We start from the raw sequence: 45446 nt of genomic DNA, 5'->3' as shown, positions 1-45446 counted from the left end.
CAGAGGGGCGTGGCTGAGCGGGTGCATGAGCTAACAGGAGAGCCAGCAAGCTGGCCAGTGTTTGATGTGGCTGTGTGCACGGTTGAGGATCTCCAGAGACTGAAGCAGCCCCTCAAAGCCAGCTTTGCCTTTGTCTTAGGAGAAGATCATCAGCTCGTCTTTGCCAATGCAGGAAGAATCACAGAAACTTTTCTCATTGACTTAATCCAAAAGGACAGTTCTGCTCCGTCAGCCTGGCTACGAGGGTACGAAGGCGTTGAGTATGGGGAGACGGTCGCCAACCTCAGCCGGCTTTACGAGCCAACTGCTTCCTTACTTCCAGAGGTTAAGTTGGTGGTGGATGTCGGAGCCGGAGTGGGGGTAGCGAGCGCCTGCTTCCGAACATTTCATCCGCAGGCGGCCATTCACTGTTTTGAGATGGATCCCTTGGCCTTACACCTGCTGCAGCAGAATGCTCTGAGTTTGGGCAACTGCCATGTGCATCCAGTGGGCTTGGCAGGAAAGGATGGCTATAAGACTCGTCGTCTCTGGCCAGAAGACTCTCAAACAGAGTGGGGAGTGGAGCAGGTGCTGGCTTTTCGAGAAGCTAAGACAGCCTTGCAGGAGCTAGGTCTGGAGCGCATCGATGTACTGAGGTTGGCAACAGGTGGGCAGGGGGTGGAGGTGTTGACTAGCTTGAAGCCATGGCTCAAGGGCATCAAGGTTATCTATGTGGAGTTTGGCTCGGAGCAAGACCGCAAGCGGATTGACCAGATGCTGGATCCTTCTCACATGATCTGGCAGGGGGAGATCATAGCTGGTCAAAGAGGATCCCTCTGCTATCTGCGCAGAGCTTAGGAGTAGACTCTTGAAAAGAGAGGAGATGCGAAAGTCATGAACTCAACTATCGTTGTTACAAGCGCAGACAGCAAGTTTTTTGAGTTAGTCCAGGGGACTATCCTCTCTATCCGGGAAAAGCCGCAGGGGTATTCTGTGGACATTGGATTTCTCGATACAGGCTGCACGCTAGAGCAGTTGCAGTGGATAAGTCAGTACGTTGACCATATTATTGAGCCAGGTTGGAATTACGATATCCCAAGTAGTAACAGCCAACCTAACTACCTTAAAGCTCTGGCATCCAGGCCATTCTTACCTGAGTATTTTCCAGGTTACGAGGTTTATATTTGGATTGACGCAGACGCTTGGCTCCAAGATTGGTCTGCAATTGAGCTACTCACCCTAGGAGCAAAAAGAAAAGGATTTTCAATAGTTACCGAGTTAGTAGCTAAGCATGTCAACAGATTCTGGATGCAAACCTGGATAACCTGGCACTACCACAAATACTTCCATCACACCGAGTTTAATCGTCTAGATATAGAGCCATTGCTGAACGCTGGTGTATTCTCCGGAGCTAGACAATCTATTCACTGGTCGGCATGGGGAAAAAGAGTAGAGCAAGCTATCCTCAGATGCTTCGATTTATGGACGGATCAGTTTGCTTTAAATGTTTCTATCTACAAGGATTTAGGTTTGGATAGAGTTGAGCTTCTACCACTCAATTGTAATTGGTTGGCTCACTATCAGCTACCTTTATGGGATCCTCAAAAGAGGCTATGGGTGGATCCTTTTCCGCCTCACGAACCAATAGGGATTGTACATCTTACGGCCGATGCTAAGACAAGACCAACTCATATTGTACTTACAACTGAAGGTTTTAAGGTTGAAGCCAGCTTACGATATCCAGGCAAGAACTCTCTCCCGATTAAAAGATATGACTATGTATCGAATAACCAGAGGAGAATACATCTTGACTATAGCTTCCCTCTAATGACTGTAGTGGATCCAAGCTCTCACCCTTGGCCCTACTTGCGAAAAGAGATTCCCCATCTTTCGCACGCAGACTTACGTCAACCTCTTATTGGCTTTGTTAGCCGAGATGAAGCACATATCTTGTACAATACCGCTCTTAAGTTCCAAGGAAAACCTGCTTTGGAGATTGGGTGTTGGCTAGGTTGGTCAACTGCTCACCTTGCATCGGGAGGAGTTGTTCTTGATGTAGTGGATCCTGCTCTGGCCAATCCTCAGATTTATGAAAGTGTGGATCAGTCTCTCCGCTTGGCAGGAGTTCGCTCCAATGTCAACCTGTATCCCGGCTACAGCCCAGAGAAGGCAGAAGAGATTGCTCGGGAAAAGAACCGCCGCTGGTCTTTGATCTACATCGATGGAAATCATGACGCGCCAGCTCCTCTGCTAGATGCTCAGGTGGCAGACCGCTACGCTGCTGAAGATGCTCTAATTCTCTTTCATGACCTTGCTTCACCGGATGTAGCTGAGGGCTTAAACCACCTAAGGGCTCGAGGCTGGAACACGATGATTTACCAAACCATGCAGATCATGGGCGTCGCTTGGCGGGGTAACGTCCAGCCTGTGGAGCATATTCCGGATCCTGCTGTTGATTGGACACTACCAGAGCATTTGAAGGGATACCCGGTATGCAACCTTGAGTTATTGAGAGTTTTGGAAAAGGTTAAGGCCTTTACCCTTTTGGGCTTTGAGCGTCTCTGGAATCTCTACACCTTAGCCAAGCGAGTCTGCCAAGAAGACATCCCTGGGAACTTTGTTGAGTGTGGCGTTTGCAGAGGAGGCAGCTCTGCACTGCTGGCTTGGGTGATCAAAAACTACAGCCGCCGACCCCGCAAAGTCTACGCTTTCGACACCTTCTCAGGAATGCCTCAGCCAACAGAAGTAGACCGAGATTACAGAGGATTTCTTGCCAATGATACTCCCTATGGAGCTGGAGCTTTGGGGGCTCCTGTCTCGGAGAACTTGGAGGTAATCAGCAGGGAACTAGGAGTTTGGGATCTCATTGTTCCTGTTCAAGGACTGTTTGCTGACACATTGCCAGCTTACCGTGACCAGGTAGGCGAGATCGCTTTTCTACACGCGGACGCTGACTGGTACCAGTCCACAATGGATATCTTTCAGAATCTTTATGAGCAGGTTAACTCCCAAGGATTTATCCAAATCGATGATTACGGACATTGGCAGGGATGTCGAGAAGCTGTCCACGACTTTGAACGAGAAATTGGGGCTTTCTTTCGGTTACATAGTATTGACTATACCGGAGTCTGGGTGAGCCTGGCTGAGAACCTGCCAGTAGTGAGAGATAGCTTAACAGAAGCTACACTTCCGCAAGGGATCCGTCTGAGCAAGTTTAACGTCGTTCTTTTCCCTTACTGGGAGCTAGAAGCGGAGCAGCTTGTGCAGGAGTTGGAGAAGCTGCTGGAGCAGATCTTGCTAAGCCCAAATCCAAAAGACTATGCTCTTATTTTGCCAGGGGATCCGGATCCACAGCTAGCCAATCAAACACTAGAAATGGCGGCGGGGAATGTAATCCTCAAACTTATGGAGAAAGGAGAGGAAGTAGCTGAGGAGCCGCTTTGTTCTGTGGTGTCTGGCTTGAACCCTTGGCAGTGGGAGAGGCTGATTCAGCATATGAACTACCGCTACCCTCTGAAGCGGGAGCGTTTTCCCAAAGGACTACGGTCAGCTGTCCAGAAGCTGCCTGTTTTGTTGATTGCTCAGTAGGATTTGCCGCCTATCCTCAACCCTCTTGAGGGGGGGAGGCTTTAAAGTGCATCGGGATCCACCCCCAGTTCCCGCAGCTTTTGGGCCAGACGCTCCGTCCGTTGTTCGGCTTGCTCGGCTCGTTGCCGCTCCAGTTCGACCTCGGTGGGTACCAGTTCCTCAGAAGAAGTGGCCCAGCGAATCCACGTGGTTTCGATGTCCCGAAACCTGCCTTCCCATTTCACCAGGTACAGTCCCAGAACTGCGCTCGGCAGGCGACCTTCTGCATCGACTTCAATCGGCTCATAGTGGTCGCCCCTCAGCCGAAACCCCGCCCAGTCCTCCGGCTCAAACGGGTCAAACCAAAAGTACTCCGGCACCCGGATAATTTGCTCGTAAAGCTGCTTTTTGCTTGTCTTATCATCCTGGGCAGTGCTGGGAGAAAGAAGCTCAATCACCACGTCTGGCCCTTTGCCCTGCTCCCAGATCACCCAGCTTTTGCGCTCGCCCTTGGGCACTCCCAGCACCACAAAATAATCAGGCCCTCGGAAATTGCGGCTGCGGGTCTGCTCCAAGCTGTAGTAGAGGAACATGTTGCCGCTGACAAAGCCATCAGGGCGCTGCTGCAGCCAGGTTTGGGTGACGGAGATGAGCAAGTCCATCTGGCACTTGTGTCGCCAGCTTTCCATAGGTACGCCGTCGTCGTAGGGGAGCTCGTCTTGGGTAGGGGGCCAGTCGGGTAGATTAACCGGATCCGGCACCTCAATAATCGGCTTGGGGTTGGTCATTGCCAGTTCTCCGATAGGTATTTTGGGCTGGCCAGTTTTCTTTACAAAGTATCGGGATCCACTCCCAGTTCTCGCAACTTTTGGGCCAGGCGCTCCGCCCGTTGCCGTTCGATCTTTTCGGCTTCTTCTGGTGTGGGCACCAGCTCACCATTGGGGAAAAAGTACCGCAGTTGCCGGTTGTGAATGCCCAGGTACAGCCCCAACACCTCGCTCCAGCGCCACCCCTGCTCCGTTGGCTCAATCTCCTCGTACTGTTCCCCCCTCAGTCGCCAACCCATAAACTCCTGCGTTTCGGGAGAAAAGTAGAAGTACTCGGGTGTCCTAAAAACCCTTTCGTAAAGCTCCCGCTTCTCACCCCGATCCACCTTGGCTGTTGATTCCGAAAGCAGCTCGACGATCAAATCCGGGTACTTGCCCCCTTCTTCCCACACCACCCAAGAGGGGCGGGGGCGGTTTTCTACCCCTTTGACCAAAAACAGATCTGGGCCGCGGAAGTCTTTGCTTTTGAGTTGCTCTCGGCTGTAGTAAACGGTGAGGTTCCAGGCGAGGAAGTAGTCGTTGCGATCCTGCCAGAGGCGGGTGAGGCAGCTCACCAGAATCAAAAGCTGCAGGGCGTGGAGGGAGTGTTCCATTTCCGGTTCATCGCTGAGCAGCCCCTGGGCCGAGGGCATGAGCTCCGCCAGTTGCTGGCGGGTGAGGGGAGTTGTCTTTTCTTGGACTTTCTCTGGAGCCAACATGAGGCACGCAGGTCGGGTGAGTTGATTGAGCTATAGGCTAGCCCATAGGCAAACCTGGCAGTGGAAGGGGAAAAACGTTCTAGAAAAGGAAGCATAATGGAGGGTGCAAACCTCTTTTCCTGCTCTCATGTCTTTCTGGAAACCTTTGGTGCTCTTGGCAGTGCTGCTTTTTGCTTGGGCAGGCGGGATCCCCCCTGTGCAAGCAGCCACTCTGGGCGGATCCCCTTACAACCGCGCCCAACAGGAGGTTGTGGTTGCAGCCAGTCCAGAGCAGGTGTTGAAGGCGGCTGAACAGGCTTTTCAAGTCTGGAAGCGAGGCGAGCTGCTGTCTGTGAATGCCGAGGCGCTGGAAGTGAAAGGGATCTCCCGCACCAACTTTTTTAAGTTCGTGGACGATCTGACGGTTTCCTTATCGCCCATCGAAGGGGATCCCGGCCATACTCGTCTGCACATCACTTCGGTGGGCCGTATTGGGGAATACGATTTCGGCGGCAACCGGCGCAACATCAACGAGTACCTGAACACTCTGCAGTCCTTGTTGTCACAGGAGTAAAGCACCGCCATTGGGGTGAGAAAGGTGGATGACTCCTGGCTAGGGTCTTTCCGATTCCTCTGTTGCATGGTTCTCTTCTAGCTTGGCCACACGGGCTTCTAGCTTGCGCAGGGCCCGCTGCAGCTCAGGCAAATGTCGCTGAACTGCCATGCTCTTGCGCCATTCGGCAATGGGCTGATGGGGGTAGCCGGCCACTGTTTGGCCAGGAGGGATGTCGCTGGTAACGCCCGTCTGAGCGGCCACACGCACGCCATTGCCGATGTGCAGGTGGCCGGCCAGGCCGCATTGCCCGGCCAAAATGACGTGGTGGCCCAACTGGGTGCTGCCGGCAATGCCCACCTGGGCGACGATTAAGCAGTGGGATCCCGTGCGCACACCGTGGCCAATCTGCACCAGGTTGTCGATCTTGGTGCCGCGGCCAATACGGGTCTCCCCGACGGCGGCCCGATCGATGGTGGTGTTGCTGCCCACTTCTACACCGTCTTCCAGCACCACCCGGCCCGCCTGCAGCATGCGCCGCCAGGAGCCATCGGGGAGAGGAATGTGGCCAAAGCCGTCGTCGCCAATCACAGCGCCGCTGTGGATGAGGCAATCGTCGCCAATCTCCGTGCGCTCGTGAATGACGCAGTTGGCGAAAAGCTGACACCGGGATCCAATCCGCACGTAGGGGTAGATGGTTACGTTGGGGTGGATTTGGGTGTAGTCGCCGATCCTCACCCCTTCCATCACCACCACATGCGGCCCAATGGCCACCCCCTCTCCCAACTCAACGCTGGGATCGATCACGGCTGTGGGATGGATCCCGGTGGGCAGGCGATAGGGTTGGTAAAACAGCTCGATGGCCTGGGCAAAGAGCAAGCGGGGATCCCTGCCCCGCAGGCAGGGGATGGGGCGAGGTAAAGCTATAGATTCGCCCACGATGACGGCGCTGGCTTGGGTTTGCTCCAAGAGGGGCAAGTAGCGGTCTTCGCTGAGGAAGCTCAACTCGCCTGGGCGAGCTTCCGCCAGGCTAGCTACGCCGTGGATCTCGAGGGTGGGATCCCCCTCGTAGGCGCATCCCAATTTTTGGGCGATCTCCTGTAGCCGCATCAGGGTTGGTGTCCTCTACGATTGCAACAGCCGCACATCCATCACAGTGCCGCGCAAGTTGTAGCTAAAAGTCTCCAGCTCCAGGGGAACGCCAACTTTGACGCGGTTGTTGCCCAGGACAATGCCGTTCTCGGTCCGCTGGCCCCGTCCCCGCAAGGTAAACACCAGATCAAAGCGGTAGGACTCTGGGTCAGGCAAGTTCTCGACCCGTCCATCGGGGAAAACCACCGGAACCGTGCGGCTGACATTTTCTATCCGCACCACTTCCACCTGGCCGTAGGGCTGGTTGCGGATGATCAAGTCAGCCTTCTGACCCACTTGAAAGGGTTCCAGGGATCGGCTGCTGACCCCCCGCACGATCATGTCCACTTCCACCGGCAGGGTAGGGCCGCCCCCCACCTGGACGACGCTGCCCGCTTGCCGCCCTGGCAAAAACAAAACGGCGACAATGGCCGCCACCACAATCGCCAGCGCCCCCAGATCTAGGAGACTGACTTTTCCCAAAAGACGTCCCTGTCCGTCAATGAGCCGCATAGCCCCCTCTCCTCCAACACACTGTTTTGATTCTAGGCAGGTTTGCTCCCCAGGTGGCCTCTCCTGCTTGGCCTAAGGGATCCAGGCCAAGGCGCTGCTGCTCAGCGGCAGGCGACGGCGGCTGTTGGGGAGCGGCAGTCCATCTTGCAAGTCCAGCAACCACACTTGCGCGCTCCGGATGGCTTGCCCACTGCGGCTGAGGGGAGCCCAGGGATCCGGAATCTCCTCTTGCAAGGGCTCCAAAAGCGTGTAGGCCAGCATGCGCCCATCGGGGGAAAGGCTGAAGTCCAGCTCAAAGGGGTAGTCGGCCCGCCCCACCTCTACGGTCTTGCCCGCCCTCCCGCTGCCGAACACCACTGCCAGCAAGCGGGGGGACTCGGTGTAGGCCAGAGATTCCAACGCGCCCTCACCAACAAACTCGGCCTCGCTGACCAAGCCGTAAAAGACGGGTGCCCTCGGCGAAAAAGCTCCTTTGGTTACGGATCCCTCGGTAACCCAAATCTCCTCGCTGGTGCCGGTATTGCTGACGATAAAGAGGCTGCGGGTGTAGTCGGGATTGAAGCGCAGCAAAGCCCCGAAAGCCCCGTCGGGACGGATGGCCAAGGTTTGGCCGAACTGGGCCAAAAAGCTCTCGGCTGCCGCCCGCGGGTGCAAGGGCACGATCCCCACCCCCTGCCCCTGGGAGATGAGCAGGCTGCTCTCGTCAGGGCTGATGAAAAAGTCTCCCCCCAAAGCCGTGTCCAGCTCCAGACGCTCAAAGGGATCCTGTCTCCTTTTCTGGACCCACAGCTCCGTCTGGACAGGGGCGAGGGGATCCCGTTGCAGGGGGATCCGCTCCGCTACCACCAGCTCCCCTGTCGGCGAGACCTGGAAGCGCAGGTTCTGGTAGCCCTGGTGATCCAACAGCAACTGGGAAGACTGATCCTCCAGATCCAGCCGGTACAGATCCTGGTGTTGCAGGCTGGTGGCGGTGGCAAAGTAGTAGACGAAGCGGCCATCGGCGCTGGGCTGCATTTGGGTGACCTTCAGCCCCGCCGGCGTCAGCAAAGTGGTGGATCCCGTCTCCAGGTTAAAGAGCAACAGCCGCCCCCGTTGGTCTGCTTCCGTGCCGATCCCCAACAACTGCCGATCCGGCGTGCGAAACTCCCCCTCAAAAGGCCGGGCCATGGGCTGGCCCCGCTCATCCATGGCTGCCTGCAGGCGCACCCGGTAGGTCTGGCCGTAGGGGGCCGGCTCTGTCAGCGTCCAAAAAAAGCGGCGGCCCAGCTTGCGCATCCGGCCCGGCAGAGGCGGCTGGATCTCCAAGTTGGCCGCAACGCTGTCCGCATCCATAGGGCGGTTGAAGGTCAGCACCATCTGCAGTTCCTGGGATCCCACCCGCTGCTGTTGCCAGTTGAAATCCCGCACATAGGGGGCCGTATGGTTGCCCAGCAAAAATAAGATCACCCCAATCGCCAAGTTGCAGAGGGTGATCCCGGCTACCCAGCGATCCAGAGGCTGGGAAAACCCTTGCTGCAGAGCTGCATAGAAACGACGTGCCGGCCAGGCAGGCATCCGGGTCGTACAGTTCTCGACATCTCAAACTAGATTAAGGCACCTTTCAGGCGCTTGGGGCCACTGCCCTCACCCCCGCCCCCTCACCCCCGCCCCCTCTCCCAGAGGGAGAGGGGAGCTGGGCTGGAGCGGGAACGGGTAAACGGCTCTACTGCAGCATGACAAAGAGAAAGTCTTCCAACGCCGTCAGGAAGGTCAACACCTCGTCGGTTGCCTGTTCTTTCGTCAGGGATCCCAGCTCGACGACCCGTTGAATCAGCTCTGCCACCGGAGTCGGCCCCTGCAGCAGCGGAGCCAGCCATCTCACCTTCTCGGCAGGGATGCTGATCCGCCCGTGGGTGGCCCCTGTCCACTGCATTTCGTAGGGGCGGTTCTCTTGCAGGGCCTTGTTGTACTCCTGGTGGAAGCGGGTATTGTCCATCAGCAGGGGGTTAAACTGCACGGATCCCGTCAGCCAATCCGCATCCGTCCAAGGCAGCACCAGGGAAGAGCCGGCGTGCTCGGCCCAAAAGTCGATGAGGCGATGGGCAGGCCGGATCAGCTCGTAGAGGTGCAGCCGCTCCATAACGCTGAGGGTTTCCAGCCGTTGCCGCACAAACTCCGGCACTTGCTTAAAGAGAGACTCCACCGACCAGTCGGGCATATCCACCAGGCTTAAAAAGCCCAACCCTGCCTGCTGCAACATGCCAAACACCTCGGGGATCGTAAATCCCTTGTCGTTGGCAAGCAGATAGTTGTTCAGGATGGCGGCGTCTTCGGTATAGTTGGCCGGGTTCCACAGCACTGCCTTGGCCACCTCTTCCTGCAGGGATCCCATGAATTCCCGCACGTTCTTGGCGCCTACTGCTGGCGGGACGTCGAATTGCCCCACCTTTTGCAAAGCTTCCTGCAGGCGGAGAAACACCTGGCGTTGGCGGCGGCTGTGGAGATTGGCGCGAATAATGCCCTCGGGCTTGAGAACCTTTTTCATCGCCCGCAAGCCCTCAGTGGGATCCGCCAACAAATACAGAACGTCGTTCAGGCTGATGAAATCGAACTGGATCCCCAGGCGATCCAGCTCCAGCACGTTGAGGACGTAGCACTGGACATCGGTGAAGCCGTGGCGGCGCAGGCGTTCCTCGGTGAGCTTGACGGAAGCCGGCGACAGATCACAAGCCACAATCTGGGCGCCCGGATTGGCCTCCGCCATCATCAGCGTCTCCCAGCCGGAGCCACAGCCGGCGTTAAGCATCACCTTGCCCTCTGACGGGACGAGCATGTGGGTGCGCAGGTACTGGGCGGTGGTATAGCTCATCTTGAACATCTCCCCCAAGGCATTGCGGGCCGACTGGGAGAGGGGCACATTGGGGTAGGGCAGGGCCTCGTAGAGGCTGAGGGCCCGGTCTGCAGCCGAGAGAGCAGATCTGGTCATCGGCAGGGGAAAAGTGCAAGGGAGATCGAGAGAAGCAAGGCCATCGCTATGATTGAGTCTAGCCGCTGGTCGCGGCGGCGCTGCCGAGCAATAGAGATCTGCTGAGAACTGGCCATGACTGCTGCTGCTTTGCCCCGTCGCCGCTCCCGTTTCTCCCTGACAGGCACCCTGGCCGCCGTGGGCGGGGCGCTGCTGTGCGGGATCCTGGTGGTACGGCTGCAGGTGCCGATGCTGGAGCGAATCAATCTAGAGGCCCTGGAAAATGCCGAGGCCCGCAAAAACCGCAACATTGCCCTGGCCACCACCCTGGGCTGGCTGGGCTACCGCAACCTGGGCGCCTCCTGGCTGTGGCTGGAGCTGATCCAGTACTACGGCGACGCCCCTGCTCGCGCCCAAACCGGCTACGGCCTTGCCTACGAGTACTTCGACCACATGCTGCGGCTGGATCCCAACTTCTTTTTGGGCTACCGCCTCTCCAGCTTGGTGTTGGCTTATCAGGCCGGCCAGCCGGAAAAAGCCGTCGAGATTTTGGATCGCGGCCTGCAGCAGTTTAACCCCCAAAACAACCCCGATGCCTGGCGGCTCTACGTGGATCGCGCCCTGATCAACTTCATGTTTTTGGGGGATGCGGAAGCGGGCCGCCGCGACTACTACCAAGCCGCCGCCTGGCGGGAACAGGTGGGCTTGCCCGGTGACGATTTTCGCCAACTGGGGGACAACATCGCCCGCAGCCCCCTCAGCCGCCGCTCCCGCTTCGATGTCTGGCTAAGCGTGTTTAACGCCACCAGCGACCGGGATACCCGCCAGTTTGTTCTGGAACAACTGACCCAATTGGGGACGGTGCTGCGCACGTTGCCCACGGGCGAGATCGAGATTCTCCCGCCGCCTCTGCCCAGTGGACTTGAGGAAGAGCCCTACCGCTTGCGCCTGTGATTCCAATCGAGTGACGCACTCCCGACCCTCATCTTCGTTGAGTCAACACAACATGGCTTACAGCACGCTGCGCGAACCGATAGCGTACGGGCTTCACGCTTCCCAGACTTGTTGGTACAGAGGTCTCAGCGTGCTGCCACCGTGCCACCCGCGGCGGGAACCAGTCAGGGAAACTCTTTAAGCTAACTGGACAAAGATTGCCATCTAGGGTTGTGACGTTGCCCCAAGAGGTGAGCTAGACTCTAACCCAAATTCTCATCCTGGGAGCCGACTTTTGCAGAAGGGCAAGCTACGCGTCGGAGAAGTTGCTTTCTCTGACGCGGGTGAGTTATTGGCTCTGGCGCCTCTTTCCGAGGAAGCAGCAGCCCATTTGCTTCTGCCAGTCTGCGAAGACGCCTCAGGCTTTTGGCGGGTTCCCGCAGCCTCCCCATTTCTTATTATTTCTTAACTTTTGTTGTTCTGCACAATTAGGAGTGATCCCCATGGCCTCAAGAACTTCTCTCCTGATGACGGCGGCTGTCCTTTCGGGCACTTGGTTTGTCCTCCCTGCAGCGGCCCAATCTTCCGCGACAGCGCGAGTACGGTCGGTGGTGGATGGGGACACCTTTTGGGCAGACTTGAACGGCAGGCCCACCCGTTTTCGCCTTGCCTATGTGGATGCGCCGGAGCTGACGCAGGGACGCTGGGGGCGGCTCTCACAAGAGGCTTTGCAAAGCCTGCTGCCGCCGGGATCCCTGGTGCAGGTGGATACCCTCTACGTCACGCCGGAAGGGCTGCACATTGCCCAGGTGTACAACTCTGAGGGCTTGGTGAATTTGGAGATGTTGCGCCAGGGGCAGGCGGCGGTTTACGAGCGCTTTTTGTACGGGGCCAACCGGGAGCGCTACCTGGAAGCTCAAGAATTGGCCCAGGCGGCGCGCCGAGGTTTTTGGCAGCAACGCAATCCGGTGATGCCCTGGGAGTTTCGGGAGACAGCCGCGCAAACCTCGGCCTTTGCGGGATCCAACGTTTTGGACGGCTCCTTCCTGCGGGAAAACCCGGCAGCGGCAGCGGGCGTGGGCATTGCCACAGCAGTGGTGATGGTGGGCCTGAGCAAAGTGTTGTGGAAAAAGCCTCGCCAGAAAAACGCGAGCATCCGCCAGATGGAGCGGGATCTGAAACAACTGCGGCGCAGCCTGGCCACAACGCTGGCCAGCTGCAAACAACTGGAACGGCAGTACGATCAACTGCTGCAAAAGGCTGAGGATTGGTTTGTCAGAGCCGAGAAGGCCAGCCAACATGACCAGGACGAACTGGCGCGCCAGGCTTTGGTTCAGCGGAACCAACACATGAGTGCCGCAGAGGCGGTTCGTCGCTCCCTGGACGAGGTTGAGGCCCAGGCGACAGCTATCCGCGAGGGCATTTCCCGCTTGGAAAGCCAGATCGCGATGGCCAAGCTGGAGCGGGAGATGAACAACTGACGTGAGCGCGGCCAAGCCCAACTCCTCCTCTGCTCTGTCCAGCCGGGCTACAGCAAGGTCTGGGGCAGGCTTTGCAGAACCGTGTGGACGATTGCCGCCGAATTGAGCGCCGCCGTCTGAAAGAAGCTCAAGAAATCGGCGTCGTTTCCTGCATCGCTGACCGAGCGCACCAGCAGACAAGGGATCCCGGCTTCTTGTGCCACCCGCACCACAGCCGCCCCTTCCATCTCCACCACCAGAGCCCCGGTGCGCTCGCGGATTTGGCGGCGCAGCTCGGCGTCGGCCACGAACACATCGCCGGTGGCCACCAAGCCTTGATAAATGATGGGATCCCGACCTTGCAGAGGGTGGAGAGGGATCCGCTCCGGGTGGGCCACGATTAAATCGTAGAGGGCACTGTCGGCCTCAGCCAGGGGGTGGCGCAGCTCGGGAATAAAGTCGATCCCCAGGACAAAGCCTTCGGGCCGTCCGGTGCCGAAATCGTGCTCGATGGCAGTGTGGGCCAGCACCACATCTCCCATCTGTAGGTGATCGGCCAAGGAGCCGGCCACGCCGGTAAAGATGATGCCCCGCAAAGGGAAGTGGGCCACCAACAGGGCTGCCGTAGTTGCCGCCCGCACCTTGCCCACCCCTCCTTGAACCGCCACCACCGGTTGTCCGGCCAGGGATCCCTGATGGAACTGCCGCCCCAGATGGGTATGGACAGAATGGATCTCCATTGCTTGGGTGAGCATGGCCACTTCTTCCGGCAGGGCTCCCACAATGCCGACAGCCTTTTGGGAGGGGTGGGATGGAGCTTCCATAGGGCTTCCCTCAGGTTTTTTTAGAATCCTTAGGTTTGAGAGGCGGGCGGGATCCGGTGTCCCCACAGGCCCGGCCATTTGGTGACTTTGAGATCTCCCAGCACCTGCACCTGACAGGCCAAGCGCAGCCCGTTGCCGCCCTGGGCCGCCGCAGTGGACGGGAGTTGGTGGGGTGGCAAAGACAGGCGGGCCCGTTCTCGCCAGCCCATGGGGGAAACAGCCCCTTCGATCTGTACGGCACAGGTGCCACAGGTGCCCAGACCGCGGCAGTTGAGGATATGAGCCGGCGGGTTGTAGAGCGGGATCCCGGCTTGCAGCAGCACCTGGCGCAGGTTGGCGCCCGCCTCACAAGTGAGGGTGCGTCCTTGAACGTCAATCTGGGGCATAGGCAACCTTCCTAACCGCGAACAGTCCTATTCTGGCCTGAGCCGGATCCGGCAGCATGGCAGGTAGGTGGGAGGGCTAGGCAGTATAGTTAAGGTGGTTAGACAGGGAGTAGGGGAAAGATCATGGCCTACAGCGAGCCGCTCATTGACCGTTCTCCAGAGGTTTTTCCGGTGTTGGAGGAACCTGTTCGCTATGTTGAGGTCGTCTCGGCGGTGGTTTCCAGCCTCAAGGAAGATGCCGCCTACGAGAACCACGAGCAGGGTCACACCTGGAAATTCACCTACGGCACTGCGGAAGTGTTCGTCCACCTGAGCGGCGAATCCCCCGAAGATACTCTGTTGGTGTGGTCTCCCGTTCTCTCTCTGCCGGTGGCGGAGCCGGCTAAGCTCATGCAGAAGCTGCTGGAGAAAAATTGGAGCGACACGCTGGAAGCCCGTTTTTGCATCTGGAATAACCAAGTAATCCTCAACCACTACCGCACTCTCGAGGGGATCAGTGCGGGCGAGATCTCGCGGGCCGTCACCATTGTGGCCAGCCTGGCCGATGAGTACGACGAGCCGCTGCGAGCAGAGTTTCCCCCCACTTGAGATGGGATCCCAGGGAGCTTGGCTGCCCTATCGCGTGGCTCCTGGCGGCTGGCAGATGGAACAAGATGCCTGGCTTTTGCAGCGGCTGCGCCATGCTCCCAGGCCCTGTTTGCGCTTCTACGGCTGGGATCGGCTCACCCTCTCCCTAGGGCGGCACCAGGCCTGGCCCGATTCAGCGCCAGGGATCCCAGTGGTGCGCCGGCCCACCGGCGGACGGGCGGTGTTGCACCAGGCGGCTGAAGAGGCAGCGGAGCTGACCTACAGCTTGGTGCTGCCCCTTTCTTACCTCCAACGTCGGCTGCCCCGTTTGCAGCGGGCCTGCGTGTACGACTTCTGCTGCCGCTTTTGGGTAGAGGGCCTGGCGGCGCTGGGCATTGCGGTGGATCCACGCGTTTCTGCTCACGACCGACCTGCTGGCCAGAACCGCCTAACCCCAGACCCGGGCTACCACAACAAAGTCAGTTGCTTCGCCGCCCGTACCCGCGCCGATCTGAGCTGGCAGGGCAAAAAGCTGATGGGCAACGCCCAACTGTGGCAACCCTGGGGGATCCTGCAACAGGGATCCCTGCTGTTGCGGCCCAATTTCGAGCTGTGGGAACGATACCTGCCCGGCTCTCAGGTGATTGGCGTGTACGACCTTTGCCCCACAGCGCCGGGGATCCCTGAACTGATCGAACATTTTCTCCAAATGGCCCAAGAGTGCTTTGAGGTGGAATGGCAAGAAGAAACCTGGCCGGATCCGCTTCACTGGGAGGATCCGGCGGGGATAGCTGACCCTGAGTGATAGAGAACGGCAAGATCCACTTCCCCCCTCTCCCTCTGGGAGAGGGGCTGGGGGTGGTCGCGTGAGCGGCGCGGAGCGCTTGGGTGCCTCTGGGAGAGGGGTTAGGGGTGAGGGGGTGTTCGTCTCATTGGTATTCGGGATAACTTTGGAAGTGGTTGCGTTCTTGACACTCCCACCGCCTAAAGGGGGGGGGGATTCTTACGCAGTCCACAAACGAGCTCGTAAAGGCGCTGTCAAGACGCCTCTAGACAGTTCCGTGTTGCAAATGCATCTCCATCCGAAGGGGCTGTGCTAAAACCAAGGCAGCGCTCAGCCAGGTGAGCCATGCCAAAAGTTTGGGCGGCAGTCTTGCTCAGTGTATCGCTGTGGATCCCGCAGCCTGCTTGGGCAATTACCCTCGAACAAGTGCCCAACCCCCGCCGCCAGTATGGAGGATGGGTTTCCGACACCGCCGACATCCTCAGCAGCAGCACTGAAAACGAGCTGAACCGTCTCCTCACCCAGCTTGAGCAGCGCACCAGTGCCGAGATGGCGGTGGTGACGGTACCCAACACTCAGGGATATGCCACGCCGAAAGCGTTCACCACGCAACTGTTCAACTACTGGGGTATTGGCAAGGCTGGCCAAAACAACGGCGTGTTGTTTCTCATCTCGGTAGGGGATCGGCGGGTGGAAATTGAAACCGGCAGGGGCTTGGCCACCATCCTTCCCGACAGCCGCGTTCAGCAGATTATCGACCAGCAGATCCTGCCCAAGTTTCGCAATAGGGATTTCGATGGCGGCACCTTGGCGGGAGTACGGCAGTTAACCTCAGTGTTGCAGGGGCAGCCGGTTGCCGAGGTTCCTTCAGCCGCTTCTCAAGCTTCCACTTCTCTTTCCACTGCAGCCGTTCCTCGAGCGGTTGGAACGGGATCCCTGGCTGCTGCTCAAAGCTCCCTGGAAGGGATCCTGCTGCTCTTGGGGATCATCATTCTCGGAGTGGGATGGCAGCGCTCCCGCCTGCCGGTCTATCTCAAGGCCGAGCGGGGAGGAGCGAAAGTCCTGTCGCTGACACGCCGCGAGCAGGGGACAATGGCTGCCTTCTCTTCGCTGCAGAGCGACCCCGTTCGCCTGCTTCTCTATTCTGGCTCCCTCTGCCTTGGTCTTTTCCTGTTGTCGGCCAGCGGTAACTGGCTGGTACTGGTGCTGCCCTTCCTGGCAGTTGTGACCACCGACGGCATCTTGGGCTCGAAGCGTGGGATCCCGTTTCAGCCGGTGGTGTGTCAAAGCTGCGGTCGGCCCATGCGCCCCATCCAGCCCCAAATTCTCGATGGGCAACTTCCCCCAGCGCATCGCCTGGCCAAAAGCCGGCGCAGAGCCCGCTACTACGGCTGGTTTTGCCCCGCCTGTCAGGGGATGGCCGTGGTCGTGCGCGAAAATAAATCTTATCGCCACCTTTATTGCCCTCAGTGTCAAGCTCTTACCCTTGATCTCCAAACCGAGATTATTAGGAGAAACATCTATCCCTACACCTTCAGACGAGAAACCTTGACTTGCCCTCTCTGCCAATACCGAACGGAGCGAGAAGTTGAAGTCCAAGAGCCTGATGACAGCGATTATGACACCAGAGACCGAGATAGGGACTTTGGCGGCGGCAGCAGCCACGGCGGCGGAGCAGGCGGCAGTTGGTGAGACCCAACTCTAGAGATTTCTCTATCGATTGAACAAGGGGGTTGGGCTTCTCTTAAATCCGCCAGGGCAGTACAGTGGTAAGGGAGCAACGATAGCGATTTGTTAAGGACGAAGATCCCATGACCCTTGCAGAAGGCGTGCAACTGGTTACCTTTGGGGTGCTCTCGGCAATGGCCATCGGCTTTGCCATGGGAGTGGTTTGGGCCCCTAACATCGTCTATTCCGGCTTTCTATTGGGGGGCGTTTTCCTGAGCATGGCCGGGCTGTACCTTCTCTTGAATGCCGATTTTGTGGCTGCCGCCCAAGTGTTGATCTACGTCGGCGCGGTCAATGTGTTGATCCTGTTCGCCATCATGTTGGTGAACCGGCGCTACACCTTTGCTCCTCTGAAACTGGGCTGGCTGCGCAATGGGGTGACGGCGGCGGTGTGTTTGGGGCTGTTTGCCCTCCTGACGGCAATGGCCTTGAATACCCCCTGGCAGTTGGAGCCAATCCAGCCCACGAGCAGTGCTCTGGTGATTGGCGGGCATTTCTTTAGCGATTATCTGTTGCCGTTTGAGCTGGCTTCTGTTTTGCTGCTGATGGCGTTGATCGGGGCCATTGTGCTGGCGCGTCGAGAGTTTGTCATCCCCCAAGCCCAAGAAGGGGATCTTAGCTTGCTGGAGCGGGCCCGGCCCCGGCTGGAATCGGAGTCGGAACGCCCAGCAGAGCTGGTGAGCACCCGTTAAGGCTGTCTGCTCTCGGCCATACAGCTCAAGGTCTTCCTCACACCCCTCTCATCTGTATCCACTGGAGCCTCTTGGGATGTTGCAACTGCAGTTTTTCTTGGTGGTCGCGGCAGTTCTCTTCTGCATCGGCATCTACGGCTTGATCGTCAGTCGCAACGCCATTCGGGTGTTGATGTCGATTGAGCTGATGCTCAACGCGGTGAACCTCAACTTTATGGCCTTCTCCAACTTTGTTGACTCCAGCTTGATTCGCGGCCAGGTGTTTTCGGTGTTCGTCATCACCGTGGCGGCTGCCGAGGCGGCAGTGGGCTTGGCCATTGTGTTGGGGATCTACCGCAACCGGGCCACCATCGACATGGAGAGCTTTAATCTGCTCAGGTGGTAGTTGTTTTCTTGATCGATTACGTTCAGGTGCGGCTGGGCAGCGGCGGGCATTGGATCCCGGGGATCAGGGATTCCAGTATGCCGCTGCAGGCGTCCCAGAGCAGCTCGATCACGTAGTGAAACCCAGCCTCGCCCCCGTAGTAGGGATCCGGAACTTCTTCATCGGTGTGGGAACGACAGTAGCTACAGATTAAGCGCACCTTGTCGGCATATCTTCTCTGGGGATCGAGGCTGAGGATATCGCGATAATTTTGCCGATCCATAGCCAGGATCAGGTCGAACTCCCGCAGATCCAAAGGATGAATTTGCCGGGCTTGGCCGTGCAGCTCCAGTCCATAGCGCTGGGCAACTTGTTGCATGCGGCGATCTGGGGGACTGCCGATGTGATAGGCGGCTGTACCTGCCGAATCGCAGATAATGGCTTCTTCGTGGCCGCTGCTCTGCAGCAAGTAGTTGGTGATCCCTTCGGCAGCAGGAGAACGGCAGATGTTGCCCAGACACACAAACAGCAGCTTTTGGCTCATGGCAATCTCAACGGCAGTAAAAAGCTCTTCTTAACCCTACAACAATGTCCATCTGGTGGTTCATTTCTACCGGGAGCCGCTGCAGTGTTTGGAATTCCAGGTTCAATCAAACCGACAAGGGATCTCCAGGCACTGCTGCAACAGCTTCAGGTAGTCTTGGCCATCCATGAGAAAGGCGCCAAAACGGGCTAGGTGCGGGTTCATCAACTGAGCGTCGAACAGGCGAAATCCCCGCTCCCGCAGGTGTTCCACCAGCTTCACCAGGGCCACCTTCGAGCCGTTGGGCCTGCGGTAGAACATGGACTCGCCGATGAACGCTGCCCCCAGGGCAATGCCCAGGATCCCGCCTGCTAGGGTGTCTCCCTGCCAGGTTTCAAAGCTATGGGCAAAGCCGGCCCGGCGCAGAGCTGCGTAGATCTGCTTCAGCTCACGGCTGATCCAGGTGTGGGTACGAGCGGCACAGCCTTCTACCACCTGCTCAAAAGCGTCGTTGATCCGCACCTGGAAACGACCGCTGCGCACCAAAGGCCGCAACGAACGGGGGCAGTGGAATCGCTCGTCGAGCGGGATCACGGCGTGCCGGTCGGTGCCGTACCAAGCTAGGGATCCCGTCTCTTCGTCGGCCATCAGGAAGTAGCCTTGGGCGTATCCGGCCAGAATGGCGTCCAGGTTCACTTGTGCCCCCTCAAGATTGCCATTGGGGCGAGAGACTGGCAAAATCTCCCGCATTGACTTTGGGGTGACAATCCACGCAGCCACTGACCCGCACAGGGGTGGGAAACTCCACTTGCAGGTGCAAGGCGCGGAAATAGCGAGAATCGGCCAGGCGGTAGGGCACCTGTTCTCCTTGTCGCAGAGGGCGGGAGTTGGGCCGCAAATAACCCCAGGCCAGTTGCAAAGCCACGCCGCTCAGGGGCTGGATCTGCTGGCCATAGTGGCTGGGATCCTGTAGCAGCCGTCGCCAGGTTTCGGTGGGCAACACTTGGGCAGGCAACGCCACGTGGCAACTGCCACAACTGCGCACATATTGAGCCTGCTCCAGTTGGGCTTGAGTTAGGCCTTGCTGTGCCTGTGCCCCCAGCTTCTGTGCCGATCCCGCCAGCAGGGATCCCACAAACCCGGCCAGGATGACCACCATGGCCCAGATCCCAAATCGAAGTCGCCGGCGCCGTCTTTGTGAAGGAGCCATACTCTCACAGCCACTGCCTATGCTTTCCACTCTATGTCCTTTCCGGTAGCGAAATCAGGAGTGAAAACGGCGCCTCTGGCAGTGGCCACTCAAAACCCTTCTTCCTCGAGGGCCTGGACGTTTTGCACAATCCGGGAAAGCTCGTTTTTCTCGTCCACATTGATGCGGGTCGGGGAGCCGCTGATGATGCGCTCGTAGCCCCGGAAGGAATCGCGGATTTGGATGCCTGCATTGGAGATCAGGTACTCGCGGATCCCTTTGTCGTGCCAGGATCCCCGCATTTTGAAGACATTGAGCGCGCGGGCCATCTCGCCGCGGATCTCCACGTATTGCAGCAGGATGATCGTGTCGGTGATGGTGGAGATGTGGGACTCGGTGATGGAATGGGATCCCATGAATTGGTCGGTGGTGTTGGTGAAAAAGCCGGTGATCTCCTCTTGCTTGGCCAGGCCGGTTACCCCAATAACAAACTGGCGGAAGGCATTTTGGCTCACCCCCCGCGCCAGCGCCGACAGCGAGTCGATGGCCATGCGAGAGGGCTTGAAGGCCATCATCTCCGTTTTGATCTTCTGCAGGTGATCTTCCAGGCCAGCCGACTCCGGATAGGCGCAGATGATCTTAAGGAGGCCCTGCCGCTCGAACTCTTCCAGCTCAATGCCCCAGGAGGAGGCGTTGCGGGAAAGCTGCGCCCGCGATTCTTCATAGGCGAAGAGAATGCAGCGTTCCCCATCCAGACAACCCCGCTCTAGGAATTTGCTCACCAGCGAGGTTTTGCCCGTGCCGGTGGCGCCGGTGGCCAAAATAATCGAGTCTTTGAAGAAGCCACCGCCGCACATCTCGTCCAGCTTCTCGATACCCGAAGAAACGCGCACATTGGAGGAGCGCTGCGTCAGTTGCATGGCCCCCAGCGGGAAGATGTTGATCCCGTCGTTGGTGATGGTGAAGGGATATTCCCCCTTCATGTGGGTGGTGCCCCGCAGCTTCAAGATCTCGATGGTGCGCCGCCGCTTCTCGCCTTCCAGAATGTTGCGCAGGATCACCACGTTGTCGGAGACGAATTCTTCCACGCCGTAGCGAGCGATGGGGCCGTACTCGTCGGTGCGCTCGGTGGTCATGACGGTGGTGACATTGGCCTGCTTGAGGCGGGCCGTCAGGCGGAACAGCTCTCGCCGCACCACGCCGGCAGGGTCGTATTGCTGAAAGATGGCCGTCACCGAGTCGATGGAGACCCGCTTGGCTTTGTATTTGCGGATGGCGTACTGGATGCGCTCGATAAGGGCCGACAAGTCGAAATTGCCGCTCACCTCGTAGCCTTCGGGATCGGGGGAGGCATCCAGGATGAACAGTTGGCCCCTGTCGATGAGAGCCTGCAGATCCCAGCCAAAGCTGGAGGCATTGCGAATGATATCGGCGGGGGTTTCCTCAAAGGTGACAAAGATCCCCGGCTCTTGATACTTCACGATGCCGTTGTAAAGGAATTGAATGGCAAACAGAGTTTTGCCGGTACCAGAGGTGCCGCTGACCAAGGTGGTGCGTCCCAGGGGCAGCCCACCGTGGCTGATGTCTTCAAAGCCCTCGATGCCCGTCTGTTTTTTCGGGATCCCACGCAGCTCCGATAGACTCGCTGGGTGGTTGTCTGTGGTTGGTTCGGTGGAGTCCTCTGCGGCGTTATCCTGTGGCTTTTCTGGCTCAGAAGGCCCCAATGATTGGTTCATCCCATTCTCCTTGCCCTCGTGGCCTGTCTCAAGTCTCTTCGTCCAGTTCTTCGTAGAGCAGATCCAGGCCGATGAGCACTTTCTCGCGGTTGGACAGATCGCCAATAATCTTCCGCACCGGTGGCGGCAGGATTTTGGCCAAGGTCGGCGTTGCCAAGATCTTATCTTCCTCTGCCAGTTGCGGGTTTTTCAAGACATCGATCACCTTCAGACTGTACACGCCGCGGAATTCCTTTTCTAAGATGTCTTGCAAGGTGCTGAGGGCACGCAGAGAACTGGGGGTGTTGCCCGCCACGTAGAGCTTGAGGACATAGGCTTTGCGAGTGGACATATCAGGGATCCCTTGGGGCAGGTTTGGGAATGGAGCGGCGGTACATTTCGCTCAGGTGGGCCATCACATCGATCAGGGTGAGGCGGTAGTCTAGCAGGATCTCTTCGCTGCGGCCTTCCAGTTTCAGTTGTTTGGCAAAGTCCTCCATCAAGTTCATGTGCAGCTCCAGCAGTTGAGCAGCGCCGATGTCGGCAAAGAAGGCAAGGGCCACCAGCTCGTCGATGCGGGCATTGGCGGTCTCAGGAGACTGAAAGTATTCCAGGACAATGGTTTGGTACAGGCCGCGCAGCCGCTGCATCAAGGCTCGCTGCTCGTGGGGTGGGAGGCGCCGATAAAACAGCTCTGGGTCACGATGATAGTACACTCCGGCATAGCCCAGCCGTTCCCGCAGTTTCTCCGCCAGCCGTCGCTGTTGTTGGTTGCTGTAAGCCAGGTAGGGCTGATCGCTGGGATGCACTGGGCCCTGCGGGAGACCGCAGGTGGGAGACATCTGCAGAAACAAGGCGATGGCCCGATCCACCAGCAGCTCTAAGACGGAAGGGGATCCGGAACAGTCGGCCCGCGCCTGTCCCTTCAGCTCTTGCGGCGAAATGGGACGAACAAGGGTGGCATTGTGGTAAAAAAATTGCTCCCGCTTGAGCAATGCCTTTACCCGAGAGGAGTGTTCTTCGGTCTCCAGATGGGATTCTTCCAGCACAATGGCCAACACAGTCGGCAGCAGAAGCCCCCAGGCGCAGAGCTGATTACCCAGATCGTGCAACTCCTGCAGCCGACCGGGATCCACCAGAAGCACCAAGCAATCGACATGGCCGTCTTGTTTTCTGAGGGCTTCTAGAAAGGCCGCTTGATCCTGAAAACACTCGACGACGAAACGCTGCGGGGGTAGCCACTCCTCGCAAGCCAGAGGTTCCTCTGCTGGCGGCTCCCAATCCAGCAACAGGCTGATGCGCAGGGGGTGGGGGTCAGGCAACAAGACAAGGGCTGAAGACGCATTCCTATCTTAAATCTGGCCGGGATCCCCGCTCACCTGCCAGAGTTGGGCCAAAGGAGCAATCCTCTGATCCGCTCCACTGAGTGTGCAATCTGTTCAGACGCTGCCTGCGCTCTTGCCGGATCCCGCTTGTGCTCTTCGGCCAGAGTCCTCATCGGCGATGACGGTGCGGTAGTACTCCTCCAACTGTTGTGTGGCCGCCGACCAACTCCAGCGCTCAGCCTCTTGCCGGGCCTGCTGCCGGAAGAGCTGCCGCTGCCCGGTGCCCTCTAAGAGCTGCCGCGTGGCCTGGACAAAGTCGCTGTCGGAGTCCGGATCGAACAGAAAGCCGTTGCGGCCGCTGTCCACCACATCGGTAATGCCGCCGCAGCGGGGGGCGATTACCGGACAACCGGCAGCCATGGCCTCCAACAAGACCAAGCCCAACGTCTCGGTGCGGGAGGGGAACACGAACAGATCCGCGGACGCAAAGGCCGCCGCTAGGTCTTGCCCCTGTAAATAGCCCGTAAACACCACGTCGTAGCCGGCAAAATGTTGCTCCAGGGATCCCCGCTCCGGCCCATCGCCCACGATAGCCAGGCGCGCCTGCGGGATCTGCTCCAGCAACACCCGGATCCGCCCCACCTCTTTTTCCGCCGAGAGCCGACCTACGTAGAGCAACAGCGGCCGCTCCGGCTGACCCGCCGTGAGCCGGGCCCGCATCTCTGGGTCGGCAGCCTGCGGATGAAACAGCTCCGTATCCACTCCCCGCTGCCACAGTTGCACCCGCTCGATGCCGTGGGCGCTCAGCTCCTGCATCATGGCCGTCGAGGTGCAGAGGTTGACCCGCGCCAAATTGTGCCCCAGCTTGAGGAGGTTCCACAAAACTCCCTCCAGAAAGCCCAGCCCGTAGTGCTTCAGATACTTCGGCAGATGGGTGTGGTAGGAGGCCACCAGCGGGATCCCCATCGCTTGGCTGTAGTAGAGGCCCCCCAACCCCAAAACCGCCGGGTTGACCACGTGGATCACATCCGGTCGGAAGCGGTTGAGCACCCTGCCGATGGCGGGGCCGGGAGCAGCCAGCTTCAACTCCGGGTACAAAGGCAAGGGGAAGCCTGGGATCCCGTAAACCCGCGCCCGGGCAAACCGCCTGGGCGCCCCCTGAGGCGCGACGATAAGCACCGAGTTGCCGCGGGCCGTCAGATGGCGCACCGTGTGGCAAAGCCGCGTAACGATGCCATCCACCTTGGGCAGAAACGTTTCCGTAAACAGGGCTATGCGCATCGGGATCCCAAGCCTAGTGAAAAGGCTCTGCAGATTCTCTTAGGATGAGTGTTGCACAAAACGGCAACGCAATGACGGCTTGGGATCGCAGCAGCACAACTTTATTGCAGCAGCTGATCTTGCAGCGGAGCAGAATGAGTTGGCTCTTGGTTCTGGCCGAGGGTATCGGCCGCCGTTTTGCTGATCAACAACAGCGTAGCCGCCAGAGCCAGTCCAATAACGTCTCGCCACATAATCCGCTCCCACACTCCTCATGCCCCCTACTGTAGCGGCGGTTTTTTCGGCTGGGCAGTGATGGGCGACGGATTTTTAGGTGACAACAATCACTTCCAGAATTGCGGCTTTGCCCCCTAGTCGCGAAAGGCCAGTTGCAAGCTGGTGATCAGCAGAACCAAAGAAAACACCGCCATCACCCCTCCCCAGAACCAGTAGGGCAAAAACAGGTTTTGGGCAATCTGGCTGGAATCGGAGAGGATCAGCCGCCCGTCGATGACAGCAGCGTCCATAAAAAGATAATCGAGCTGGTGATAGGTGCTCACGCAGGCTTGCACCCCCAAAAACTGCAGGGCAAAGCTTTGTAACCAAGAGGCAGCCCAGCGAGCTACTGCCAGGATGCCCAAACCCATGGCCGGGAGGAACAAAAGGCCAAAGGGGGAACGCACCCAGAGCAGCGTCGAGAGCAATAACAGGGATCCCAAAAATACCAGCCCCAGCCGAGCTGTGCTGCGGCGGCGGGAGGTGAGGATGAACAGGGCCCCAGCTATGGGCGGCCCCATCGGCCCGGCAGCGGCCACCAAGGCCCGCCCCACCCGCCCCAAAAACAGCTCGCCACTGTGAATGGCCAGCCCCGAGCCGTCGGGATAGATCTCAAGACGATGAAACTCACCCCCCAACAGCAGCGCCATCAGGCCATGGCCCATCTCGTGAAACCAGGTGGCCAACAAAGTAAAGGGGTAGAGGAGGTAATTGCCCCAGGGAAACCGCCAGAGCAAGACTGTCAGCCCCGCCGCAGCCACCAGCCAGATCACGCTGTGCCGGCCAGGCCTTGCGGAAGGGGAAGGAGGCAGCTCAAACTGAGTCATACCAGCAGGTGGGTGGAGAAAAGGCCCAAGATGCCTTGTCGGCCTAGACGATTGCCGGCAGAAAAAAGTTCCACATCAGGCAAAAATAGCCGGGCCAACTCCCCTCTCCCTCTGGGAGAGGGGTTGGGGGTGGTCGCGTGAGCGGCGCGGAGCGCTTGGGTGACCTCTGGGAGAGGGGTTGGGGGTGAGGGGCCAACAACAGCAAGGAGACAGGGGAGCCGTCTCACAGGTAGGCTGGAAAAGCCCCAAGGGATCCCTGCCTATGGCCACCTTCCTGCGCGACTGGAGCTACCGCTTTCCCTGGCTTTACCGCAGCATCAGCCGTGCGGCTGCCCTAGCAGTGGGGGGATATGAGCGACTGCGCTGGTTGCCCCTCCAAGGGATCTCCATCCAGCCCCAGGAGCGGGTATTGGATCTCTGCTGTGGCCCTGCCGAAGTGACTCCAATCCTAGCCGAGCTGAGCCAAAACGTTGTCGGCCTGGATGCTTCCCCCAAAGCCCTGGCGGCAGCTCGCCAACGCCTCCCCAAGGTGGAATTTGTGGAAGCCTTTGCCCAGGATCTGCCCTTTCCTGCCAACAGCTTTGATTGGGTGCACACCAGCTTGGCCCTGCACGAGCTGCCTTTTCCTGACCTGGAACAGGTGCTGCGGGAAGGGTGGCGGGTGCTCAAGCCGGGGGGAGGGCTTTTGATCCTGGACTTGCACGCGCCTTGCCAACCTTGGATGTGGCCTGGGCTGGCCCTCTTTCTGGCCCTGTTTGAAACCGAGACCGCCTGGAACTTGCTCAAGTTGGATCTGCCGCAGTACTTGCAGCAGCAGGGCTGGCAATCCGTCCGGCAAACCCTGCACGCCGGGGGGGCTTTGCAGGTGATCCAGGCCCAAAAGCCTGCCGCCTAAGCTGCTCACCCTTGGTGCCAGAAGGGGGTGCCGAGAACCGGTGTGCTGGGCTGAGCCGCTTCCTGGGGGGTCATCGCGCCGGCCAGGTAGGCTCGCCGGCCTGCGCGCACTGCTTCCGCAAAGGCCTCGGCCATTGCCACCGGATCCCGAGCCAAGGCCACCGCTGTATTCAACAGCACCCCATCGAAGCCCCACTCCATCACCTGGCAGGCGTGGGAGGGCAGGCCCAGGCCGGCATCCACGATCAGGGGCGCCTCGATCCGCTCTCGCAGCAAGCGCAAGTTGTAGGGGTTGAGGGGGCCCTTGCCGGTGCCGATGGGAGCGGCCCAGGGCATCACCACTTCACAACCGGCATCCAAGAGCCGCTGGCACAGCACCAGATCGTCGGTGCTATAGGGCAGAACCTTGAAGCCGCGACGGATTAGTTCGGCAGCGGCAGTGGGCAGTTGCACCGGATCCGGCTGCAAGGTGTAGTCATCCCCAATGAGCTCCAGCTTGATCCAGTTGGTGCCGAACACCTCCCGCGCCATCTCCGCTGTGGTGACTACCTCCTGCACGCTGTGGCAGCCGGCGGTGTTGGGCAGAACCGGGATCCCTAGCTTCTGGAGCAGGGCCCAAAACCCTTGGGAAGCTTCCGACCCCAGCGCCCCCTGGCGCCGCAGGGAAACGGTCAACAAACAGGGCTGTGCCCGCACCACCGCCTGCTCCAAAATGGCGGGCGAAGGGTAGCGAGCCGTCCCCAGCATCAGGCGGCTGGGCAGCGCTTGGCCGTAGAGCACCAAGGGATCCTCATCGGCCCGAGTCGAGGGGGAGACAGGAAGAAGAGTGGACATCGCTGAGGGGCAAAAATGCGGGATCTGAGGGGAGGCAGTCGGGCACTAGCCGCCGGCAACCGGCGCGACAATCTCCACCTGGTCGCCTTCTTGCAGACGAGTTCGCTCGTACTGGGCGCGCGGCACAAACTCTAGATTAACCGCCACCGCAAAAGGGCCACTGATCTCCACCTGGGCTATCGCCTCGGCCAGCGTGGTGCCCTCCGGCAAATCGTAAGGCTTTTGGTTGATCAAGACACGCATGGCGACAGGGATTCACCGGCAAGAGGGGCAGCCTGTACCTGAAAAGGGATCCCCAACTCCTGAGCAAGGCGGCAACTGCCGTGGTGAAGATACTCCAAGACGGCATCGTGGATAGCCGGGGAGATCATAAAGCCATGGCGATAGAGGCCGTTGATCTGCAACAGGCGAGGCGCGCACTCCACCACGGCTGGCAAGTGGTTCGCCAAGGTGGGACGACATTGGCTGCCTAATTCCAGGATACGCGCTTCGGCAAAGGCAGGGTGGACGGCGTAGGCGGCGCTGAGCAGCTCCAGAGCCGAGCGGACACTCACCGGCGAGCGATCCTCGGATTCAATTTCGGTGGCTCCCACCACAAACAGGTGCCCCGGCTTGGGAGCGATGTAGATCGGGTAGCGGGGGTGCAACAGCCGGGTCGGGCGCCGCAAAGCTACTTCCGGGGCATACAGACGTACCACCTCACCTCTAACTCCCCGCAGCGGTGACTGCCCACCCCATTCTGTTCGGGATCCCAGGCCGCGACAGTCCAAAACCCACCCGCCGGTTTGTTGCTGCCAGGCTTCCGCCTGCTCCAGATCCCAGGGGCAACTCCACTCCACCTCCACCTCGTGCTGCCGCAGCTTGGCCAGCAGAGCCGACAACAGTTGGCGGTTATCCAGTTGGCCCTCTTGGGGAAGATACAGGCCTTGCCCAAATCGCCCGGCCAGCGAGGGCTCCAGCTCAGCTACAGCCTGGGCATCCAGAGGCTGGGGCTTGGGGAGATGGGGAAGGCGTTCCCCCACAGCAGCTAGCAGGGATGAGAAGCGTCTGGCTTCCCCCGCATCTTGGCGGTGCCAGAGGATCAGGGTGCCTTCCTGCTGAAAGAAAACCGGCTGCGGCAGACTGGCCAAAAGGGAGGGCCAACGGGAGAGGGCATAGTACCCCTGCGCTACTACGCTGGCCTCGGCGACGGCAGACTCCGCCAGGGGAGCCAGCATGGCAGCGGCAAAATGGGCAGCACTGCTCTCGACGGCACCGGCAGGAGCCGCCTCCACGATGCGGACAGAATGCCCGACCTCGACCAGGGTGGCAGCCAACAGGCGCCCCATCAGACCGGCTCCGAGGACAAGAATGGGATCCCGCTGCGCTCTCCCCACCGCTGACGGGATAGGAGATGGCCTGGGCAGACTTGCTGCCGCATTTGTCCGAGAAGATGAGGTTGAAAGGGTCAAAGTGCCCCCCACCGCTGAGGCAATGGATTTCATGTTAGATCCGATGTTGACATACCCCCTGTCCTCAGGGACAGGGATTCTTGACGCTTGAGAAGGTGAAGGCGCAGGCAAAGCTCTTCGCCCTTAGTTTGGCCGCTTGGCGGGCATCACAACCGCGGCGGATGGTAGGGAGGTTCTTTGCAGTTGTGCAGGTTTTCTGGGGTATGGCGATGGGCAAACTCACAGCAACGAGCCAACGCCTTCAGCACCAGCTCCAGTTTCTCAACCTGCTGGGGGGTGGTGATGAGTTGGCAGGATACGGTGAGAATGTGAAACATTTTCAGGTGGTGAAGTGATGGCGTCAACTGGAGTACCCCTTGCCGGATTCGGGCATCCAGGTACTTACCCTCCCCAGCCTACAAAGGTAGGGGACTGTTGAACTTTTTCCCATCCTAGTCGCCATTACCGGTTCCACGCTCTGCCAAGTTTAGGATCAAGATCCCCAGCAAAGCTAGGCTCAGCAAGCTGGCGATCACCATCGGTTCATCTGGGATCATATCCATCTAGACTTTGCCTCACCCCATCGTAAAGAGCCATACCTCAGACTCGTTGCCCAACCCGGCGGCTACCCTCTGGTCACCCTGAGCAAGCATCTGTCCAGCGGCTTACACTACACTAGAAGAACTGACCCATCCCTTGGACTGGCATGATTCCCACGGTTATCGAGCAATCCGCGCGAGGCGAGCGCGCCTTTGACATCTACTCGCGTCTTTTGCGGGATCGGATTATCTTCCTGGGCACCCAGGTGGACGACGACATTGCTAACCTGATCGTGGCCCAGATGCTCTACTTGGAATCCGAAGACCCCGAGAAAGACATCTACCTCTACATCAACTCCCCCGGCGGCTCGGTCTATGCCGGTATGGCCATCTACGACACCATGCAACACATCCAGCCGGATGTCTCCACCATCTGCATCGGTCTGGCCGCCAGCATGGGAGCCTTTCTGCTGGCAGGGGGCACCAAAGGCAAACGCATCGCCCTTCCCCACGCCCGCATCATGATCCACCAGCCCCTCGGTGGAGCCCAGGGGCCGGCCACCGACATCGAAATTCAGGCCAAAGAGATCCTCTTCATCAAAAACAGCCTCAACAGCCTGCTGGCCTACCACACCGGCCAACCTCTGGAGCGCATCGAACGCGATACCGACCGCGACAACTTTATGACCCCAGAACAGGCCAAAGAGTACGGCCTCATCGACCAGGTGATCAGCAAGAGATCCCAGCCAACCCTGGCAGCCGTTTCTTGAGCGTCTAGGTTCTGCGGCCAGCTTGCAGGGCTCCCTCAAAGCAGGGAGCTTTTGCCTGTTGGCAGGGATCCCACCGGCGAAGATATTAAGAAAGCCAAAGAAATTGGTCTTCTTGTCACTAAGTCAGGGGACTCACTTTAACCAAACTAATCGAACTCATAAAGAAAGTAATGATCAGCTGATCCTTGCGGATGATAGCTTAGGATTAAACCAGTGTAGACCTGTGTTTGCCGCAATTCTAGCTTAGACACTGTATAGAAATCTTTCCACTGGGTTTCCAAAGTCCAGGGCGTCAGAGCTGGCAATGGGCGGCACTTGAAAAGGAGGGTTTTGGACTTTGCATCCGCGTGAATGCGGAAGACTGTCTCAAAGCCCAAGTCCCACGGTTGTGGGGCAGGTTCATTCACGAAAACTCGGTGGTCTGGGGCTTTGGCCCTGGGTTTTTGCCTCATTGGTTGCAGCCGTGAATGGCATTTTCTGGTTTTGTGATTCGTTCAGAGGGAGATCGACGTGGCTTACGCAGCAACCCAATCCAAAAGCGGCTATCAAGCCGGGGTGAAAGATTACCGACTCACCTATTACACGCCCGACTACACGCCCAAGGATACCGATGTCTTGGCCTGTTTCCGGGTTACCCCTCAGCCGGGCGTTCCCCCCGAAGAGGCCGGGGCGGCGGTGGCGGCTGAGTCCTCGACCGGCACCTGGACAACGGTGTGGACAGATTTGCTCACCGACTTGGATCGGTACAAGGGCCGCTGCTACGACATCGAGCCAGTTCCCGGCGAAGAGAATCAATACTTCTGCTTCGTCGCCTATCCGCTGGATTTGTTCGAGGAAGGCTCGGTCACCAACATGCTCACCTCGATTGTGGGCAACGTCTTCGGCTTCAAGGCCCTGAAGGCGCTGCGGCTGGAAGACTTGCGCATCCCCGTGGCCTACTTGAAGACCTTCCAGGGCCCTCCCCACGGCATCCAGGTGGAGCGGGACAAATTGAACAAGTATGGCCGCCCACTATTGGGCTGCACCATCAAGCCCAAGCTGGGCCTTTCCGCTAAAAACTACGGGCGGGCGGTGTACGAGGCGCTGCGGGGCGGTCTGGACTTCACCAAAGACGACGAAAACATCAACTCCCAGCCCTTCCAGCGCTGGCGGGATCGCTACCTCTTTGTGATGGAGGCCGTCCACAAGGCCCAAGCGGAAACTGGCGAGATCAAGGGGCACTACCTGAACGTGACGGCGCCCACCTGTGAGGAGATGTTCAAACGGGCGGAGTTTGCCAAGGAGATTGGTGCCCCCATCATCATGCACGACTACCTGACTGCTGGGTTTACCGCCAACACCAGCCTGGCTAAGTGGTGCCGCGACAACGGCATTCTGCTGCACATCCACCGCGCCATGCACGCGGTGATCGACCGGCAGAAAAACCACGGCATCCACTTCCGGGTGCTGGCCAAGTGCTTGCGCATGTCCGGCGGCGACCACCTGCATGCCGGTACGGTGGTGGGCAAGTTGGAAGGCGACCGCGCCGTGACGCTTGGCTTTGTGGATCAGATGCGGGAGAACTATGTGGAGGCGGATCGCTCTCGGGGTAACTTCTTCACCCAAGATTGGGCTTCGATGCCTGGGGTGATGCCGGTGGCCTCCGGTGGCATTCACGTCTGGCACATGCCGGCACTGGTGGAGATCTTCGGTGACGATGCCGTGCTGCAGTTTGGCGGCGGAACCCTGGGACACCCCTGGGGGAACGCTCCAGGCGCGACCGCCAATCGGGTGGCTTTGGAAGCTTGTATCCAAGCTCGTAACGAAGGTCGGGATCTGGCCCGCGAGGGCAACGACATCATCCGCGAAGCGGCCAAGTGGTCGCCGGAGCTGGCGGCTGCCTGCGAGCTGTGGAAGGAGATCAAGTTCGAGTTCAAGCCCGTCGATACCCTCTAGAGATTGGCTGGGGCAAGGGATCCCCACAGTTCTCTTGCCCCGCTGCTTTGGCCACCCCCTGGATTGGCAATGGATCTAAAACAGATCGCCAAAGATACGGCCAAGACCTTGATCAGCTACCTGACCTATCAGGCGATGCGCACGGTGCTGGCCCAACTGAGCGAGACGGATCCTCCCAGGGCTCTTTGGCTGCAGCAGTTCTCTGCCCGGCAAAACCTCCAGGATGGGGAAGCCTACCTGCGGGCTTTGCTGGCAGAGCGCCCTGACTTGGCCTACCGCATCATGACCGTTCGCGAGCACATTGCAGCGGAGGTGGTGGATTACCTGCCGGAGATGGCCAAAGCCGGCATCCAGCAGGCCAATATGGAGCACCGCCGCAATCACCTAGAACGGCTCACCTCAGCAGCGGGATCTCCGCCGGTCACCCACCCGGAAGCGGGATCCCCTCCCCAAAACCTTAGACCCGAAACGGAGTGACAGCCATCATGCAAACCTTACCGAAAGAGCGCCGCTACGAAACCCTTTCCTACTTGCCGCCGCTGACGGATCTGCAGATCATCAAGCAGGTGCAATACATCTTGGATCAGGGCTACATCCCTGCCGTTGAGTTCAACGAATCCTCTGAACCGACGGTTCGCTACTGGACATTGTGGAAGCTGCCTCTGTTCGGCGCCACTTCTCCCCAGGAGGTGCTGAGCGAGGTGCAGGCTTGCCGCAGCGCCTACCCCAATTGCTTCATCCGTGTGGTGGGGTTCGACAACATCAAGCAGTGCCAGGTGCTCAGCTTCTTGGTTTACAAGCCCAGCGGCCTACGCTAAGAGAGGTTCGGGGCAATTGGTCTCATTCCTAGCCAATCAGCGCGGAGGGAGAGCTTCTCCCTCTTTTTTATTTCTTGCTTCGCACAGCCATTCCCAATGGCAACGGCGCCATTCTCAATCTCAAAAAACAGTCATTTCAAACAGCAACGCAACGGTTCCTTGCCTCGTTATTGCTACACAACGCTGTCGCGAAGGCGCCGCTCTAACTCCCCTCTCCCTCAGGGAGAGGGGCTGGGGGTGAGGGCCATCCCTCAGGGAGAGGGGCTGGGGGTGAGGGCCATCCCTCAGGGAGAGAGGCTGGGGGTGAGGGCCATCCCTCAGGGAGAGAGGTTGGGGGTGAGGGGCCCCTTTTTAGGATCCGATCCCCAAAAGCGCTCCCAATCCCACGGCCAGGAGAGCTGCTAGGGCTGTTTGAATGCCGTTCACCACTTCGTTGCTCATCCAGGCCAGGCGGGGTTGCAACACCACCCCCATCCAGCTTTCTGCCAAGGTGGCCAGGATCCCGGCCAGACAGCAAATGCCCAGCCAAAACGGGTCTCCTCTTACCCACTCCCCACCGATCCCCCAAGCCAAGGTGGCCATCCCTACCGCTGCCGCCACCCCTGCCAGGGATCCCTCCAGGCTCACGGCTCCTTCTGTGCCCGCCGGCACGGATTGGAAGGTGGTGATCAAAAAGGTCTGGCGTCCGTAGGCTTTCCCCACCTCGCTGCTGACGGTATCGGCCAATTTCGCTGCAAAGCTGGCACCATACCCCAACCACCACAGCGGATGCGGCAAGAAAGTGTAGCCCACCGCGCATACTGCCCCGGTCAAAGCGGATCCCCAGACATTTTCCGGCCCTCGCGCCCCCTCTCGCTTTTCGGCGATCCCCTGCGCCTGCTTGCGCCGGATCCCCAGCCGGGTGACGGCGGTGCCGATTAAAAAATAGGCCGCCACCACCGCATAGCCCCGCCACCCCAGCCCCCCCCACACCAACAGACCCAGTAGGCCTGCGTGGAGGACTCCCGCCCGCGTCAGCGCCTTCTGGGGGCTCAGCAGGGCCAGTGCCACCAAGGCCAGATTGAGCCAGAGCGCCACTCCCCACTGACTCAGCAGCCACGCTTGCCACATAAACACCCAAAAAGCAGTGAAACCGCTGCCAAGGGTCAACTGCAGAAACGGAGAGGGAGGGATTCGAACCCTCGACGGAGCTTTTGGGCCCCGTAACTTCTTAGCAGGAAGCCGCTTTCGACCACTCAGCCACCTCTCCAAAGCGGCAGAGACACCCTCCGTTGGGATCCAGCCGCCAGCTCACCTATTGTAGAAGATGGGATCCCGCCCGGCAACTGGGCCTGCAAGAACTCCGTCCCGCTGTCGCGAATGGTCGGGATCCCTCCTGGAGGTAACCCCTGGGCTTGGGCGGCCCTAGCTCACCACCTGCACGTAGATATCGAAGCTGCCGCTGTTGTCGCCGTAGCTGCCCTTGGCATCGTTGACGTTGAAGGCAATATCCAAGTTGGGATCCAGATCTACCTCTTGGGGCTGCTCCGGCGAGGATTCCCAAACCTGATGGGCCACCAGTTGGGCGTTGGGCTGGAACACCACAAGCCCGTAGCGGCAAAGACCGGGGTAGCGCCACTCCGGCGGGGTCGGGATCCCTTTGCCAAGGGGCGAGCGGATGCTGGTGGAGAAAGAAAAGCCGTAGCGCCAGGCCACATTTTTCACGAAAAAGCGGATGCGGCTGGCCCGCAGCGGACGCCCCTGCCAGTGCAGGATATTGCCGGCCTCTTGATTGACCCGCAGGTCAGAGAAAGCCATCCAGCCCTGCAAGTTCTCCTCTTGGGGCTGGGTGCCTTCGATCACTTGAGCTTGGCTCCAGTCTAAGTCGCTGCCATCGCAGGCGATCTGGCGTGGAATTTGGGTCAAATCCAGTTGTGGCAGCCCTAGAGTACCAGACGCAGATTGGGTAGACATCTATCTCTCCTTTTTTTCAAAATGACTCCCGAAGTGAGGATCTGTAGAGAGCTTACAGGGATCCCAAAAATGAAGCCGGGGAAAGGTTTTAAAGACAAACCTATTCCTCTCCCTGCTGCTTGGTGGAGAATCTCAGATGAACTATGACATCGGGGTTGAAAACCTCAGGCTCTTGCTCGATCGGGCAAGAGATTGAGGGTTCAAGCTCCTTACGTCAATAGGTCAACTTTACTTGATGGATGGCGGCTATTCCCAGAGAAATAGGCCTTTGCAATACTTTTTTAGGGAACCTTAGGAATCTGTTAATTCCCCACGACTTGACTGCCGACCAAAGCCAGAACCCAGATCCTTACTCAGCGCAGATCTGCTGGGAACTCGTATTCCAAAACACATTAATTTGTGCAATGCCCCTGTTAAGCACTCTTGCGCTCATCTGGTCTCTGGAGCAGCTCTCCGAACCCAGAGCGCTCTGACAGCCGTTTTTGATAGGATCACCATTACAAGTCTCGCGGGGTGCCCGGCGCCCACGGCATGCACGACACTTCTGCTCCCACCGATTTCGAAATTATCTCTCTGTCCGATCCTCAACAGGCCATGTCTTTGGCGGGCATTCAGGAGGCCAACTTGAGGTGGATCAGTCGCTTCAGTGGGGCTTCTGTAACGCTGCGCGGGCAAGACCTGTACCTGAAAGGCACCCCTCAGCAGCGGCAGCAGGTGCGGCAGTGGCTAGAATTGCTGAAGCCGCTTTGGCAAACTGGACACCCTGTCACGGTGATCGATGCAGAGCAAGCTTTTCGCGCCCTCTCCGGCCAGGAGGCTGCGGCCTATCAGCAAGCGCAAGCAGGTGTGTTGGCCCGCACCCGCAAGGGAGAGCTGATCCGGCCCAAAACGCCCCGCCAGCAGGAGTATGTGCGAGCCATTCGCGCCCACGACCTCTGCTTCGGCATCGGGCCGGCAGGCACCGGCAAAACTTATCTGGCCGCTGTTGTAGCCATTGCTGCCCTGCAAAACCGGGAATATGAGCGTTTGATCCTCACTCGCCCTGCCGTGGAGGCGGGGGAGAAGTTGGGTTTTTTGCCGGGGGATCTGGTGGAAAAGGTGGATCCCTATCTGCGGCCCCTCTACGATGCCCTGTTCGAGTTTATCGACCCGGCCAAGCTGCCCCAGTTGATGGAACAAGGGGTCATCGAGGTGGCGCCCCTGGCTTACATGCGGGGGCGCACTCTCAGCAATGCTTTCATCATTTTGGACGAAGCCCAGAACACCACCCCGGAGCAGATGAAGATGGCCCTCACGCGGCTGGGCTTCCGGTCGCGCATGGTGGTTACCGGGGATCTCACCCAAACGGATCTGGGCAAGCATCGCCTGTCGGGCTTGGCCGCTGCGGAGCGCATCCTGACGGGGGTGGAGGGGGTTGCTTTTTGCTACTTTGACCAGCGGGATGTGGTGCGTCACCCATTGGTGCAGCGGATTGTGGATGCCTACGACCGCTATGAGAGCCAGCAGTGATACTGGTGATACCTACTCATGATGAGTTGCGGAACGGTGCTCTTTTTCGATGCGGTGGGCACCCTGTTTCGGGTGCGGGGCGGCGTTGGCCAAGCTTACAGCCAGGTGGCAGCAGAATATGGGGTGAGGGTGGATCCCCCAGCGTTGGATTGCGCCTTTGCCCAAGCTTTTGCCCAGGCTCCAACTCCGGCCTGCCCAGGCTTGACGGGATCCGTCTTGCAGGAATGGGAGCGGGCCTGGTGGCGGCAGGTGGTGCGCCAGACCTTCGCCCAAGTCGGATCCCTGGCTGCTTTCGGGGAAGGGCAGTTTGAGGTGTTTTTTGCCCACCTGTTCGAGTACTTTGCCGGGGCGGGGCCCTGGGAGCTCTATCCCGAGACGCTGCCGGTTCTACAGGTTCTGCAACAGGAAGGGATCCGGCTGGGGGTGATCTCCAATTTCGACAGCCGCCTGCCCGGGGTGCTACAGCAGTTGCAGTTGGGTTCCTACTTTTCCAGCCTCACCCTTTCCACCCAGGTGGGCTATGCCAAGCCCGATCCCCGCATCTTCCAAGCTGCCCTGGCGGCCCAAGGGATCCCTCCCGCAGCCGCTTGCCACATCGGCGATAGCCACCGCGAAGACTATCAAGGGGCCAAAGCAGCGGGCTTGAAAGCCCTTTGGCTGGATCGAGAAGGAAAAGATCGCTCCTGCCAAGGACGGATAGCCGATCTGTGGGGAGCCCTTTCCATTCTCAACGGCTCGCAGCAGAATTGAGCAGCAGGGGGGCGAAAACCCCATCTGGCTTGAGCAAATAACGCCGCAGGTTCATCTGCCGCTCCAGAAGACAAGCGTGGCCGCTCAAGGGCGAGATCTCCACCTGCGCCCGGGGCAGCCGCTCCGCCAGCCGGCCCACCTCCTGCACCGACGGCAACAGGCGATCCCGCCCCCCCGCCACCAGCAACGTCGGCAGGGTCATCGACTCCAGGGGCAGCTCCTCCACGACAAACGATCCCAGCAAGGCCAAGCGCTGGGCAGCCACCTCTGGCGGGACGCTGTGCACGGCCTGGCGCAATCGCTCCCGATCCGGCGGCTCGATTTGGTTGAGCTCGGCCAAAAACCCCAGCCCCCGCTCCGACAATTGGTGATAGAGCCCTGGCGGCAAAAAGGGCAGCAGCCAATGCCCCGCCCACCACCAGGGCCGACGTCGCAGCGACGAGGCCGGATTGACCAAAACAAGGCCGCGGCACCGTTCCGGCCAGCGGGCAACCACCAACAAGGCTAGGCAGGCCCCAAAAGATTCTCCACACAAGTAGGCTCCTGTTTCCAACTGGGATCCCACCCAGTCGGCCAGGGTCTCCCAGCTATTTCCCGCCTCTGGGTGGTTCAAGCTCAGGGGGCGAATGCAAAACTCCCGCTCCAAAGCCCGCGCCTGCCGGTAAAACAACCCGCCTGTGCCATCCATACCGGGCAGGTACAGCAACAGAGGCCGCTCCTGACCAACTGCCTCCTTTGCCGGGCAGATCAAGCTAGAGGTTATCAGCTCGCCACTCAACTTTCTCATTTCCCTGCCAATCCCAATTGCACCTGTTCTCGGGCCGCTGCGGTTAGCTCTTGAATCACCTGCATTCGTTCGCGTCGGGATCGGTGGCGCTGCTTCCCAGTGACCCAGAGGGGGGATCCTACTCTGAGCACCACCCGCCGATACAACACCACCGGATGTCCCCCTTCCTGTTGAAAGCGGGGCTCGCTGGGGTCAAACCAGCGAAAGAAAGCCATGGGAATATCCACCCCCCGCCATTCTTCCTGGGCCCACACGGCCACCGGCAGAATCGGCAAGGGATCCACCGTTGCCGCCAAGGCCAGATGGGCAAAGCCCGGCTGAAACTGCCCCAACTCCTGAGGCGAGGTCGCACGGGTGATCTGCTCCGCGCCTTCCGGAAAGATCCCCACCCCCACGCCTGCCGCCAAGGTGGCCTGCGCCTGCCGAAAAAAATGGATTTGCTGCCGGGATCCCTGCTTGAGGGGAAGGCAACCCAGTGCCAGGGCCACCTCCCGCAGCAGCGGCACCTGAGACAGGTAGTAATGACAGGCAAAGCGAATTGGCCGATCCAACCCCGCGATCAGCACCGGCGCATCCAGGAAGCTGCGGTGATTGCTCACCACCACCAGCGGGCCGGCGGGAATGCGCTCCCCCCCCTCCACCCACACTTCCGTCTGGAAAAGGCTGAGCAACGACTGAGCCAGCATCTTGGAGTCTGGCGGCCAAGCCAAAACAGACAGGGCTGGGGACAACGGTTGCCAGAACGCTGCGAAGGATCCCATCAATAGTCCACCCCGCGTCGCAGATCGGCTCCCTGCTCGGCATAGTGCTTGTGGCTCACCATTTCCGAATGGACAGAGGCCAGCTCGAAATAGGGCAAGGGGGCATGGCAGCGGCCCGTAATGATGATCTCCGTATCGCGCGGCTTGCGCAACAAAGCCTGCACGATCGGCTCCACATCCAGCAGCTCCAGATCCACCGTCGGGTTCAGCTCATCCAAGATGATGGTTTTGTACAGGCCGGAAGCAATAGCTGCCCGTGCCAACTCCCAGCCCCGCTCCGCTTCTACATAGTCGATTTCTTGCTGTTTACCTCGCCAGACAATCGCATCCCGACCGCAACGCTGGTGATCCACCAGGTCGGGGTAGCTTTCTCGCAAGGCCCGAATGGCCGCATCTTCCGTGTAGCCCGTTCCCCCCTTCAGCCACTGCATGATCAGCACGCGGTGGGAGAGATCCTTGCTGATGCCGCGCCCGATGGCCTGTAGAGCCCGACCCAGAGCGCTGGTGGATTTTCCCTTGCCGTTGCCGGTGTAGATCTCAATGCCGCTGGGCTGGCCGTTTTGGGGATCCGCCCCCCGGCGCAGGCTGCGCATTTCCGAGTGCAAGTCTGCCAGGTCGATAATTTCCTTGGGCGCCCCCCGCCCGGTGATGATCACCTCCATCTCCTCCGGCTTTTGCTTGAGGGTGTTGACGACCTCATCCACCGGCAGCAGGCCCAGATCCAGCACCGGGTTGAGCTCATCCAGCACCACCACCGAGTAAAATCCTGACGCCAAAGCTCCCTTGGCCACATCCCAGCCGCGGCGGGCCTCCTGACGGTCGAACTTGGTGATCTCGTCCGGGCCGAAGAACTCCCCGCGTCCGGTGCGCAATTGATCGATGAGATGGGGGAAGCCCCGCTGCAGAGCAGCAATGGCCGCATCCTCGGCGTAGGTGCGGCCCGGCCCCTTGAGAAACCGCACCAACAACACCCGGCTGGGGGCCGCCTTTTCGATCCCCAAACCAATGGAGCGCAGCACAACCCCCAGCGCCGCCTGGGACTTGCCTTTGCCCTCACCGTCGTAGACGTGGATCTGGCCCCGTCGGCGGTCGAACTGCTGGGCGGTTACAATGCCGATTTCTGCCATGCCCCTCCGCATCGTGCCGTTGTCCAGAACTCTTGCCCTTCTACCCCCATCTTAGAGTCTAGCCACAGGTTTTTAGGAAAGCTGGCCAGGGGCCAGAAAAAGCCCTCAAGAGCCGAGAAAGGCCAGGATAAGATGAGCAATGGTTGTCCAGTCAATGCCTGTCTAGCGAGGGATCCCCCTTGTATCCGACTGCATTTTCTTCTCGCCCCTTATTTTCTGCCGTCGATAGCCCCATTGAGCTGGTGGGTGGAACACCGCTTATCCGCCTGCGGCGAGTGGCTGCCGATTTGCCGGAATCGGTGCGGGTTTACGGCAAGGCAGAGTGGTACAACCCCGGTGGCTCCGTCAAAGATCGCCCTGCCCTGAACATGATTCGCGCCGGCGAACGCCAGGGCAAGCTCACCCCCGGCAAGATCATCCTGGATGCCACCAGCGGCAACACCGGCATCGCCTACGCCTGGATCGGGGCGGCCTTAGGCTACAAAGTCAAGCTGGCCCTGCCAGCCAACGCCAGCCCGGAGCGCAAGAAGATCCTCGCGGCTTACGGCGTGGATCTGGTCTTGACGGATCCCGCCCTGGGATCCGATGGGGCCATCGAGAAAGCCCGCGCCCTCTACGCCGAAAACCCCGAGCTCTATTTCTACCCCGACCAATATAGCAACCCCGCCAACTGGCAGGCCCACTACGAGACCACAGGAGTAGAAATCTGGGAGCAAACCCAGGGGCAGGTCACCCATTTTGTAACCGGGCTGGGTACCAGCGGCACCTGTATGGGGGTAGGGCGACGCCTGCGGGAGTGCCGCTCCGATATCCAAATCATTGCCATGCAGCCGGACTCTCCCTTTCATGGCTTAGAAGGCCTCAAGCACATGGCCACCGCCCTCAAGCCCGAGATCTACGATCCCACCCTGCCCGACCAGCACATCGAGATCTCCACAGAAGCAGCCCAGAAAATGGTCAAGCGCCTGGCCCTAGAAGAAGGCTTGCTGGTGGGCATCTCTGCCGGGGCCAATGTGGTGGCAGCCCTACAGGTGGCCCGTCAACTTTCCTCCGGAGTGGTGGTGACCATCTTTTGCGACGGGGCTGACAAGTATCTCTCGGAGCGGTTTTGGACGGAGGATTGACCTTACCGCGGCAGGATGCAAAAGGGCCAATGCCCTTAACAACTGCACACCTCTGCCGCTATGATGGTTAGGCTTAGAAGCGGATGTGGCGGAATTGGTATACGCGCACGTTTGAGGGGCGTGTGGCTTTGCCTTGCGAGTTCGAGTCTCGCCATCCGCACTGGGCCCGACCCCTCTCCCGGGGCAGGAGAGGGGAAGTGGGCAGTGGCGAGCCAGCCGAGAATTGATCTCGGCTTTTGCGCTATTCCCGAACGGCGCCCTGCAGGCGTGCGCCCCAGGTGCGGGCAAAGCGCAGGTCAGCCCCAGCCAGATTGGCCTCGCGCAGATCGGCCCCCCGCAAGTCGGCGCCGTACAGGAATGCAGAAGAGAGGTCGGCCCCTCGCAGGTTGGCGCCCCGCAAATCTGCGCCTTCCAGGTAGGCGCCACTCAGGTTGGCTCCGCGCAATTGCGCCCGCCGCAAATTGGCCCCCACCAGGTAAGACTGGCTGAGATCGGCGCCCGTCAAGAGGGTGCGCTCCAGATTGGCCTCAATCAGGTCGGCACCCTGGAAGTTAGCCTCTGCCAGATCCAGGTTGCTCAGCTCGAGGGATCCCAGGCGGCAGTTGGGACAGGTTCGGGAAGCCATGAGATAGCGCAGGAAGCAGGCGTTGGGGGTTGTGGCGGCGGCAGTGGAGGCCACGGCTGCCGTGGTCAGCAGCGCTAAAACGGCGGCAGCTTTAAGATGTAAGTTCATGGTGACCAAGCCTCATCAAGGGTTGACGGCGACAATCCGCCAGAGCGGGGTTGTCCTGGGTTGGTCACATGATAGTGGCATCCGTCGGCTTCGACCACTCCACAGGTCTGCCTCGGCTCCCAGATTGACAAATTCCCTCAAGCTGCGATGACGTTGCGGCCTTATCGCCCTAGAGCTGGTGGGCTATCGCCGGGCGGGGGCGGATCTTGCAGCAGCGGCTGCAGCCCATGCCAAGACAGTTGCCCCAACCCTGCCAAAACCCCCAGTATTGCTGAGGAAGCCAGGACGCGATCCCAGCGGATTTTCGGCCTTCTCGGGCTGAAAGCCAGGGATCCGCTCCTGGCAACAGGAAGCGAGCGACGACGCAAAAAGTGTCCACAGCGGCGACAGCGACGATCGGAGTCGGGGTTTAGCCAATGGCAGGCTGGGCAGCGGAGCATGGCAAGGCCACAGATCCCATAACGATCCCATTTTGATGGGTGGGGAGGATATCGAAGATTCCTCCGGTTGGCTTGAGGGCAACCATTACTGCCTGCACTCCCCTGGATTGTGGACCAGGTTTGGGGCATCCTCAAGAGAGAACTTTGTGCGCTACGGCAGCCGGGATCCCTATCTGGGTGACAGGCTGTCGTAAGCATTCGATAGGAAGCCTTGATCAGCAACTCTGTGCCGGCCCTATGCAGATCTACCTAGAAAACATCTGTAAGCGCTATGGCCGCCGTGAGGTGGTGAGCGACGTCAGCTTGCACATTCAGCAGGGAGAGATTGTTGGGCTGCTGGGGCCCAATGGGGCAGGGAAAACCACCACCTTCTACATCATGACCGGCCTGATCCAGCCCAACCGAGGCCATGTCTGGCTGGATGACCAAGATATTACTCACCTACCGATGCACCGCCGGGCCCAGTTGGGGATCGGCTATCTGGCCCAGGAGCCGAGCATCTTTCGTCGCCTCAGCATCCAAGACAACTTGCTTCTGATCATGGAGCAGACACGGGTGCCTCGCCGCCTTTGGCAACAACGCCTCAACCAACTGCTGGAGGAGTTCCGCATTGCCCATGTGGCCCACAGCCTGGGCCTGCAGGTCTCGGGGGGAGAGCGGCGCCGCGCCGAGATCGCCCGCGCCTTGGCTGCCGGGATCCACGGGCCGAAATTTCTGCTGCTGGATGAGCCGTTTGCGGGGGTGGATCCCATTGCGGTGGCGGATATCCAGGAGGTGGTGGCCAAGCTGAAGCATCGCGGCATCGGCGTGTTGATTACCGACCACAACGTGCGGGAGACGCTGGAGATCACCGACCGGGCCTACATTCTCAACGATGGAGCCATTTTGGCCAAGGGCACGGCAGCAGAGCTGGCGGCGGATCCCTTGGTGCGCAAGTATTACCTGGGGGAGAAGTTCCGCCTCTAACGAGCTTCCTCTACTGCCAGGAATACAAAGCCCGCAGGCGTTGGCTTTTCTTGTGCTGGTGGGCTTGCATGCGGGCCAGCAGCTCGTCAAGAAGGGCGACCGCCTCCAGCAGATAGGGGCCTTTGTTGAGCATCACGCATTCGGCGCGGGCGGACATCACCGCATCGGAAAGCTCGGGCCGCGAGGGCAGGCCCTCTTTGGTGAGCTGATCCAGCACCTGCGTAGCCCACACCACCGGCACATGGGCGGCCTCGCAAATCCACAGCAGTTCTTCTTGGATCTCGCCCAAGCGCAGCCAACCGATCTCCACGGCCAGATCTCCCCGGGCAATCATCACCCCCAGCGGCCTATCAGCAGCCGTCGCGATGAGAGCTGGCAGATTTTTCACCGCCTGTCGGGTTTCGATTTTGAGGATCAACCCCAAGTCGGGCCGGGCCTGCCGCCGCTCCAGCTCGGAAAACAGCAACTGCAAATCCGCCGGCTGCTGGACAAAGGAATAACCCACCAAGTCGGCATGCTGCACCACAAAATCCAGGTCTTGGCAGTCTTTCTCGCTGAGGGGGCGGATCTGCAGCTGGCTATCGGGGAAATTGAGGCCTTTTTCGGCTCGCAACTTCTTGCCCTGGGGAGCAACTTTGTCCACCTCCAGCACCACGCCTGCCGGCTCGATCCCCACTACGCGGGCGCCAATCTTGCCGTCGTCGATCCAGACGGTTGTCCCCACCTGCAGGTTTGCCAAAATCTCCGGCAGGGTGCAAGCCACCTGGCAGGAGATGTCAGAGTTGACCGGCGGCATGGCTGCCGTGAGCAGGATGCGATCCCCACGGTACACCTTGGCTTTGCCGGGAGGCGTAACCACCGGGCCGGTGCGGATCTTGGGGCCGGCCAGGTCGAACAAAATCTTGCAGCGCCGCTGGGTCTGGGCTTCGGCCCGGCGCAAGTGGGCCAGCATGTTCTCCCACACCGAGGGATCGTCGTGGGCGCAGTTGATTCGCGCTACGTCCATGCCCCGTTGCAACAACTCCAGCAGCAGCTCCGGCTGCTCGGCGGCTTCGCCGGGCAAGGTTACCATGATGCGGGCGCGGCGGTGGGGGGAGGGAGGGCCAAAGAGAGCCTCGGTGTGCTGCTCTAGGGCCATATCCCCGGCGTAAAACGCTTCATAGCTGGGTCCTTCATGACTCAGCCCTTGAGCGGCGGCCAAAATGGCGATTACCGCATCGAGGCTTTCCAAAACCCGCGATTCACATCGCCCCAGCGACGACAGCCCCAGGGCGGCCAGCTCCAGTTGCAGGCTGCGCAGATCCTGTTGCCGCAAAGCCAGATACCGCGCCAGGTTGTGCATGGCGGGAGAGGGATCCCCAGAGCAGCCCCAAGCAGCCAAGTAGGTCTGGGATCCCTGTACAACTTGTTGCCGCAGTTCCAGGAGTTTTTCCAGCAAACCTTTGAGATCGGGGGAAGAGAAAGCCATGCTCGCAACTTTCTGAAAGCAGCCTGTCAAGCCCAATTCTAGGTTGAGACTCACTTTTGCTCGACAGCAGTTGTTTGATTGAGGCCATGAACCTTTCATTCGCCGACGTTCCGGTCTAGAGTCGTTAACAGCCTCCGGCTGCTCTGGCTGGATCAGCCTACTGCTTGTTCTGGATCTGGTTTCGTGAAACTTTATTTCCCCCCCACCCATTCAGTCGGTCAGCTCTCGAGCACGTTCTCCCTGGCTTGTGCGGTGGGCCTGATGGATCGCTATGTCCTCTCGGAGATGCTGCTGCCTTTTCTCTTTGGGGTGGGAGCTTTCACAACCTTGGTGATGGCGGTGGGATCTCTGTTCGAGCTGGTGCGCCTGGTGGTGGAGGCGGGGTTATCGATTTCGGCAGCCTTACAGGTGTTCGCGCTGCGGGCACCGGGGATCATCGTCTTGACGTTCCCGATGTCGATGCTGCTGGCGACGTTGCTGGCCTATGGGCGCCTGTCTGCCGATAACGAGATCACAGCCCTGCGCGGTTGCGGCGTGAGCCTCTACCGTCTGGTGGTGCCGGCCCTCATCCTCAGCCTGTTGGTGACGACGTTGACGTTTCTGTTCAACGAGCTGGTGGTGCCGGTGAGCAACCGCCAGGCGGCCCTGACTTTAAACCGTGCTTTGAACCGGGATCCGGACTTCCGGCGAGAGAATATCCTCTACCAAGAATTTGGCGAGATCCTTGCGCCGGAGCCGGACGGCAGTTTTTCCCGCCGGCAAGGGCTAACCCGTCAGTTCTATGCCCGCAGCTTCGATGGCCAGCAGATGCGCGGCGTAATCGTCCTCGATTTTTCCAACGAGGCTCTCAGCCAAATTCTCCTGGCGCAACGGGGGCGCTGGGATCCCCAGGAGAACCTCTGGGTGTTTGAGGACGGCACCAACTACATCGTCTCGCCCGACGGCACCTACAGCAACATCGCCACCTTCAGCCGCCAGGAGCTGCGCCTGCCGCGCGCGCCGCTGGAGCTGGCTCAGGAGATCCGCAGCCCTGAGGAAATGAACATTCGCGAGCTGAACCATTACATTGAGGTGATCGCCAGCTCTGGAGATCTGCAGCGGGTGCGTCGCCTCCAGGTCAGCCTCCACCAAAAGTATGCCATTCCCTTTGCCTGCCTGGCCTTCACCCTCATTGGGTCACCCTTGGGGTTGCGCCCGCAGCGCACCAGTTCCTCGTTGGGGTTGGGCATCAGTGTGCTGATTATCTTTGCCTTCTATGTGCTGTTGTTCATCACCCAAGCTCTGGGACAAATTGGAACGCTGGGACCGGCGGTGGCGGCTTGGTTGCCCAACTTAATCTGTATGGCCGTAGGGCTGGGGTTGCTCTACCGAGCCAATCAATAGCTGCCGGGCAGGGTTTTCCAGATGGGTAGAGGTAGGATCAGCTAGAAACCGCAGGAGCCCCGCCGTAGGGTCAGGGTCGGGAGAAATGCGGACGACGGATAATTGTGACATGGCCCAAGTCCTGACTATCTCCTGCAAGCTCAAGGTATCTGCTTCGCAAGCCGTGAAGCTAGAGGCAACC

The 45446-nt window shown here is 59.5% G+C and carries 49 protein-coding genes and 2 tRNA genes; 21 read left to right on the top strand and 30 right to left on the bottom strand.

Going from position 1 to position 45446, the window contains the following annotated elements; genetic code table 11:
- Together NW858_RS06895 and NW858_RS06890 are read left to right on the top strand one after the other, a co-directional pair.
- On the top strand, positions 1-837 hold an 837-nt coding region (locus NW858_RS06895; protein ID WP_414520169.1), incomplete at its 5' end, for a methyltransferase.
- 36 nt (positions 838-873) lie between these two features.
- The gene (locus NW858_RS06890) at positions 874-3567 is read left to right on the top strand and encodes a class I SAM-dependent methyltransferase (protein WP_414520168.1); all 2694 of its coding nucleotides are present in this window, start codon (positions 874-876) and stop codon (positions 3565-3567) included.
- A 41-nt stretch (positions 3568-3608) separates the two neighbouring features.
- Here NW858_RS06890 and NW858_RS06885 read toward each other — a convergent pair whose 3' ends face one another.
- Both NW858_RS06885 and NW858_RS06880 read right to left on the bottom strand, forming a co-directional pair.
- Complete coding sequence (locus NW858_RS06885; protein WP_414520167.1) at positions 3609-4334, bottom strand: Uma2 family endonuclease; 726 nt, start codon at positions 4332-4334, stop codon at positions 3609-3611.
- Between the two features lie 41 nt (positions 4335-4375).
- A complete protein-coding gene (locus NW858_RS06880; RefSeq protein ID WP_414336032.1) occupies positions 4376-5071 on the bottom strand; it encodes a Uma2 family endonuclease in 696 nt (231 codons plus the stop codon).
- A 103-nt stretch (positions 5072-5174) separates the two neighbouring features.
- Here NW858_RS06880 and NW858_RS06875 point away from each other — a divergent pair, with 103 nt between their 5' ends.
- Positions 5175-5624 (top strand): DUF1499 domain-containing protein, encoded by a 450-nt coding sequence (locus NW858_RS06875; protein ID WP_414336030.1) that lies wholly within the window; start codon positions 5175-5177, stop codon positions 5622-5624.
- 39 nt (positions 5625-5663) lie between these two features.
- Here NW858_RS06875 and lpxD read toward each other — a convergent pair whose 3' ends face one another.
- From lpxD to NW858_RS06855, 4 genes are all read right to left on the bottom strand, one after another.
- Positions 5664-6713, bottom strand: a complete 1050-nt coding sequence (gene lpxD, locus NW858_RS06870) for a UDP-3-O-(3-hydroxymyristoyl)glucosamine N-acyltransferase (RefSeq protein WP_414348727.1) — start codon at positions 6711-6713, stop codon at positions 5664-5666.
- A 15-nt stretch (positions 6714-6728) separates the two neighbouring features.
- Positions 6729-7247 carry a DUF4330 domain-containing protein gene (locus tag NW858_RS06865; RefSeq protein ID WP_414336026.1) on the bottom strand — a complete coding sequence of 173 codons (519 nt, stop codon included), beginning with the start codon at positions 7245-7247 and terminating at the stop codon, positions 6729-6731.
- 72 nt (positions 7248-7319) lie between these two features.
- Positions 7320-8801 carry a hypothetical protein gene (locus tag NW858_RS06860; protein WP_414520166.1) on the bottom strand — a complete coding sequence of 494 codons (1482 nt, stop codon included), beginning with the start codon at positions 8799-8801 and terminating at the stop codon, positions 7320-7322.
- Positions 8802-8949: 148 nt separating this feature from the next.
- A complete protein-coding gene (locus tag NW858_RS06855; protein WP_414427138.1) occupies positions 8950-10212 on the bottom strand; it encodes a class I SAM-dependent methyltransferase in 1263 nt (420 codons plus the stop codon).
- Between the two features lie 114 nt (positions 10213-10326).
- Between NW858_RS06855 and NW858_RS06850 the strand changes: the two genes are divergently transcribed.
- Complete coding sequence (locus tag NW858_RS06850; RefSeq protein WP_414520165.1) at positions 10327-11145, top strand: hypothetical protein; 819 nt, start codon at positions 10327-10329, stop codon at positions 11143-11145.
- A 482-nt stretch (positions 11146-11627) separates the two neighbouring features.
- Positions 11628-12605, top strand: coding sequence for a PspA/IM30 family protein (locus NW858_RS06845; protein WP_414335873.1), 978 nt, complete (start codon positions 11628-11630; stop codon positions 12603-12605).
- Between the two features lie 47 nt (positions 12606-12652).
- On the opposite strand, the gene NW858_RS06840 is transcribed toward NW858_RS06845, so the two are convergent.
- On the bottom strand, positions 12653-13408 hold the full coding sequence (locus NW858_RS06840; RefSeq protein ID WP_414520164.1) for a 5'-methylthioadenosine/adenosylhomocysteine nucleosidase: 756 nt from the start codon (positions 13406-13408) through the stop codon (positions 12653-12655).
- Between the two features lie 29 nt (positions 13409-13437).
- A complete protein-coding gene (locus tag NW858_RS06835; protein ID WP_414335870.1) occupies positions 13438-13794 on the bottom strand; it encodes a 2Fe-2S iron-sulfur cluster-binding protein in 357 nt (118 codons plus the stop codon).
- 123 nt (positions 13795-13917) lie between these two features.
- Between NW858_RS06835 and NW858_RS06830 the strand changes: the two genes are divergently transcribed.
- The 5 genes from NW858_RS06830 to nuoK all read left to right on the top strand — a co-directional run bounded on the left by NW858_RS06830 (position 13918) and on the right by nuoK (position 17950).
- Positions 13918-14382 carry a YbjN domain-containing protein gene (locus NW858_RS06830; RefSeq protein ID WP_414520163.1) on the top strand — a complete coding sequence of 155 codons (465 nt, stop codon included), beginning with the start codon at positions 13918-13920 and terminating at the stop codon, positions 14380-14382.
- On the top strand, positions 14339-15166 hold the full coding sequence (locus NW858_RS06825) for a lipoyl protein ligase domain-containing protein (RefSeq protein ID WP_414509221.1): 828 nt from the start codon (positions 14339-14341) through the stop codon (positions 15164-15166). Before NW858_RS06830 ends, NW858_RS06825 begins: the two co-directional genes overlap by 44 nt.
- Positions 15167-15490: 324 nt before the next feature.
- The gene (locus tag NW858_RS06820) at positions 15491-16837 is read left to right on the top strand and encodes a TPM domain-containing protein (RefSeq protein WP_414520162.1); all 1347 of its coding nucleotides are present in this window, start codon (positions 15491-15493) and stop codon (positions 16835-16837) included.
- Between the two features lie 119 nt (positions 16838-16956).
- A complete protein-coding gene (locus NW858_RS06815; protein WP_414334861.1) occupies positions 16957-17565 on the top strand; it encodes an NADH-quinone oxidoreductase subunit J in 609 nt (202 codons plus the stop codon).
- Between the two features lie 79 nt (positions 17566-17644).
- Positions 17645-17950, top strand: coding sequence for an NADH-quinone oxidoreductase subunit NuoK (gene nuoK / locus NW858_RS06810; protein ID WP_414334879.1), 306 nt, complete (start codon positions 17645-17647; stop codon positions 17948-17950).
- A 22-nt stretch (positions 17951-17972) separates the two neighbouring features.
- Here nuoK and NW858_RS06805 read toward each other — a convergent pair whose 3' ends face one another.
- The 9 genes from NW858_RS06805 to NW858_RS06765 form a co-directional block, all read right to left on the bottom strand.
- Positions 17973-18473 carry a low molecular weight protein-tyrosine-phosphatase gene (locus NW858_RS06805; protein WP_414338761.1) on the bottom strand — a complete coding sequence of 167 codons (501 nt, stop codon included), beginning with the start codon at positions 18471-18473 and terminating at the stop codon, positions 17973-17975.
- 102 nt (positions 18474-18575) lie between these two features.
- Positions 18576-19190, bottom strand: coding sequence for a leucyl/phenylalanyl-tRNA--protein transferase (gene aat, locus NW858_RS06800; RefSeq protein ID WP_414334863.1), 615 nt, complete (start codon positions 19188-19190; stop codon positions 18576-18578).
- The gene (locus NW858_RS06795) at positions 19159-19611 is read right to left on the bottom strand and encodes a hypothetical protein (RefSeq protein WP_414338758.1); all 453 of its coding nucleotides are present in this window, start codon (positions 19609-19611) and stop codon (positions 19159-19161) included. The genes aat and NW858_RS06795 overlap by 32 nt, the downstream gene beginning before the upstream one ends.
- Positions 19612-19751: 140 nt before the next feature.
- The gene (gene kaiC, locus NW858_RS06790) at positions 19752-21377 is read right to left on the bottom strand and encodes a circadian clock protein KaiC (RefSeq protein WP_414334865.1); all 1626 of its coding nucleotides are present in this window, start codon (positions 21375-21377) and stop codon (positions 19752-19754) included.
- Between the two features lie 28 nt (positions 21378-21405).
- Positions 21406-21708 (bottom strand): circadian clock protein KaiB, encoded by a 303-nt coding sequence (kaiB, locus tag NW858_RS06785; protein ID WP_414334866.1) that lies wholly within the window; start codon positions 21706-21708, stop codon positions 21406-21408.
- Position 21709: 1 nt separating this feature from the next.
- The gene (locus tag NW858_RS06780) at positions 21710-22681 is read right to left on the bottom strand and encodes a circadian clock protein KaiA (RefSeq protein WP_414520161.1); all 972 of its coding nucleotides are present in this window, start codon (positions 22679-22681) and stop codon (positions 21710-21712) included.
- 114 nt (positions 22682-22795) lie between these two features.
- Positions 22796-23962 (bottom strand): glycosyltransferase family 4 protein, encoded by a 1167-nt coding sequence (locus NW858_RS06775; protein WP_414334868.1) that lies wholly within the window; start codon positions 23960-23962, stop codon positions 22796-22798.
- Between the two features lie 101 nt (positions 23963-24063).
- The gene (locus NW858_RS06770; RefSeq protein WP_414334869.1) at positions 24064-24195 is read right to left on the bottom strand and encodes a hypothetical protein; all 132 of its coding nucleotides are present in this window, start codon (positions 24193-24195) and stop codon (positions 24064-24066) included.
- Positions 24196-24312: 117 nt separating this feature from the next.
- Entirely contained in the window at positions 24313-25044 is a 732-nt protein-coding gene (locus tag NW858_RS06765) for a M50 family metallopeptidase (RefSeq protein ID WP_414334870.1), read from the bottom strand.
- A 262-nt stretch (positions 25045-25306) separates the two neighbouring features.
- On the opposite strand from NW858_RS06765, the gene NW858_RS06760 reads away from it, so the two are divergent.
- Positions 25307-25939, top strand: coding sequence for a class I SAM-dependent methyltransferase (locus NW858_RS06760; protein WP_414520160.1), 633 nt, complete (start codon positions 25307-25309; stop codon positions 25937-25939).
- 5 nt (positions 25940-25944) lie between these two features.
- Here NW858_RS06760 and NW858_RS06755 read toward each other — a convergent pair whose 3' ends face one another.
- The 4 genes from NW858_RS06755 to NW858_RS06740 all read right to left on the bottom strand — a co-directional run bounded on the left by NW858_RS06755 (position 25945) and on the right by NW858_RS06740 (position 28567).
- A complete protein-coding gene (locus NW858_RS06755; protein WP_414334872.1) occupies positions 25945-26772 on the bottom strand; it encodes a thiazole synthase in 828 nt (275 codons plus the stop codon).
- A 45-nt stretch (positions 26773-26817) separates the two neighbouring features.
- Entirely contained in the window at positions 26818-27015 is a 198-nt protein-coding gene (gene thiS / locus NW858_RS06750) for a sulfur carrier protein ThiS (protein WP_414334873.1), read from the bottom strand.
- On the bottom strand, positions 27003-28256 hold the full coding sequence (locus tag NW858_RS06745) for an FAD-dependent oxidoreductase (RefSeq protein WP_414338747.1): 1254 nt from the start codon (positions 28254-28256) through the stop codon (positions 27003-27005). Before NW858_RS06745 ends, thiS begins: the two co-directional genes overlap by 13 nt.
- Positions 28257-28369: 113 nt before the next feature.
- On the bottom strand, positions 28370-28567 hold the full coding sequence (locus NW858_RS06740; RefSeq protein WP_414520159.1) for a hypothetical protein: 198 nt from the start codon (positions 28565-28567) through the stop codon (positions 28370-28372).
- A 341-nt stretch (positions 28568-28908) separates the two neighbouring features.
- Between NW858_RS06740 and clpP the strand changes: the two genes are divergently transcribed.
- From clpP to NW858_RS06720, 4 genes are all read left to right on the top strand, one after another.
- Entirely contained in the window at positions 28909-29511 is a 603-nt protein-coding gene (gene clpP / locus NW858_RS06735; RefSeq protein ID WP_414334875.1) for an ATP-dependent Clp endopeptidase proteolytic subunit ClpP, read from the top strand.
- 510 nt (positions 29512-30021) lie between these two features.
- Complete coding sequence (locus NW858_RS06730; RefSeq protein ID WP_414334876.1) at positions 30022-31446, top strand: form I ribulose bisphosphate carboxylase large subunit; 1425 nt, start codon at positions 30022-30024, stop codon at positions 31444-31446.
- A 69-nt stretch (positions 31447-31515) separates the two neighbouring features.
- A complete protein-coding gene (rcbX, locus tag NW858_RS06725) occupies positions 31516-31923 on the top strand; it encodes a RuBisCO chaperone RbcX (RefSeq protein ID WP_414334877.1) in 408 nt (135 codons plus the stop codon).
- A gap of 8 nt (positions 31924-31931) precedes the next feature.
- Positions 31932-32264, top strand: a complete 333-nt coding sequence (locus NW858_RS06720; protein ID WP_414334878.1) for a ribulose bisphosphate carboxylase small subunit — start codon at positions 31932-31934, stop codon at positions 32262-32264.
- 351 nt (positions 32265-32615) lie between these two features.
- Here the strand turns inward: NW858_RS06720 and NW858_RS06715 are convergent, their stop codons facing one another.
- The 3 genes from NW858_RS06715 to NW858_RS06705 form a co-directional block, all read right to left on the bottom strand.
- Positions 32616-33374 carry a TIGR00297 family protein gene (locus NW858_RS06715; RefSeq protein WP_414349137.1) on the bottom strand — a complete coding sequence of 253 codons (759 nt, stop codon included), beginning with the start codon at positions 33372-33374 and terminating at the stop codon, positions 32616-32618.
- Positions 33375-33422: 48 nt separating this feature from the next.
- Positions 33423-33513 (bottom strand) — tRNA-Ser (locus NW858_RS06710).
- A gap of 155 nt (positions 33514-33668) precedes the next feature.
- Positions 33669-34217 carry a hypothetical protein gene (locus tag NW858_RS06705; RefSeq protein WP_414335305.1) on the bottom strand — a complete coding sequence of 183 codons (549 nt, stop codon included), beginning with the start codon at positions 34215-34217 and terminating at the stop codon, positions 33669-33671.
- Between the two features lie 531 nt (positions 34218-34748).
- Between NW858_RS06705 and NW858_RS06700 the strand changes: the two genes are divergently transcribed.
- Both NW858_RS06700 and NW858_RS06695 read left to right on the top strand, forming a co-directional pair.
- Positions 34749-35726: a PhoH family protein gene (locus tag NW858_RS06700; RefSeq protein WP_414335303.1), complete on the top strand. Its 978-nt coding sequence runs from the start codon at positions 34749-34751 to the stop codon at positions 35724-35726.
- An 18-nt stretch (positions 35727-35744) separates the two neighbouring features.
- A complete protein-coding gene (locus NW858_RS06695; RefSeq protein WP_414335301.1) occupies positions 35745-36476 on the top strand; it encodes an HAD-IA family hydrolase in 732 nt (243 codons plus the stop codon).
- On the opposite strand, the gene NW858_RS06690 is transcribed toward NW858_RS06695, so the two are convergent.
- The 3 genes from NW858_RS06690 to NW858_RS06680 form a co-directional block, all read right to left on the bottom strand.
- Positions 36454-37182, bottom strand: coding sequence for an alpha/beta fold hydrolase (locus NW858_RS06690; protein ID WP_414335300.1), 729 nt, complete (start codon positions 37180-37182; stop codon positions 36454-36456). The two genes, NW858_RS06695 and NW858_RS06690, sit on opposite strands and share 23 nt — an antisense overlap.
- Positions 37183-37259: 77 nt before the next feature.
- Positions 37260-38024, bottom strand: coding sequence for a lysophospholipid acyltransferase family protein (locus tag NW858_RS06685; RefSeq protein WP_414336768.1), 765 nt, complete (start codon positions 38022-38024; stop codon positions 37260-37262).
- A complete protein-coding gene (locus NW858_RS06680) occupies positions 38024-39151 on the bottom strand; it encodes a cob(I)yrinic acid a,c-diamide adenosyltransferase (protein WP_414335296.1) in 1128 nt (375 codons plus the stop codon). The genes NW858_RS06685 and NW858_RS06680 overlap by 1 nt, the downstream gene beginning before the upstream one ends.
- 179 nt (positions 39152-39330) lie before the next feature.
- On the opposite strand from NW858_RS06680, the gene NW858_RS06675 reads away from it, so the two are divergent.
- Positions 39331-40275 (top strand): PLP-dependent cysteine synthase family protein, encoded by a 945-nt coding sequence (locus NW858_RS06675; RefSeq protein WP_414335294.1) that lies wholly within the window; start codon positions 39331-39333, stop codon positions 40273-40275.
- Positions 40276-40354: 79 nt separating this feature from the next.
- Positions 40355-40435 (top strand) — tRNA-Leu (locus tag NW858_RS06670).
- Positions 40436-40516: 81 nt separating this feature from the next.
- Here the strand turns inward: NW858_RS06670 and NW858_RS06665 are convergent.
- Together NW858_RS06665 and NW858_RS06660 are read right to left on the bottom strand one after the other, a co-directional pair.
- Complete coding sequence (locus tag NW858_RS06665; RefSeq protein ID WP_414335292.1) at positions 40517-41008, bottom strand: pentapeptide repeat-containing protein; 492 nt, start codon at positions 41006-41008, stop codon at positions 40517-40519.
- A gap of 161 nt (positions 41009-41169) precedes the next feature.
- A complete protein-coding gene (locus NW858_RS06660) occupies positions 41170-41448 on the bottom strand; it encodes a hypothetical protein (protein ID WP_414349140.1) in 279 nt (92 codons plus the stop codon).
- Positions 41449-41685: 237 nt separating this feature from the next.
- Between NW858_RS06660 and lptB the strand changes: the two genes are divergently transcribed.
- Entirely contained in the window at positions 41686-42414 is a 729-nt protein-coding gene (gene lptB, locus NW858_RS06655; protein WP_414335290.1) for an LPS export ABC transporter ATP-binding protein, read from the top strand.
- Positions 42415-42424: 10 nt separating this feature from the next.
- On the opposite strand, the gene NW858_RS06650 is transcribed toward lptB, so the two are convergent.
- A complete protein-coding gene (locus tag NW858_RS06650; protein ID WP_414520158.1) occupies positions 42425-43882 on the bottom strand; it encodes a pyruvate kinase in 1458 nt (485 codons plus the stop codon).
- A 183-nt stretch (positions 43883-44065) separates the two neighbouring features.
- On the opposite strand from NW858_RS06650, the gene NW858_RS06645 reads away from it, so the two are divergent.
- Positions 44066-45265: an LptF/LptG family permease gene (locus tag NW858_RS06645; protein WP_414520157.1), complete on the top strand. Its 1200-nt coding sequence runs from the start codon at positions 44066-44068 to the stop codon at positions 45263-45265.
- The last annotated feature ends 181 nt before the right edge of the window (positions 45266-45446 follow it).

This window comes from Synechococcus sp. H55.10 (genome assembly GCF_047502715.1).
Classification (GTDB): Bacteria; Cyanobacteriota; Cyanobacteriia; order Thermostichales; family Thermostichaceae; genus Thermostichus.
Note: the sequence above shows the minus strand (reverse complement) of the source record. Positions and strands in the feature narration are given on the sequence as shown.

What these genes read in the sequence shown, in the direction of transcription:
- kaiB (WP_414334866.1), bottom strand. Translation starts at nt 21,708, where the DNA reads ATGTCCACTCGCAAAGCCTATGTCCTCAAGCTCTACGTGGCGGGCAAC.
- NW858_RS06650 (WP_414520158.1), bottom strand. Translation starts at nt 43,882, where the DNA reads ATGGCTTTCTCTTCCCCCGATCTCAAAGGTTTGCTGGAAAAACTCCTG.
- NW858_RS06805 (WP_414338761.1), bottom strand. Translation starts at nt 18,473, where the DNA reads ATGAGCCAAAAGCTGCTGTTTGTGTGTCTGGGCAACATCTGCCGTTCT.
- lpxD (WP_414348727.1), bottom strand. Translation starts at nt 6,713, where the DNA reads ATGCGGCTACAGGAGATCGCCCAAAAATTGGGATGCGCCTACGAGGGG.
- NW858_RS06755 (WP_414334872.1), bottom strand. Translation starts at nt 26,772, where the DNA reads ATGTCCACTCTTCTTCCTGTCTCCCCCTCGACTCGGGCCGATGAGGAT.
- NW858_RS06770 (WP_414334869.1), bottom strand. Translation starts at nt 24,195, where the DNA reads ATGTGGCGAGACGTTATTGGACTGGCTCTGGCGGCTACGCTGTTGTTG.
- NW858_RS06835 (WP_414335870.1), bottom strand. Translation starts at nt 13,794, where the DNA reads ATGCCCCAGATTGACGTTCAAGGACGCACCCTCACTTGTGAGGCGGGC.
- NW858_RS06850 (WP_414520165.1), top strand. Translation starts at nt 10,327, where the DNA reads ATGACTGCTGCTGCTTTGCCCCGTCGCCGCTCCCGTTTCTCCCTGACA.
- NW858_RS06665 (WP_414335292.1), bottom strand. Translation starts at nt 41,008, where the DNA reads ATGAACTTACATCTTAAAGCTGCCGCCGTTTTAGCGCTGCTGACCACG.
- NW858_RS06885 (WP_414520167.1), bottom strand. Translation starts at nt 4,334, where the DNA reads ATGACCAACCCCAAGCCGATTATTGAGGTGCCGGATCCGGTTAATCTA.
- NW858_RS06700 (WP_414335303.1), top strand. Translation starts at nt 34,749, where the DNA reads ATGCACGACACTTCTGCTCCCACCGATTTCGAAATTATCTCTCTGTCC.
- NW858_RS06660 (WP_414349140.1), bottom strand. Translation starts at nt 41,448, where the DNA reads ATGCTCCGCTGCCCAGCCTGCCATTGGCTAAACCCCGACTCCGATCGT.
- kaiC (WP_414334865.1), bottom strand. Translation starts at nt 21,377, where the DNA reads ATGAACCAATCATTGGGGCCTTCTGAGCCAGAAAAGCCACAGGATAAC.
- NW858_RS06815 (WP_414334861.1), top strand. Translation starts at nt 16,957, where the DNA reads ATGACCCTTGCAGAAGGCGTGCAACTGGTTACCTTTGGGGTGCTCTCG.
- NW858_RS06720 (WP_414334878.1), top strand. Translation starts at nt 31,932, where the DNA reads ATGCAAACCTTACCGAAAGAGCGCCGCTACGAAACCCTTTCCTACTTG.
- lptB (WP_414335290.1), top strand. Translation starts at nt 41,686, where the DNA reads ATGCAGATCTACCTAGAAAACATCTGTAAGCGCTATGGCCGCCGTGAG.
- NW858_RS06795 (WP_414338758.1), bottom strand. Translation starts at nt 19,611, where the DNA reads ATGGTGGTCATCCTGGCCGGGTTTGTGGGATCCCTGCTGGCGGGATCG.
- NW858_RS06890 (WP_414520168.1), top strand. Translation starts at nt 874, where the DNA reads ATGAACTCAACTATCGTTGTTACAAGCGCAGACAGCAAGTTTTTTGAG.
- NW858_RS06680 (WP_414335296.1), bottom strand. Translation starts at nt 39,151, where the DNA reads ATGGCAGAAATCGGCATTGTAACCGCCCAGCAGTTCGACCGCCGACGG.
- NW858_RS06865 (WP_414336026.1), bottom strand. Translation starts at nt 7,247, where the DNA reads ATGCGGCTCATTGACGGACAGGGACGTCTTTTGGGAAAAGTCAGTCTC.
- NW858_RS06695 (WP_414335301.1), top strand. Translation starts at nt 35,745, where the DNA reads ATGATGAGTTGCGGAACGGTGCTCTTTTTCGATGCGGTGGGCACCCTG.
- NW858_RS06880 (WP_414336032.1), bottom strand. Translation starts at nt 5,071, where the DNA reads ATGTTGGCTCCAGAGAAAGTCCAAGAAAAGACAACTCCCCTCACCCGC.
- NW858_RS06775 (WP_414334868.1), bottom strand. Translation starts at nt 23,962, where the DNA reads ATGCGCATAGCCCTGTTTACGGAAACGTTTCTGCCCAAGGTGGATGGC.
- NW858_RS06825 (WP_414509221.1), top strand. Translation starts at nt 14,339, where the DNA reads ATGAGTACGACGAGCCGCTGCGAGCAGAGTTTCCCCCCACTTGAGATG.
- thiS (WP_414334873.1), bottom strand. Translation starts at nt 27,015, where the DNA reads ATGCGTGTCTTGATCAACCAAAAGCCTTACGATTTGCCGGAGGGCACC.
- NW858_RS06715 (WP_414349137.1), bottom strand. Translation starts at nt 33,374, where the DNA reads ATGTGGCAAGCGTGGCTGCTGAGTCAGTGGGGAGTGGCGCTCTGGCTC.
- NW858_RS06685 (WP_414336768.1), bottom strand. Translation starts at nt 38,024, where the DNA reads ATGGGATCCTTCGCAGCGTTCTGGCAACCGTTGTCCCCAGCCCTGTCT.
- rcbX (WP_414334877.1), top strand. Translation starts at nt 31,516, where the DNA reads ATGGATCTAAAACAGATCGCCAAAGATACGGCCAAGACCTTGATCAGC.
- clpP (WP_414334875.1), top strand. Translation starts at nt 28,909, where the DNA reads ATGATTCCCACGGTTATCGAGCAATCCGCGCGAGGCGAGCGCGCCTTT.
- NW858_RS06845 (WP_414335873.1), top strand. Translation starts at nt 11,628, where the DNA reads ATGGCCTCAAGAACTTCTCTCCTGATGACGGCGGCTGTCCTTTCGGGC.
- NW858_RS06705 (WP_414335305.1), bottom strand. Translation starts at nt 34,217, where the DNA reads ATGTCTACCCAATCTGCGTCTGGTACTCTAGGGCTGCCACAACTGGAT.
- NW858_RS06760 (WP_414520160.1), top strand. Translation starts at nt 25,307, where the DNA reads ATGGCCACCTTCCTGCGCGACTGGAGCTACCGCTTTCCCTGGCTTTAC.
- NW858_RS06840 (WP_414520164.1), bottom strand. Translation starts at nt 13,408, where the DNA reads ATGGAAGCTCCATCCCACCCCTCCCAAAAGGCTGTCGGCATTGTGGGA.
- NW858_RS06745 (WP_414338747.1), bottom strand. Translation starts at nt 28,256, where the DNA reads ATGAAATCCATTGCCTCAGCGGTGGGGGGCACTTTGACCCTTTCAACC.
- NW858_RS06830 (WP_414520163.1), top strand. Translation starts at nt 13,918, where the DNA reads ATGGCCTACAGCGAGCCGCTCATTGACCGTTCTCCAGAGGTTTTTCCG.
- NW858_RS06820 (WP_414520162.1), top strand. Translation starts at nt 15,491, where the DNA reads ATGCCAAAAGTTTGGGCGGCAGTCTTGCTCAGTGTATCGCTGTGGATC.
- NW858_RS06860 (WP_414520166.1), bottom strand. Translation starts at nt 8,801, where the DNA reads ATGCCTGCCTGGCCGGCACGTCGTTTCTATGCAGCTCTGCAGCAAGGG.
- NW858_RS06765 (WP_414334870.1), bottom strand. Translation starts at nt 25,044, where the DNA reads ATGACTCAGTTTGAGCTGCCTCCTTCCCCTTCCGCAAGGCCTGGCCGG.
- NW858_RS06855 (WP_414427138.1), bottom strand. Translation starts at nt 10,212, where the DNA reads ATGACCAGATCTGCTCTCTCGGCTGCAGACCGGGCCCTCAGCCTCTAC.